Below are 57,671 nucleotides of genomic sequence, written 5' to 3'. Positions count from 1 at the left end.
TGTCGCGCCTTTCAACATCGCCAGCTCGGTCAGCCTAATTATGGCGCAAAGGTTGTTGCGCAGACTGTGCCCGAACTGCAAACGTGAAGTTGAGCGCCCGCCGGTTCCGGCATTGAAAAAGGCCGGCTTTACCGATGCGGACTTGGCTCAAGATTGGAAACTCTACCGCCCGGTTGGCTGCGACAGCTGCCGCAGCAAAGGCTTTAAAGGCCGCGTCGGTATTTATGAAGTCATGCCGGTCAGCGACGAAATGCAAAAAGTCATTATGAACAACGGTACAGAAGTTGATATCATGAACATGGCCTATCAGGAAGGCATGGTAGACTTGCGTCGTGCCGGCCTCATGAAAGTCATGCAAGGCCTGACTTCATTGGAAGAAGTGACTGCCCATACCAATGACTAAAACTGCCATATTTTCGAAAATTACAATAAAGCGGCACGGGGAAACAGTCCGCTTTATTTCTTACTAACAAGGGATAACTCATGGCTCAAGCAGAGCAAAAAAGAAGTCTGTTCGGTTCAAGAAGCAAAGGCAAGCGTTTTACATTTGAAGGAAAAAATATCGAGACCGAACGTCTTGTCCGCGGCGAAGTAGTTGCCAAAGATGAAGAAGAGGCGCGCAAAAAACTCCAGCGCAGAGGCATTCGCCCTTTGCGTATCAGCAAAGTCAAAACCGCACGCAAACGCCGTATTACCCAAGAAGACATTACAGTGTTCACCCGCCAACTGGCAACGATGATGAAGGCAGGCTTACCGCTGATGCAGGCTTTTGAAATCGTTGCGCGCGGCCACTCCAATCCGAGTATGACCGAAATGCTGATGCAGGTTCGCTCCGATGTCGAACAAGGTAGCGCATTGGGTAAATCGTTCTCCAAATATCCAAAATATTTCGACCGTTTCTATTGCAACCTGGTCAGCGCAGGCGAGTCCGGCGGCGTATTGGAAAGCTTATTGGACAAACTGGCTGTCTACAAAGAAAAAACCCAAGCCATTAAGAAAAAAGTCAAAACCGCACTGGCCTACCCGATTGCCATTATCGTGGTGGCGATTGCGCTTATCTTCATCATGATGATGTTTGTACTGCCTGCCTTTAAAGAAGTTTATGCCAATATGGGTGCAGAGTTACCAAGCCTTACCCAACTTGTCATGAACTTGTCTGATTTATTCGTTGACTACGGCTGGATTATGATCATCCTTTTGATTGTTTCGGCCTTCGGCCTGTACAAACTCCATGAAAAATCGCCTACTTTCCAAAAACAAATCGATGCTTTGATTTTGAGACTGCCTGTTTTTGGCACCATCGTCCGAAAAGCAACCATTGCCCGTTGGGCGCGTACGACTTCCACCCTCTTCGCAGCCGGCGTTCCTTTGGTGGAAGTATTAGATTCAGTTGCAGGCGCATCCGGCAATATTCTCTATGAAGAAGCTACTCAAGACATCCGCGCCAAGGTAACCCAAGGTCTGTCTCTGACATCCAGTATGCAAAGTACTGATATGTTCCCCAATATGGTGATCCAAATGGCGGCCATCGGCGAAGAATCAGGCTCTTTGGACGATATGCTGAACAAAGCAGCTGAATTCTACGAGGATGAAGTAGACAACTCCGTCTCCCGATTGTCTCACTTGATGGAGCCTATCATCATGGTAGTATTGGGTTCGCTCATCGGTATCTTGCTGATTGCCATGTATCTGCCGCTGTTTAACTTGGGTAATGTCGTAGGTTGATATGTTCGATAGTATTTACTCCGCCATCGACACCCTCTCCGTTCTTGCGCCATTCGCTATTCCTTTAGCCGTTATTTTGGGATTGCTGATTGGCAGCTTTCTGAACGTTGTCATTTATCGCACGCCGATAATGATGGAACGCGAATGGACACAATTTTCCAAAGAGCATTTGGGCATCGAGCTGACAGATGAAGAAAAACAGCCATTTAATCTGCGTAAACCGGATTCACGCTGCCCAAAATGCAAAAGCCCAGTCAAACTTTGGCAAAATATCCCCATCCTCAGCTATGTTTTACTGGGCGGGAAATGCTACTCCTGCAAAACCGCGATCGGCATACGTTATCCGCTGATTGAGCTGCTGACAGGTGTCTTATTCGGTATTGTCGCGTGGCAATACGGCTGGTCATGGGCAACTATTGGCGGATTAGTTCTGACTGCCATACTGATTGCGCTGACCTTCATCGATGCCGATACACAATATTTGCCCGACAGCCTGACTAAGCCCCTAATTTGGATCGGCCTGCTGTTTAATCTGAATGACACATTCGTGCCCCTGCATTCAGCCGTTTTAGGTGCAATCGCAGGCTATATGAGCCTTTATACTTTATGCGCCGTCTATAAACTTCTGACCGGTAAAATCGGCATGGGCAATGGCGACTTCAAACTCTTGGCCGCGCTAGGGGCATGGCTGGGCGTAGGAATTTTGCCTGTTCTGGTATTCATGGCTGCCTTAGTCGGACTGGTGGGCGCACTCATTGCCCGCGTCGGTAAAGGTCAATATTTTGCTTTTGGTCCTAGCCTTGCTGTGGCAGGATGGATTATTTTGGTTGCCAATGCACCTATTACCCAACTGGTACAATGGTGGCTCGCACAATCAGGATTCCGATAATGACATTATGGATAGGCTTGACCGGCGGTATCGGCAGCGGCAAATCATCTATTGCCCAAATGTTTGCCGAGCTTGGCGTACCCATTATTGATGCCGATGCCATCAGCCGTTCACTGACTGCTGAAAACGGCGAAGCCCTTCCAGCCATCCGCCAACTTTTCGGCGATGAGGTTTTTGACAGTGAAGGCCGTCTGAATCGTATGGCTTTACGGGAAGAAGTTTTCAGACGGCCTCAATCAAAAAAACAACTGGAAAATCTGCTTCTACCGTTAATCTTAAACAAAATCCAACAGCAGAAACAAAAACTTGCCTCATCCGCCTACGGCATTGTCGATGTACCGCTTTTAATTGAGAATCCGGCATTTAAAGCGGAGACTGACCGCATTTTGGTTGTAGATGTTCCGGAGTCCGTCCAAATCGAACGCGTACACCAACGCAATGGTTTTTCAGAAGAACAAACGCGTCAAATCATGGCCACTCAAGCTTCTCGATCTGACAGACTGCTTCATGCCGACGATGTATTGGACAATGCGCATAGTATGGAAGAAGCAAAAATCAAGGTTGCCCGCTTGCATCAATACTATCAATCCATTGCACAAACTCTGAAAGAAACTGCATGACTGCTCCTGTTGTAAAATGTCCGACCTGCCACAAAGAAGTCGTTTGGAACACCGACAGCCCCTACCGCCCTTTCTGCAGCAAACGGTGTAAACTCATTGATTTAGGCGAATGGGCACAAGAAAAATACACTGTTTCTTCAGAAGACGACCCTTTTTCAGACCTATTGAACGGTAAATAACCTACGCCGCTTCCTTCAGCCTATCCAAAACAAGCTCAAAACAGTAAAATACCCTCTTTATTCCAACCTATTCCATCCACCATGCTCACCTTCCAACAAATTATTTTCAAATTACAAAACTACTGGGCAGACAAAGGCTGCACCGTTATCCAACCTTTCGATATGGAAGTCGGTGCCGGTACTTCGCATCCAGCCACCTGCCTGCGCGCCTTAGGCCCGGAGCCTTGGTTTGCCGCTTACGTTCAACCCAGCCGCCGCCCTAAAGACGGCCGCTATGGCGACAACCCCAACCGCCTGCAACACTACTATCAATTCCAAGTTGCGCTCAAACCTGCACCAGCCAATATTCAAGACCTCTACCTCGACTCCCTGCGCGAATTGGGTATCGACCCTAAAGTACACGACATCCGCTTTGTCGAAGATGACTGGGAAAACCCTACTCTCGGCGCTTGGGGCTTGGGTTGGGAAGTTTGGCTCAACGGCATGGAAGTAACCCAATTCACCTACTTCCAACAAGTCGGCGGTATCGACTGCTCCCCCGTACTCGGTGAAATCACCTATGGTATCGAGCGTCTCGCCATGTATTTGCAAGGCGTGGAAAACGTGTACGACCTTGTTTGGGCAAAAACCCTTGATGGCAACATCGTCACTTACGGCGACGTTTATCATCAAAACGAAGTCGAACAATCCACCTACAACTTCGAATACAGCGATGCCGATTGGCTCTTGCGCCAATTCAACGACTATGAAGAACAAGCCAAACGCCTGCTTGCAGTTGAAGACACCAGTCTTGCCCTGCCTGCTTACGAGCTTGTACTCAAAGCCGGCCACACGTTCAACCTATTGGATGCACGCGGGGCCATTTCCGTTACCGAACGCGCAACCTACATCGGCCGTATTCGTGCACTGAGCCGTATCGTTGCTCAAAAATTCGTTGAAAGCCGCGAGAAACTGGGCTTCCCATTGCTTAAAAACCAATAAGTCCGCACATGCTTACCACGCCGCCCTTTGATACATTCAAGTGGCGGCGTTTCTATTTTCAGACGGCCTTAACGTCGATGCCATCGCAAACACTTCCTGCCTGCTTTCAGGTAAAATAAGCCCTTTATTACATAAACCGTCTGAAAACATGAGTTCATCCTCTTCTGCAAAAACGCCCTTTTTCTTACTTTCCCTCGTTGCCATCATTCTTGACCAACTGAGCAAATGGGAAATCTTGAAACACTTTACCGAAGGCGAACGCCTCAATATCATTCCAGACTTTTTTGACCTGACGCTTGCCTATAATCCAGGCGCGGCTTTCAGCTTTTTGGCCGACCAAGGCGGCTGGCAAAAATTCTTCTTTTTAGGTCTGGCCGTCGTTATCAGCCTGTATTTGGCCCGTGCCATCTGGCGCGATGAGTTTGGCCGCTGGGGTAAACTGGGGGCTGCCATGATTATCGGCGGCGCGATTGGCAATGTAGTTGACCGTCTGATTCACGGCCACGTTGTCGATTTTCTGCTTTTCTATTGGCAAAACTGGTTCTACCCCGCATTTAACATTGCCGACAGCTTTATCTGCGTTGGCGCAGTTTGCTTGGTAATAGATGGTTTGCTGCACAAAAAAACACCTTCAAACGACACAAAGGCCGTCTGAAAACGGAACACACATGACTCAAAAAACCATTATCCTTGCCAATCCCCGCGGCTTCTGTGCCGGTGTTGACCGTGCCATCAGCATTGTTGAACGTGCACTCGAAGAATTCGGCGCGCCCATTTACGTCCGCCATGAAGTCGTTCACAACAAATTCGTCGTGGACAATCTGCGGGCAAAAGGTGCCGTCTTTGTTGATGATTTGGCGGATGTCCCAAAGGGTGCCACACTGATTTACTCTGCTCACGGCGTATCCAAAGCCGTACAGGAAGAAGCGGTGCAACGTGGTTTCCGCGTTTTTGATGCCACCTGCCCTTTGGTAACCAAAGTCCATAAAGAAGTAGCCCGCCTTGATGAGCAAGATTACGAAATCATCATGATCGGCCACAAAGGCCATGTCGAAGTAGAAGGTACAATGGGACAATTGCCTCCGGGCAAAATGTTTCTGGTTGAGACAGTGGACGATGTAGCCGGACTGAACGTCAAAAATCCTGACAAACTTGCCTACGTCAGCCAAACCACTTTATCGGTGGATGAAACCAAAGACATTATTGCGGCCTTAAATCAGAGCTTCCCCAATATCCGCAATCCGCATAAAGAAGACATTTGCTACGCCACAACCAACCGCCAAACCGCTGTTAAAGAATTGGCCGAAGAATGCGATCTCGTAATTGTTGTCGGCTCGCCCAACTCTTCCAACAGCAACCGCTTGCGTGAAGTAGCCGCATTGCGCGGAGTTGATGCCTATATGGTCGATAATGCTTCCTATCTGAAAAAAGAATGGTTTGAAAACAAAACCAAGGTCGGTGTAACTGCCGGTGCATCTGCGCCCGAAGTCTTGGTTCGAGAAGTCTTACAAACCATTCAAGATTGGGGACATGAGACCATACGCGAAGGAGAAGGCGCAGAAGAAAGCATTGTATTTGTCTTGCCCAAAGAGTTACGTCGCGAGGGCGAAAACAAGCAAATCCTAAATAAAGGGTAAGTTTGTTATTTGCTTTATTTGAAAACTTAAGGCCGTCTGAAAACTTTCAGACGGCCTTAAGTTTATTCTGCTAATAAAAAAGACCCACCTTTAAGGCAGGTCTTTTCATACATGATCCTGATTATTTCTCAGAAGTATGTTGCTGACGGCGCAAGATAGCAGGAATTTCAAAGTCATCCAGTACAGACTGGTTGCTGAAATCAGCCGCAGTCAGATTCATAGAACGGATATTGCGGTTGGTACGAACCAAGCTTTCAGCACTGCTTTGGCTTTGAGCTTGAGGCGCTTCTTCCGCACCGCGTACCAATTGTTGGGTACGGGCAGCAGCACGCAGTTGGTTGTCAGTACCGTTTTCTTTCAAGCCGGTAGCAATGATGGTAATACGGATAGCGTCTTCGCTCATGCTCTCGTCTTCGGCAGCACCAAATTTGCATTCCACTTCAGGGTGTGCATTTTGGTTGACGATACGCATAATCTCGTTGAACTCAGACATTTTCAGGCAACCAGGAGCAGTTGTAATGTTTACCAATACACCGCGTGCGCCATCCAAAGTAACGTTATCCAAGAGCGGGCTGGAGATAGCTTGATCGGTAGCCAAACGGGCACGGTCGATACCTTGTGCGAAACCTGAACCCATCATGGCGATACCACGATTGCTCATCACGGTTTTCACGTCGGCGAAGTCCAAGTTGATCATGTCGCTAGGGCAAGTCACCACTTCGGAAATACCGGCAACCGCATCACGCAGCACATTGTCGGCCGCGCGGAAGGCTTCACGCATGGTCACGTCTTCGCCCAAGGCAGTCATCAATTTGTCGTTCGGGATAATAATCAGGGAATCGACGCGCTCTTTGAGTTGATCCAAACCTGCTTGAGCGATGTGTACGCGTTTGCCTTCGTAAGCAAACGGACGGGTTACAACCGCAACGGTCAGGATACCCATTTCTTTAGCGATTTCAGCCACAACAGGAGCAGAGCCGGTACCTGTACCGCCACCCATGCCGGTAGTGATGAACAGCATGTTTGCACCACGGATGGCATCTTCGATGGCTTCGCGATCTTCCTGAGCGGCGGCGCGGCCAATTTCAGGATTTGCACCGGCACCTAAACCGCGAGTCAGGTTTGTACCCAATTGAATGCGTTTAGCCGCATTGTTTTTAGCCAATGATTGCGCATCGGTATTGGCACTGATGAACTCAACACCATGAATAGTGTTGGCAACCATGTTGTTGATGGCATTACAGCCGCCGCCGCCCAAACCGATAACTTTAATAACAGCAGGGCTCGTTGCTGATTCTGCTACGTCGTAAACAAATTCCATTCAATAATCCTCCGCGCCCCGCTTTAGTAAGGACGGTTCAAAAATAACTCATTATCCGTATTATATAAGAAGTATCCAGATACTGGCAAAAATCTTCTTACCATTCGGCTGTCGGCGTTATATTTTTACTACATTTTTTAACAGTAAATATACAAGTTTTAAATTATCCACTTGGCAATTATTTAAAACCGTTTAATTCCACTTAAATATTCAGGACAAACGGTTGCTACACCATCCGCCCTGAAAACTTTTATCAGAAATTGTCTCTGAAGAATCTTTGGATTTTTTCCCACAGACCCATTTTTTTGCCTGAATCATTCAGTGCAATCGCACCGGTTCGACTGGTTTGCTCACCCTCTTCGGCAGCATAGGCCGTCTGAAGCAGACCAATCGCTGTTGAATAGCGTGGATTGCGGATACGCTCGGATACGCCGCCCATTTCTTGTGGAACACCAATACGCGCCGGCAGATTGAAGACTTCTTCCGCCAACTCAACAATACCGGTCAACATAGAAGCACCACCGGTCAAAACGATACCGGAAGTCAGCACTTCTTCTGGGAAGCCGGAGCGACGCAATTCGTTCAGCGTCAATTCCAAAATCTCTTCTACGCGTGGGCCGATAATTTCAGCCAATACACGGCGTGAAATTTGACGCGATTGACGGTCGCCAACGCTAGGAACTTCAATCATTTCATCCAAGCCGTCCATAGTCGGAATTGCAGCACCGTAATGGATTTTGATGTACTCGGCTGCGCTATGCGGCGTACGCAAGGCTTGCGCCAAGTCTTTGGTAATCAAATCGCCGGCAACGGGAATAACCGCAGTATGGCGGATTGCGCCATTGGTATAAACCGCGATGTCGGTCGTACCGCCACCGATATCGATGACGCACACGCCCAAATCTTTTTCGTCTTCAGTCAAAACGGCATGACCGCTTGCCAAAGGCTGAAGCATGATTTGATCCATTTGCAGGCCGCAACGTTGAATACATTTTTGGATATTTTGCAAAGCAGTGTTCGCACCGGTAATGATGTGTACACGGGTATCCAAACGCACGCCACTCATGCCGATAGGCTCTTTCACACCTGGCTGGTTGTCGATGATGTACTCTTGAACCACAGTATGCAAAATGTTGTGATCAGGCGGAATATTGATGGCTTTTGCCGTTTCGATGGCACGATCGATATCGGCTTGCGATACTTCGCCATCTTTAATTTTGACCACGCCTTGTGAATTCAGGCTGCGGATATGGTTACCGGCAATACCGGTGACGACGTGGGAAATTTTGGTATCTGCCATCAGCTCGGCATCTTCTACCGCCTGACGAATGGCTTGCGCAGTAGCGTCAATGTTGGTCACCATACCTGCACGCAGGCCGCGTGAAGGGCTTTGACCCAAGCCAACAATGTGAATTTCGTTATCTTCCCGAATCTCACCGATTAAGGCGATGACCTTGGACGTACCAATGTCTAAGGCACTGATATATTTATTTTGTTGTTGTTCCATAATTGCTCGTTCGCTATGTTGTCTGACTGACGGTTTGATTATTTTTGAAACAAGATTGCTTCACGTCATAATCGGCTATTCACTGTCGGAAGGGTTTTCAGACGGCCTGTAACGGACTGAAAAACCATCCTTATAACGCATATCGACATACTCGATACGACTTTGTTTTTTACGCAGCAGCGATGGCCAAATCTGGGCAAACTGCTGCAAACGTTTGATTTCGTTTTCACGCCCCAAACGCACGGTAATGCCGTTGTTCAATACAAGCAGCCATGCCGAACGCGGCGTGTAGATCAATTCTTTGATGGTCAGTTTCAACGGACTCAAAATACCGGAAAAGTCCGCATAATGTTTGACCATGTCTTTACCTGTCCCCTGCTGCCCTTCAAATATAGGCAGGTCCTGTTTCAGGCTTGCGGCAAACACATTACCCTTACTGTCCACCAGGCCGCCAGCACGCCAGTGTGCAACCGGCACGCGCTCGGTCAGGATAATTTCCACGGTTTCCGGGAAACGGCGGCGCACCATTGCCGAGTCAATCCAAGGCAATTCCTGAAAAGCGGACTGCGCCGAATCAATATCGGCGCGGAACATATTACCCCTGATATGCTCTCGTGCAACAGTTTGCAATTCTTTGCTGGAAGCATATTTCAGCTTGCCCTGAATGGCAATCTGTTTCACAGGAAAATATTTGGAATTGTAAAGCCAAGCTATGCCCGAACCTATCAGCAGAAAGGTCATCAGCAACAATAGCCGGCGGGTCAGCCGACCCAGTGCGCCTGCATCATCCCACATGAGCGGTCTTCAAAATCTCAATACATAAATCAGCAAAATCCACGCCGGTATGGCCTGCAGATTTTGGCACCAAACTGTGGCTGGTCATACCAGGCAAGGTATTGATTTCCAAGAGATACAGCTTACCGTCCGTATCTTTCAGGAAGTCCACGCGCGAACAACCGTCCGCACCAATCGCCTGCGCGCCACGCACGGCCAGTTCGCGCATCAGGTTTTCCTCCGCCTCGCTCAAATCTTCCGACGGGCATTGATAAACCGTATCGTCGCGGTTGTATTTAGCCTCGTAGTCGTAAAACTCGGTAGCCGGAATAATATGAATGCTCGGCAGGCCTTTGCCGTTCAATACCGGGCAAGAATACTCGCCGCCGCCGATAAAGCGTTCGGCAATGATTTCGCCCTGCAAGTGTTTCAATTCTTCGTAAACGCTTTTCAGACGGCCTTTTTCTTTTACTTTTACCACACCGACGCTACTGCCTTCCGCGGCGGGTTTCACAAACATCGGCAGGCCCAATTTTTCTTCAACAGCATCAAAGTCGCTGTCGTCATGCAATACGGCAAACTCAGGAACAGGCAAGCCCACAGCCTGCCAAATCAGTTTGCAGCGGTATTTATCCATACCCAGCGCAGAAGCAGCCACGCCGCTGCCGGTGTAAGGAATACCCATCAGTTCCAACGCACCTTGAATCGAGCCATCTTCGCCGAAAGTGCCGTGCAGAATATTGAAGGCCGTCTGAAAACCTTGAGTTTTCAATTCAGACAACGGGGTTTCTTTGGGGTCGAACGCATGGGCATCGACACCTTTGCTTTTCAAGGCAGCCAAAATAGCGGCGCCGCTGTCCAGCGAAACTTCGCGCTCGCTGGAGAAGCCGCCCATCAACACGGCTACTTTGCCAAAATTCTGCATAATTTCCACTTTCTTAAATACTGATACAGGCCGTCTGAATATTATTCAGACGACCTATCTGTCCTCAAAGGCCAATATGCCTGTTTATTATGATTGTTTCGACAATTCCACCAATGCAGACGGAACGCGGTTGATGCTGCCGGCACCCATATTCAGTACAACATCGCCGTCTTGCAAAACATTCAGCAGCATTTGCGGCAGGTCGGCAACGTTTTCGCAGTAAATCGGCTCAAGTTTGCCCAATACGCGGATGGCACGTGCCAAGGCGCGGGAATCGGCTGCGGCAATCGGCTCTTCGCCTGCGGCATAAACTTCGGTCAACACCAGCGCATCAACGGTATTGAGGACTTTGGTAAAGTCTTCAAACAAATCTCGTGTACGGGTATAGCGGTGCGGTTGGAAAGCCAAGACCAAGCGTTTTTCAGGGTATGCACCGCGTGCAGCGGAAAGGGTTGCCGCCATTTCGACAGGATGGTGGCCATAATCGTCCACCAGCAAAGCGGTTCCGCCGTTTGGCAATTTGATGTCGCCATATTTTTGGAAACGGCGGCCGACACCTTCAAAGCCGAGCAAACCTTTTTGAATGGCTTCAACCGATGCGCCAACTTCCAGCGCAACGCCGATAGCCGCCAACGCATTGAGGACGTTGTGGCGGCCGGGCATATTCAAAACAACTTCAAACGGTTCTTGCTCATGTCCTTTCATTTGAACATGAACGGTAAATTTCATTTGCGCGTCGATGTTTTCAATATCGGTCGCGTAGATATCGGCAGTATCGTCCAAGCCGTAAGTGGCGTAAGGTTTGCTGATTTTCGGCAAAATCGCGCGGACGTGTTCACTGTCGATACACAAAAAGGCTTTGCCGTAGAACGGCATACGGTGGATAAAATCGACAAACGCCTGATGCAGTTTCTCAACGCTGTGTCCGTAAGTGTCCATATGGTCTTCGTCGATATTGGTCACGACGGACATAATCGGCGTCAGATACAGAAAAGAAGCATCGGATTCGTCGGCTTCGGCAACAATGTATTCGCCTTTACCCAAACGGGCGTTGGTCCCTGCAGCGTTGAGCTTGCCGCCGATAACGAAAGTCGGGTCAAGTCCTGCCGCGCCGAGAATAGAAGCGGTCAGACTGGTGGTTGTGGTTTTACCGTGCGTACCGGCAATGGCGATACCATCGCGGAAGCGCATCAATTCTGCCAACATCAGCGCGCGCGGAATCACGGGAATCTGCTGTTCCAACGCGGCAACAACCTCAGGATTGTCTTTTTTGACCGCAGTAGAGGTAACAACCACGTCGGCGCCATTGACGTGTTCGGCAGTATGGCCGGGGTAAACTTGGATGCCAAGAGTGCTCAAATGCTCGGTAACGGCATTACGCGCCTGATCCGAACCGGAAACTTTAAAGCCCAAATTGTGTAAGACTTCGGCAATACCGCTCATGCCGACGCCGCCGATTCCGACAAAATGGATGTTGGTCACTCGATTTTTCATCATAACGTTGCGTTCCGATTGGTTTTTAGTGCGTAAAGGCGTTATTTTAAAGGGCTATCCGCTTCTGCGCTATGCTTTTATTGTAAAGGAATTTTAACAAAAGCAATAAAGGCCGTCTGAAATGCCTTTAATTAACTTTTCAGATGGCCTTTACTCGAAGTCTGCCTGCTTATTCGGTACAAGAGATGGCAACTTCCGCCACATCGTCCGCACTGTGCGGCAAAGCCAGCGTACGGGCATTTTTTGCCCATTTCAGGCATTTTTCACGGTTCAAGCCGCCGAGGATTTCGGCCAGTTTTTCTGCCGTCAGTTGAGTTTGCGGCAGCAGCAAACCGGCTTCGGCCTGCACCATAAAACGCGCATTGGCTGTTTGATGGTCGTCCACTGCGTGCGGATACGGCACCAGCAATGCACCCAAACCGGCAGCCGTCAGCTCGGCAATCGTCAGCGCACCGGCACGGCAAATCACCAAATCGGCATCACGGTAGGCGGACACCATGTCGGTAATAAATTCAACGCACTCGGCTTGCACACCCAATGCATCATAATCCGCCTGCAAGTTACCCAATTTATTGCGGCCGGACTGATGATACATTTGCGGACGGGCCGCCTCAGGCAATAATGCCAAAGCTTGCGGAACGGTTTTGTTCAACACATCCGCACCCAAACTGCCGCCCACTACCAAAACTTTCAGACGGCCCTGGCGGTTTTCAAAGCGTTCTTCAGGAACAGGCAATGCCGCAATATCGGCACGGACAGGATTACCCACCAATCCGCCTTCATGTTGAAAGGCTTTGGGGAAAGCATACAGGACACGTTTTGCCCAACGCGACAATTGGCGGTTGGACAAACCGGCTACGGCGTTTTGCTCGTGAATCACAATCGGCACCTCGGAAATTTTTGCCGCCAAACCGCCGGGGAAAGTAACAAAACCGCCAAAACCGATAACGCACTCGACACGGTGTTTCTTAATAATCTGTTGCGCCGCACGGACGGTTTTATACAGCGTAAACGGCAACATCAGCTTGCGCTTGATGCCATTGCCGCGGATGCCTTTAATCGCCAGCGTTTCCAAGCGTATGCCGTATTGCGGCACAATGCGCTCTTCCATCGAATCCTGACTGCCCAGCCAAATCACATGATGGCCGCGCTTTTGCAGCGACTCGGCAACCGCCAATGCAGGGAAAATATGACCGCCCGTACCGCCGGCCATCAGCATAAAAGTTTTACCGCTCATGGTTTTACTCCACCGAATAACCGCGCATTTTTTGGCGGTTTTCATAATCAATGCGCAATAATAAAGTAACGCACACCAGCATGATAAAGACAGCCGAACCGCCGTAAGACATAAACGGCAAAGTCAGGCCTTTAGTAGGCAGGATACCGATGTTCACACCGATATTGAAGAAACTTTGAATACCAATCCAAATGCCGATGCCGTTGGCGATGTACGCGCTGAACATCAAGCCCGAATCACGCGCCTGCTTACCGATGGAAAACGCACGCCACACCAGCCAGCCGTAGCAGAACACTAAAACCAGCATCCCAAAAAAGCCGAATTCCTCGCCGATGACGGCAAAAATAAAGTCCGTATGCGCTTCAGGCAGATAGAAACGTTTTTCCAAACTTGCACCCAAGCCCTCACCAAACCAGCCCCCGCGCGCAATCGCCATCAAGGAATGCGTTAGCTGATAGCCTTTACCCAAAGGATCGCTCCAAGGGTCCAAAAACGCCGCCACACGCGCCATACGGTAAGGCGCAGCCAAAATCAGCAAGCCCATACCGCTCACAACGGTCGCCACCAATACGGCGAAATATTTCCACGGGAAACCTGCCAAAAACAGCATACCCATGGTAATCACGACAATCACGACAAACGAGCCAAAGTCCGGCTGACCCATAATCAAAACCAAACCGACCGCCACCAACATAATCGGCAGAATCAAGGTCTTAAACTTGCGGAAGCGTTCCTTTACCCTTACCCAAGCTTCACTTTTAAAGGGGCTGCACACCAAATCGCCAATACCGGTAAACAAAGACGACCAACCCAAAGAATCCAAATCACGCAACATTTCTTCACGGCGCGTAAACAGGCTGGACAAATACAAGACCGTCGCCAATTTGAAAAATTCAGTCGGTTGCAAGTTGAGCGGTCCGATATGAATCCAGCGCGTCGCACCGTTAATCTCGCGGCCGACAAACAAAACCAGCAGCAACAGCAAACCTGAAACAGCAAAATAAAACGGAATAATCCGCCGCCAGAAGCTTATCTTCAGCAGGAAAAGCGGCAAGCATATGGCCACCGTAAACAGGATAAACATTGCCTGCTTAGACACAAAAGAAAACTGGCTGCCCCCTTCCGATGCCGCATACGCAATAGAAGCCGAATAAATCATAATCAGGCTGAAGACCGTCATTAAGACGACCATCCACAAGAGAGAAACATCAAACTTCCGACCATCGCGCGCAATCGGCCGGTCAAGCATTTTGGAAAGACTAATCATGAAAACATCCGTAACGGCTTGAATAAAATATTCAGACGGCCTGCTAATGGGCAAGAGGCCGTCTGAAAAAATGAATTAACGTTATTTTAAAGGTTTATTTCCAAACCAACAATTCAGATTCTTTAAAGATGTCGGATTCTGACGTTCTTTGCGCCCTCCCCTACCCTTTGATATCGGCAAAAGGTCGTCTGCAATCGCTTTTATGTTTTCAGATAGCCTTGTATAAATCTTTTCTTCAGGAAATAGGCTACTTTTTATCCCATGCAAACCCTACGCCAACTGCGGTATTTCCGCCCACGGCTGTATCTGTTCCAACTGCGCGGCGAGGCTAAGCAGCGTGTCTTCGCGTCCGTGTGCGGCGGCGAACTGGGTGCCTACGGGCAGCCCGTTATGCCGGTAAAGCGGCACGCTCATGGCGGGGTTGCCGCTCATGTTCAGCGGCGACGTATAACCGACGTATTGCAGCGTCGTGGCGGCTTCTTTTTCTAAAAACGGGTTGTTTTTCAACAGAAAACCCAAGCGCAGCGTGCCGAACAGCAGGCGCATGGCTTTTTGTGCGGCGGGCGGCGGCATCATTTCGCCGATTTTCGGCGTGGTGCGCGGGCAGACGGGCGTCATCAACACGTCGTAGCGTGTGAAAAATGCTTTGGCGGCACGTTCCTGCGCCAGCATCACGTCGCGCGCCCATGCCATTTCGCCCGCACTGATTTGCCGACCCTGCACAATCATTGCCCACGTTGTCGGTTCAAGCAGGCAGTGCGGCAGTTTTTGTCCGGTTTCGTATTGATATTGGTAGAACAGTTTTGCCGTTTCGCCCATGACGATGATGCGGGCGGCGAGGTTGAGCTGTTCGGGCGGCGCGAAATCGGGCGTGGCTTCTTCCAATTCGTGTCCCGCGTCTTGCATCAGTTTCAAATTATGGGCGAACGCGGCTTCCGTGCCTTCGTCGTTACCGCCGCCAAACCATGTCTGTTTCCAAAAAGCGATTTTCAGACGACCTGTTTCTAGTTTCAGGCTGTCTGCAAAACCGTTTTCGGGCGGCGGCGGGCAGGCATACAGGGCGCGGGCTTGGGTTTGGGCGGCGATGTCCAGCAAAACCGCGCTGTCGCGCACGCTACGGGTCAACACATGGTCGCATACCAAACCTTGCCATGCCTCCGATGCGTTCGGCGCGTAACTGCTGCGGCCGCGCGTGGGTTTCAGCCCGAACACGCCGCAGTTGTGCGCGGGTAAGCGAATGGAGCCGCCACCGTCGCTGCCGTGCGCTGCGGGTACGACGCCCGAAGCCACTGCCGCCGCCGCGCCTCCGCTGCTGCCGCCCGCGGTGTAGTCCAAATTCCACGGATTGCGCGTGATGCCGTAAATTTCGGTTTCGGTAACAGGATACGCGCCCCATTCGGGCGTGGTGGTTTTGCCGAACACGCGCAGCCCCGCATCGAGATAGGCTTGGGTCAAATCGCTGTTTTGTTTGGCAATGTAATGCTGCATCATGCGCGAACCCGACCATGTCGGCGCGCCTTCCCAATCCGCCAGCAAGTCTTTGAGCAAAAACGGTACGCCCGCCAGCGGCGTATCGGCATTTTCAGACGGCCACTGCCACGCCGCCGCGCGTTCGCGCAAATCGTGCGCCAACAGATTGAGCTTGGGATTGACTTCGTCCAAGCGGTTTAAAGCAGCCTGCAACACTTCATCGGCAGACACTTCTTTTTTGCGGATCAGCTCTGCCAAACCGACGACATCGTAACGGATGTAGTCTTGAAAATTCATGGGTTTTCCTTTCGGATTGATGAACACACGTTTTTTCGGTCAGGCATGGCTGCCCGCCGCCTCGCCGTTTGCCCGCATATGCAAACTTTAAGAAACAGTAACACCGGATAAAGGCAAGGAACAAGTTTACCGTTGCTACAAAAAGGTCGTCTGAAACTGCCTTAACGTTTTCAGACGACCTTTGAGACAATGACACACAAGGTTTACGGTAAGACCAACCCTCTTTTCATCTTTCAGACGGCCTTACAAAGCCTTAAACGCTTCAATAAACACTTCCGAACGGTGCGCATAGCCTTTAAACATATCAAAGCTCGCACAAGCCGGGCTGAGCAGCACGATATCGCCCGCTTCGGCTTGGGCGTATGCCGTTTGAACGGCTTCTTCCAAAGTGGCGCAGTCGGTCATATTCAAGCCGCAGCCGTCCAAATCGCGGCGGATTTGCGGCGCATCGACACCAATCAAGAACACACCTTTTGCCTTGCCGACAAGCGCGTTGCGCAGGGGCGTGAAGTCCTGCCCTTTGCCCATGCCGCCTAAAATCACGAAGAGCGGATTTTGCAAACCGGCAATCGCGGCGGCAGTCGCGCCGACGTTCGTGCCTTTGCTGTCGTCGATGAACACCACGCCGTTTTTCTCGCCGATTTTTTCCACGCGGTGCGGCAGGCCTTGGAAGGTTTTGACGTGTTCGAGCAACTCATTTCGCGGCAAACCGATAGCCCCACACAAAGCCACGGCAGCCATGACGTTGGCGGCGTTATGTAAGCCTTGCAGCGGAATGTCTTGCGTGGCAATCAAATCTTCATTGCCTTGTTTCAAATGGCCTGTCTCGCGTTCCAACCAAAAATCGGCTTCGTGTTCCAAAGAAAACCATTTCACCTCGCGCCCGGCACGCTTCATCGCGCGGCAGAACGCATCGTCTGCATTCAAAACCTGCACACCATCGCCACGGAAAATCTTGGCTTTGGTATGCGCATAATCAAGCAAGTCATCGTAGCGGTCGAGATGGTCTTCGGAAATGTTCAATACCGTCGCCGCAGTCGGGCGCAGGCTTTCGGTGTTTTCCAGTTGGAAGCTGGAAAGCTCCAACACCCACACGTCCGCCTTTTTGCCTTCGCGCTGCAATTCCGCTTCCAAAACCGGCGTGCCGATATTGCCCGCGATAACGGTATCTAGCCCGCACTTGATGCAGAGATAGCCGACCAAGCTCGTTACCGTGGTTTTGCCGTTGCTGCCGGTAATTGCAATTACTTTGTCGCCGCGGCGGTTCACAATGTCCGCCAGCAATTCAATGTCGCCCAACACGCGCCCGCCGTTTTGCTTGAACGCCTCGATATCCGGCTGACGCTCGCTGATGCCGGGGCTGAGCGCCAGAATATCGAAACCATTATCCAACGCATCTTTCAGACGCCCCGTGTAAAACACCAGCCCGTCAAACATCTTACCGATTTGCGACACGCGCTCGGCTTTCAGCTCCGCATCATAAGCAGCAACCTCCGCGCCGTTTTTGCGCAGGTAGGCAATCATGGAAATACCCGTGCCGCCGAGTCCGGCAACGAGGATTTTTTTATTTTGAAAAGTCATTTTGGTTTTGTCCTAAAACAAATCATATTGGGCAGGGAGATGTCCGCTCCTGCCCAAACCGCTTTCAGACGGCATCGCGAGCTGTTCAATAACCCGCCTCCTTCAGGCGTTGGTAAGCCTTCAGGATTTGGTAATTGTCGCAGCCGTCTTGGTATCCGTTTTGACAAGCCTTGCCAAGCCATTCTTGGGCAAGCGCAAGGTCTTGGCGCACGCCGCTTCCTTTGTAATACATTGCGCCTAAATTGAATTGGGCTTGGGCTACCCCCTGATCCGCCGCCTGCCGAAACCATCTGACCGCTTCGGCATCATCCCGGCGCACACCGCGTCCGTTATCATACATCACGCCTAAATTGAATTGGGCTTGGGCCAACCCCTGTTCCGCCGCCTGCCGATACCATTTGACCGCTTCGGCATCGTCTTGGCGCACGCCGCGTCCATTTTCATACATCACGCCCAAATTGGTTTGAGCTTCAACATCGCCCTGTTCCGCCGCCTGCCGATACCATTTGACCGCTTCGGCATCGTCTTGGTGAACGCCTTGTCCGTTGTCATACGCCACGCCCAACAAAGCTTGGGCATGGGCATCCCCCTGCTCCGCCGCCTGCCGATACCATCTGACCGCTTCGGCATCATCCTGGCGCACGCCTTGTCCGTTGGCATACATCACGCCCAAATTGTATTGGGCTTGGGCTAATCCCTGCTCTGCCGCCTGCCGATACCATCTGACCGCTTCGGCATAGTCTTGGCGCACGCCGCGTCCATTTTCATACATCACGCCCAAATTGTTTTGGGCTTGGACATCTCCCTGCGCTGCCGCCTGCCGATACCATCTGACCGCTTCGGCATCGTCTTGGAGCACGCCGCGTCCGATAACATACATCAAGCCCAAGACAATCAGGGCGACGGCAAGCCATTTGACTGTCTGTTTCATGGTTTCTCTCCTGTTTCAGTATAAGGCGGGTTTCAGCCGCCGTTAACGATAGGACGGGGCGGATTGCAGCCGCAGGTTTATTGCGCGTTCAAATGCCGTCTGAAAGGTGGTCGGACGGCATAGGTTCAGCGGTTTTGTCCTAAAACAAATCATATTGGGCAGGGGGATGTCCGCCCCCTGCTCAAGCCGCTTTCAGACGGCATCGCGAGCCGATTAATAACCCGCCTTCAGGCGTAGGTAATTGTAGCAGCCTGCTGGGCTTCCGTTTTGACACGCCTCATCAAACCATTCTTGGGCAAGGGCGCGGTCTTGGCGCACGCCGTACCCTTTGTAATACATCGCGCCCAAATTGGCTTGGGCGTCGGCATACCCCTGCGCCGCCGCCTGCCGATACCATTTGACCGCTTCGGCATCGTCTTGGCGCACGCCGCGTCCGTTGGCATACATCACGCCCAAATTGTATTGGGCTTGGGCTAACCCCTGCTCCGCCGCCTGCCGAAACCATTTGACCGCTTCGGCATCGTCTTGGCGCACGCCGCGTCCGTTAGCATACATCAAGCCCAAATTGGTTTGGGCGGCGGCATACCCCTGATCCGCCGCCTGCCGATACCATCTGACCGCTTCGGCATCGTCTTGGCGCACGCCGCGTCCATCTTTATACATATTGCCCAAATCGGTTTGGGCTGCTGCATTCCCCCGTTCTGCCGCCTGCAAGGTTTCCCGAAAATCCGGTACATTAGCTGCCCATGCCGCTTGATTCAAGCCCAAGGCAATCAGGGCGGCGGCAAGCCATTTGGTTGGTTGTTTCATGGTTTCTCTCCTGTTTCAGTATAAGGCGGGTTTCAGCCGCCGTTAACGATAAGGCAGGGCGGATTGCCGCCGCAGGTTTATTGCGCGTTCAAATGCCGTCTGAAAGGTGTTCAGACGGCATAGGTTCAGCGAATTTTGAGGGTACTCAAACCAATCAGCACCAAGACGATGGTGATAATCCAGAAACGGACGACGACTTGGGTTTCTTTCCAGCCTTTTTGTTCGTAATGATGATGAATCGGCGCCATCAGGAAGATGCGTTTTTTGGTGCGTTTGTACCAACCGACTTGCAACATAACGGAAATGGCTTCAACAACAAACAGGCCACCCATGATGACGAGGACAAATTCTTGGCGGATGATGACGGCAACAGTACCAAGCGCCGCGCCAAGCGCGAGCGCGCCGACGTCGCCCATAAAGACTTGTGCCGGATAAGCGTTAAACCACAAAAAGCCAAGACACGCGCCACACATGGCGGTACAGAAAATCACCACTTCGTTTGCGCCGGCAACGTAAGGCAATTGCAGGTATTGGGCAAATTGGGAGTGGCCGCTGGCATAGGCAAAGATAGCAAGACCGGCGGCGACAAGTACAACGGGGAATGCGGCTAAGCCGTCCAAGCCGTCGGTCAGGTTAACGGCATTGGATGTGCCGACGATGGTCAGGTAGGACAATACCAAGAAGCCGACTACGCCAAGCGGCAAGGCAACTTGTTTGAAGAAGGGAACAATCAGGATATTGTTGGCGGAATTTGTCGCTAGGTAGAACAACGCCAAACCGGCAATGATGGCAACGCTGGACTGCCACACCATTTTAAATTTGGCAGACACGCCGTTAGGGTCTTTATAAACCACTTTGCGCCAATCGTCGTAAAAACCGAGTGCGCCGGTAGCAAGCAAGACGCCTAAGAGAATCCAGATATAAGGATTTGCCCAGTTGCCCCACAAGATTGTGGACACGGTAATGGCGGTCAAAATCAGCGAGCCGCCCATGGTTGGCGTACCGTTTTTGATCAGGTGGGTTTGAGGGCCGTCGGTACGGACGGCTTGGCCGACTTTAAGCGCAGTCAGCTTGCGGATGGTCCACGGACCAAGCAATAGAGAAAACGCCAAAGCAGTCAGCGCAGCCATCACGGCACGAAATGTGGTGTATTGAAAAATATTCAGACCGGTTAACCAGTTACTGAAATGTGCGAGCCATAAAAACATGGGGCTTCCTTTTTTGTTTTTGTTGTTACAGTGGGCTTATTGCCCAATTAAAAATAAATCGGTATGCCGTCTGAAATTTCAGACGGCCTTATTGAGTAAGATTATTTCTCTACCACGCAAATCGGATAGTTTCCGGGATTCTTTCCGCCGCCTAAATCCAAGCAGGTATCTTCATAGATAAATGCCTGTACTTTCATTCCGGCATAAAACGCGGCAATCAGCAAACCAGTCAATAGTAAAATCTTTTTCATATTTCAGACGGCCATTTACGCGGTTGTTGCTGCCAACGCCTCAATCACTTCTTCCATCTTCATAAAGCGCGAGCCCTTAACCAATACAGTAGCGCGTTCAGGCAAGTCGTGGCTCAACACTTGAATCAGCGGATCTTTGTCAGCAAACCACAAACCTTCCGCGCCAAATGTTTCTGCCGCTTCAACGCTGTTATCGCCGACAAAATACGCAGCCTCGATACCTTTATCCCGTGCATACGCGCCAACTTCGGCGTGCATGGCGGCTGCCTCATCCTCACCCAATTCGCCCATGTCGCCCATCACAAAAATACGCGGTGCAGGCATAGCGGCGAGCACATCAATGGCGGCTTTCATGCTATCAGGGTTGGCATTATAAGTATCGTCAATCAAAGTCGCGCCTTTAATGCCTTGCTTGATATTCAGACGGCCTTTGATATTACTGAAATTTTTCAGGCCGTCTAAAACTTCGGCAAGGCTCAAACCTGCTGCCAAAGCCAGAGCCGCCGCTGCTACGGCATTATGCACATTGTGACGGCCGGGGACCGGCAGTACCACGGTAACACGTTCATTGTCACGCACCAAATCAAACTCGCAGGACAACGGTTTCAACTCAATATTTTCTGCATGGACATCGCCTCTGGCAACGCCGAAAGTCTGAGCGTTCAATTGCGCAGTAGCGGCTTCAAATGTAGCGATATTGGCATCTTCGCACGGAATCAGCGCAATGCCGTCTGAAAGCAAACCTTCGTAGATTTCACTTTTTGCTTTAGCAATATCGCCGACGCCATCAAAACCGCAACCGACATGCGCGCGCAAGGCATTATTAACCAAAGCAACATTCGGACCTGCGATTCGGGTCAGCAAAGACAATTCGCCAAAATGGTTCATGCCCATTTCAATGACGGCATAACGATGTTTTTCGTTCAGTTTCAACAAAGTCAGCGGCAGGCCGATATGATTGTTGAAATTGCCGGCAGTTGCCAACACAGCTTCATCACCAAACCGATGACGTAATACGCCGGCCAACATCTCTTTAACCGTCGTTTTGCCGGAAGAGCCGGTAATACCGAAGACAAACGGATTCACATTTTCACGCCACGCCTTCGCCAGTTTTTGCAAAGCCGCAAGCGTATCATCAACCTTCAATGCGCCTTTCAAAGCCGCACAATCTTCGCGCGAAACCACAACTGCCGTTGCCCCCGCTGCCAATACATCTTCAACAAAGTCATGCGCGTCAAAGCGCTCACCGGCAAGCGCGAAAAATACGTCACCTTCTTGAATATCGCGGCTGTCTGTAACAATACGCGAAACGGGTTGATTTTCAGACGGCATCGGAAGGCCGAGCGTTTGGCAGATGAAATTTAGGTCTAGTGGTTTCATGGTTTCTTTTGTTTGTTTTTTCAGACGGCCTCACATAACCATCTGTAAATGTTTCATCATAGATTTAGGTGTAACAAAAGTTAAACCGTACATACTGCCTAATGCCACTGCCTGGCTTTCCTCTAAATCGGCAACCAGTATCACAAAGCGGTCATCCGGCAAATTCAATCGTTTTTTCAAGCGTACATATTTTTCAATGTCTCGTCTGAACTCCCCTGATTTACATTCCACCACAACTGGCTCTTTACCCATCGGCAAAAATACAACATCTAACTCCTGTTTATCTTCATTGTCGAATTTGACTTTTACATTTCGAGCGCAAGAAAAAGCATAATCCTTACCTTTGTGTTTTGCTTCTTCAAGCATTTTGCCCAGCGCAAACCATTCAAGCCAACCACCACAAAAAAAGTGCTTGATGGCAGTAGCACGTTGCAGATTCAAGCGAACAATTTTTTCCTGTTTCTGATAGAAATACTTAGAAAACAGAGTATGGCTATAAAATTGTCGACATAGATTATTCATTGTTTGCCCATCTTTTTGCGACATTTTACCTATATCCAAACTAATGCTTGTGTGGTTGTGACTATATGCCCGACTAATCTGCCCCAACATATTTTTAGTAATCTGATAATTGCTGCCCAATTTAGTGGCAGCCTCATCAAAAAAACCGCTCATATTGACCGCCTGAAAGTCAAACATCGGCACAATATTGGCTCGGGCAAACCATTGCCGTATTGGTTCATGCTGTTTTTCAGTAGCTAAAATGTCGGTTTCCGATAAATTGACGCCTGCCAGCAGATTATAATTTTGATTTTCCGAACCAGTATCTTGCTGTGCATTTTCCTCCCTGCCGTCTTCCTGTTGCTTCAAAGCCTGCAATTCCCGGTTCACTGAAAAATAACGTTCCAACAATTTACTGACAAAAAATAAAGTGTCGTAAACCTTAACCGGAGCCGTGCATTTTGGACAAGCAATTTCACTCATTCCGGATTCGTAGTAATGCTCATTCATGTAACCGCATTTATTGCAGCGAAAAATACCCATAATGTTCCCTTATTATTTGTTTCAAAATTTATTTCAGACGACGTTTGAAAATTTTATCTTTCCTGATTAATCAACGGATACGGATTTACTGCACCGCCCGGCAGATACACCCCGTAATGCAGGTGGGCCGGTGTGGTTCTGGCATTGCCGGTTTTACCGACATAGCCGATGACCTGTCCTTCTTTTACTCGTTCATACAGACGGATACGGGCAAATTTATTGAGGTGGGCATAGTAATGCCAAGCACCCGGCCCTTGAATACCGATAACTTTACCACCCAATCGGTTGCGTCCGATTTTGGTCACGATACCGGGCGTGGTACTGCGTATCGGCGTGTTTTTCTTAGCAAAAATATCCACACCTTCATGCCTGCGCCCCTGACTGCGCGCCGCGCCCCAAGTGTCGTCAAAACGCTTGCCTTTAACAGGATTAGGCAGGCTTTGTTCGGCCGGAGGCTGTTGCGCCCTCAACTGCTCGATTTCAGCAGTTGGACGCGGAAGTTGTTTGGTTGTACAGCCTGCGAATAAAACTACGGCTGCACTGATTAATAAGGTTTTTGTCGGCATTTTCAGCATCAAATCGGTCTCCTTGTTGTTCAGACGGCCTTGTTAAAAAGTCTTCCGAAACAAACAACTGTGATGGGTTTAATGGCTGACGTGCCGTAATGCGTGTGTCGTATTGCTTTTATTGTATAGGTTTAAATCTTTTTCAGACGGCCTTGAGGTTTCGGGCCGTCTGAACATTTGCGATATGGTCTATCTGCGCTCTGCCAATGCTTTTTCTGCGATTTCAAAATCGGAGAAATGGTGCTTCACGCCTTGTACATCCTGATAGTTTTCATGCCCTTTACCGGCAATCAGAATGATGTCGTTCGCGGCAGCCTGCTCAACCGCATAACGGATGGCAACGGCACGATCAACTTCGACGCGTTCAGGATGAGGCACGGCAGGCAAAATATCGTTGATGATGTCTTGAGGATTTTCCAAGCGTGGGTTGTCGCTGGTTACGACAACTTTATCGGCACCCTGCACGGCTGCCGCACCCATCAATGGGCGTTTGCCACGGTCACGGTTACCTCCGCAGCCAAATACGCACCACAAAGCCGCGCCCTGCGGTTTGATTTCCTGCAAAGTGGAGAGTGCTTTTTCCAGTGCATCGGGCGTGTGGGCATAATCGACAACAACCAAAGGTTTGCCGCTGTTCATAATGCAATCCATGCGGCCTGAAGCGGGACGGATTTTTGCCAGTACTTCCAAAACGTTATTGAGTGGATAACCGTTGGCACACAGCAAGGCAACGCAGGCGGCGAGGTTTTGCGCGTTGAATCGTCCGAGCAGACGGGTACGGCATGTTCCTTCGCCCCACGGGGTTTGGAATACGGCTTCCATGCCGTCTGAAGAAGCGGTGAAATCGGTAATACAAATATCGGCTTGCTCGCTGAAGCCGTAACCGTAAACGGCTAAATCGGGACAGTCTTTTTTCAGACGGCCTACCAGTTCTGCACCGTATTCATCATCGACATTGATAATGGCGTGTTGCAGACCATGCCAGTAGAACAGGCGCGATTTGATGGCACCGTATGCTTCCATGGTGCCGTGGTAATCGAGGTGGTCGCGGGTGAGATTGGTGAAGATTGCACTGCGAAACGGCACGCCGTTGACGCGCGATTGGTCAAGGCCATGGCTGGAAACTTCCATCGCGGCGGCTGTTGCGCCTTGCTGGCGGAAGCGGTAGAGCAGGGTTTGAACATCAACGGGAGCTGGCGTGGTATGCGTGGTCTCTTCCAATGCACCCCAAAAACCGTTGCCGACCGTGCCGATAATAGTGGTTTTTTCGCCCAGAAGATCGGCAGCTTGCGCCAGCCATTGTGTGATAGAGGTTTTACCGTTGGTACCGGTTACTCCCCAAACTTTAAGGCCGTCTGAAACATTGCCGTAAACCTGTGCCGCCAACATACCGGCGCGATGTTTCAGATCTTTAATGCCTTGATTGGGAACGTTCCATTCAGGATTCCATGTAAATTTGCCGTCATCATCCCAAAAAACAAAGGTTGCACCGTTGGCGATGGCGGCAGGGATATAGCTGCGGCCGTCTGTATATTCGCCATGACAGGCAACGAAAATATCACCCTGTTTAATTTGTCGGCTGTCTGAATGCAACAAACGCCCTGCTGCGTTTTCACACAGCAGAGGCGGAAAGTTGGTTTCAGCCAAGGGGGTTAACTTGCTGAACATAAACAATATCTCTTTGATTGTTTGGATTATGACGGTACTTTGACAGTAGCGGTATTACTCAAAGGCTTGGTCGGGGAAACGCCCAAGATGTTCAAGCTTCCGCTCATGACTTCTTTGAATACAGGACCGGCAACCACGCCGCCGTAATAGCCGTTGGCAGTCGGTTCGTCGATGGTAACGGCCACAATCACGCGTGGATTTTTAGCCGGAGCAAAGCCGATGAACGTACCGACGTGTTTGTTGTCCACATAGCGACCATTGACCAGTTTACGCGCCGTACCGGTTTTCGCACCTACGTCGAAACCATCCACAGCACCGGCAGTACCGGTACCGCCGGCTTCAGTAACGGAAACCATCAACTCGCGCACTTTTTTTGCAGTAGAGGCTTTGATGACGCGCTTGCCTTTAGGCGCAACCGCCTGTTTTTCAAAGCTGACCGGCAACAATTCGCCATCATGGGTCAAGACAGTATAGGCTCGCGCCAATTGCAATAAGCTTAATTGCAGGCCATAACCGAAAGACATAGTTGCCTGTTCGATTTTTTGCCATCTGCGCCAGCTTCTCAACAAACCTGCAGTCTCACCAGGAAAGCCTGAATGCATGCGCACGCCCACACCTAAATCGTGATAGAAATCGTACATTTCTTTAGGCGTAAACATGGCAGAAAGTTTACTGGTACCGACGTTGGAAGATTTTTGCATAATGCCACGCACATCCAAAGTAGGATAAACGTGGGTATCTTGTACGGTAGCCGGACCGATTTTGTACGGCAGGGTATTAAATGTGTCGGTTGCATCCACTTTTCCGGAATCCAATGCTTTGGCAATGGTAAACGGCTTCATGGCAGAACCTGGTTCAATCATATCGGTTACGGCGCGGTTGCGACGCTGTTCGCTATTGGCTTGGCCGGGCTGATTCGGATCGTAAGCCGGGCTGTTGACCAAAGCCAAAATCTCGCCGGTTTGAGCATCCAATACCACAACCGTACCCGCTTTGGCTTTGTGATAAGCCACCGCTTTGTTTAACTCGTCATACGCCAGCGTCTGAATGCGCTGATCCAAAGACAAAATCATGTCTTGGCCGTTTTTAGGCACGCTGTTGCGCGGAGAGTCGAGGCTGTCTACGATATTGCCTTTGTTATCGCGCAATACCACTTTTGCACCATCTTCACCGCGCAGGCTGTCTTCACGGGAAAGCTCCAAGCCTTCCTGACCTTTGCCGTCGATATTGGTAAAACCGATAACATGCGCAAACAGATTGCCCATCGGGTAATGGCGTTTCAATTCTTTTTGGAATGCAATGCCTTTAATGCCCAATGCTTTGATTTCCTCTGCTTTCTCGTAGCTGAGTTGGCGTTTCAGGTAGATAAAGCCTTTGTCTTTTTTAGACAATTTATTTTTCAAAACTTCAACAGGCACATCGGCAATGGCCGACAATTTTTCTAATTGTTCTGCAGTCGGCATTTCCTCCATACCGGAAGGCATGGCATACAATGACTCGGTAGGCGCACTCAAAGCCAATGTGGCACCATTGCGGTCGGTAATCATACCGCGTGATGCCGGTAGCGGAAGCGTACGCACAAAACGTTGGTCGCCCTGATTTTTCAAAAATTCATGCTGACTGGTTTGCAGATAAACCCCGCGTACCAACAGACCAGTAAATGCCAGAGCAACAGCGCCCAGCACCAAACCGATACGTCCGTTACTTGTCAGCGGTTTTTTCGTTTTTGTTGTTCCAGACAGCATTTGAGGTTTATATTCGTTCTTAATTAACATGTTGAACTTCTCATGACTTAGCTGCTCAGTGAGCCATCAAATCCCGTAAATCTTGCACCAATGCAAGGCTCTGTATTCTTATTTTTTGCGTTCCAGCATAGCCGTATTATGCGCACCCGGCGGAAGCAGATGTTGCTTTTCGGCCGCCACTTTAATCAGTTTGTGGTTTGCCAATCTTGCTTGCTCCAGTTTCAAGCGCGCGTAATCCTGTTCCAACTGAATTTCCCGCTTTTGCGCCTTATCCAACTCGATAAAGTGCAAGCGCGACTGGTTTTGCTTAAACACTACGGCAAAGGCAGAAACCGTCACCAAAACCAGTAATAAAATATTCAACTTACCCATTTCAAACTTTCAGACGGCCTGTCAACAGAAACATCCCTTGCGACAATGCCGAAACGCTTTCCCTAGTCAACAACCGAAAATTCGCCGCTGCTGCGCTCCGCCACACGCAAAACTGCACTGCGCGCACGCGGATTGGTTTCAGTCTCTGTCGAACCCGGTTTGATTGCTTTGCCCACAGCCTTCAAAGGCGGTTGAGGCAAATCCGCTTCCTTGACCACCGCCCAACGGGGCAAAGGCGCATGTTGCGAATATTTTTTAATAAACTGCTTCACAATTCTGTCTTCCAGCGAATGGAACGCAATGACGGCCAAGCGTCCACCCTCTTTCAGACGGCCTGCAACCTGCGGCAAAACTGCCTCTACCTCTTCGAGCTCGCGGTTAATAAAGATGCGAACTGCTTGGAAGGTGCGCGTAGCAGGGTCTTGTCCGCGCTCACGAGTACGGACGTTTTGCGCCACAAGCTGCGCCAGCTTGCGGGTTGTATCGATGGGACTCTCCTCGCGTTGCGCAACAATGGCGCGCGCAATCTGGCGACTAAACCGCTCTTCACCATAATTCTTAATTACCTCGTGTAAATCCTGTTCGGATGCGGTTGCAATCCATTCTGCCGCAGACATCCCGCGAGTCGGATCCATCCGCATATCCAACGGCGCATCAAAGCGGAAACTGAATCCGCGGCTGCCATCGTCAATTTGCGGCGACGAAATCCCCAAATCAAAAAGCGCACCGTCAATCTTATCGATGCCCAACTCATCCAAGGCCGTCTGAAATGTTTCAAAACCATTGTGTACGACACTGACGCGCTTATCTTGCTCTGCCAATTCATTAGCTACCGCAATCGCCTCGGGGTCTTTGTCAAAAACAACCAAACGCCCCTGCTCACCCAAACGCGACAAAATCAGTCGGGAATGCCCTCCCCTACCGAACGTACCGTCCACATAAATCCCGTCTTCACGGATTGCCAACGCATCCACCGCCTCATGCAACAAGACAGTAACATGCTGATAATTTTCAACTTTACTCACAATTGCAAATCCGTTTGACTCAATTGGAAAGCCAATTCATCAGGATCGATATCCAAAGCCTGATTCATTTCCTCTTCCCAATGTTCGCGACCCCACAACTCCATACGGTTTGCACGGCCAACCAAAGTAACTTCTTTTTCAAAATCCACGCGTTTGCGCAGATTGGCCGGAATCAAAACGCGTCCGGCGCTGTCCCATTCCAAAATCTCCGCATTGTGCAGCAGCAAATTCTGATACCGTTGCAAAGCTTCATTGCCGGCTACTTTCAACTTCAAAATCTGCTCGGCTTTTTCTTCCCAAACGGGCTCGGGGTACATCAATAATTTTTTTCGGGAATCCAGTGTGACCACAATTGCAGGCGTATAACGGCGCAGCAAAATATCGCGGAATTTGGCAGGAATCGCCAACCGCCCTTTACTGTCCATACTCAATTCATGAGCACCGCCAAACACATCACACCCCAAATTCGATTAAAATAAAACTAGAGTGGGATTAAAAATCCCACCTTCCTAAAATATTTCGTTTTCACTTCTACGGAACACTTTTTAGGAAAAAGTAACCACTTTCACCCACTATGCCCCACTAACCGACACTATAAGAAATTTTGACAATCAGGTCAAATCAACCCTTTATCTGAAATGAAACACTAAACACTTAAAATTCAACAGCTTATATATACAAAAATGCATGACAAATTAATATGCTAGCAGTTTTATATGGCATAAAATACCATATCTAGTATTGTTTATGTTTTTAAAATACTACATATAGTATTTTTACACCTAATTACCACCCCTCTCACAAGGGGCTATAATATACAAACAAATTCAAATTTTTTACATTATCTAACAGTCATGAAGCCACAACTCCCCCTTCCTTCTCCTGATGCACAAGCCTCTTCAGCACACCTGACCAAACTCATAAAAAACGAAATTGAACAACATCAAAACTGGATACCATTCTCCCGTTTCATGGAGCTTGCCCTTTACACACCTCAATACGGCTATTACAGCGGAGGCAGCCATAAAATCGGCACAGACGGCGACTTCATTACTGCCCCCACCCTTTCCCCCCTATTCGGACAAACCCTTGCCAAACAACTTGCCGAATTACTGCCGCAAACAGCAGGCAATATCTATGAATTTGGTGCAGGCACAGGCCATCTCGCCACCACACTCTTGCAAAATCTTTCAGACGGCCTGAATCATTACTACATTATCGAGCTATCGGCAGAGCTTGCAGAGAGACAACGTCAACATATTCTTGAGCACACATCTCCCGAAACAGCCGCAAAAGTCATCCACCTCACCACATTACCCGAACACTTTGACGGCATCATCATCGGCAACGAAGTATTGGATGCCATGCCGGTTGAACGCTTGATTTATCAAGATGAAGGGTTTCAACAAATCGGCGTGAGCCTAGAGAATGACGAGCTAATCGAAGCCATTAGACCATTGACCCAAGCCGAACTGATACAAACAGCCTCCTTGTACCTCCCTCCCCTCCATTCATACACAAGCGAGCTGCATCTAGCACAATATGCCTTTACCCAAACCCTGTCCGCCAAATTGCAGCGCGGCGGCATAATATTTATCGATTACGGCTTTGATGCCGCTCAGTATTACCACCCGCAACGTAAAGAAGGCACATTTATCGGCCACTATCGCCATCACACTATCCACGACCCATTTTTCAATATCGGCCTGACCGATTTGACTGCGCACGTCAATTTCACCGATATTGCACGCGCCGGCACGGAAGCAGGTTTGGACTTAATCGGCTACCTGCCCCAATCTTATTTCCTGCTCAATCTCGGCATCACTGATCTGCTGGCGCAAATCGGCAGTCCGGATTCAATTGAATACATCCAAGCAGCCGCCGCAGTACAGAAACTGATACATCAGCACGAAATGGGCGAACTTTTTAAAGTGATCGCTTTTGGCAAAAACATCGATATCGACTGGGCAGGCTTCAGCCACGGCGACATTTGCCATAAACTATAGCCTGACAACTTACTTTTTATTTTTTAAAAACAATAAGAAATAAAAAAAAACAAAATTAGCGCTTGCCAAATATTCAAAAAAAACTATAATAGCCACTTCACGAAACGGCGAATTAGCTCAGTCGGTTAGAGCAGAGGAATCATAATCCTTGTGTCCGGGGTTCGAATCCCTGATTCGCCACCAAATTTTGGGGGTATAGCTCAGTTGGTAGAGCGCTTGCATGGCATGCAAGAGGTCAGCGGTTCGATCCCGCTTACCTCCACCACTAAACAAAAAAGCTCTTGTTAAACGCAAGAGCTTTTTTGTTTGGCTTAATTAATAACTGATTGCTCATTAATTTTGCCATTTCAATACCCAATCAATAAAGGCCGTCTGAAACATTTCAGACGGCCTTTTATCTTTTACTTACTTCACAAGCTTCAATACTTTTTTCGGTTTTTCTTCCGTAGATTCAGCTTTTTTATCTTCAGCCACTGCAGCTTCGATAGAAGCAGGCTGATATGGTTCTACCTCAAACCCCATACCCTCTCCACTTTCGCGACCAAATATACTGACAATATGACCAACCGGAATCCAAATCTCGTGCGCTACGCCGGAAAAACGTGCAGAGAAATTGACCCATTCGTTGTCGATATTCAAGTTATGGCTGGCAGTAGAGCCAATATTTAAAACAATCTCATTGTCACGCACATACTGCATCGGCACACGGGTATGTTCATTTACCCAAGCTACGATGTGCGGTGTTTGGTTATTATCCAGACACCATTCATACAAAGCACGCAACAAATATGGTTTGGTTGAAGTTGCCATAGATCCGTCCTTTAGCGGCGCATGGCTTTTTCAGCCGGCGTCAATGCTTCAATAAAGGCTTCGCGCTGGAAAATCCGCTCGGCGTACTTCAGCAAAGGCGCAGCAGATTTACCCAGTTTGATGTCGTAATAGTCCAAACGCCACAACAGTGGAGACAAGGCAACATCAATCATGGAAAAGTCATCGCCCAAGATGTATTTGTTTTTAGTAAAAGACGGCGCCAACAGTGTCAAACCATTGCCAATGGCTTCACGCGCTTTAGCTTGTTCTTTATTGGTAGATTCAGGGTTTTCCAACACTTGCACCAAGCTGAACAATTCTTTTTCCATACGGTACAGCACCAAACGACCGCGACCGCGCATAACAGGATCACCCGGCATCAGTTGAGGATGAGGGAAACGCTCATCAATGTATTCGTTGATAATATTTGATTCGTGCAAAATCAAATCACGCTCAACTAGAACCGGTACTTGGTTATACGGATTCATCAAAGCCAAGTCTTCAGGTTTATTGAACACGTCCACATCTTTGATTTCAAAATCCATGCCTTTTTCGTACAGCACAAAACGGCAGCGTTGGCTGAATGGACAAGTAATACCTGAATACAAAGTCATCATAATCTTCTACTCCTGATCAATCTTTTCAGACGGCCTTAAGCCTTATAAAAATTCAGAAAGAATTATACATAATTTCAAATACTTAATCCATAAATTTAAAATAACACACTGTTTACATTAAGTAATTTTTAGATTTGCATTAATTCGACATAAATTGATTAAGCAAACAAAAAAGGCAAACCTGAAACAGGTTTGCCTTTTTTGATTCAAAAGAATTAATGAACGTCTTTCCAGAATTCTTTTTTCAGGAAGTACGCCAACGGCAACATTACGGCAAACAGGAATGTCAAAACCATGTAACCGATACGGTGGCGTTGCAATTGAGCAGGCTCACCCATGTATACCAGGTAGTTTACCAAATCGCGCACATAAGCATCATACTCTTTTTGGATTACTTTACCGTTAGGCAGACGACGGCTGTGCAGACCGGTAGATTCCCAATACAGTTTAGGAGTCAGGTTGCCATGCTCGTCTTTAATCATAACGGGCTGACCTTTGGCATCCAACTCAACGGCTTGAACACCTTGTTGCTCCCACAATGGGTGAGGCATACTTGCGCCGGCCAAAACGGTATTGTTCCAACCGTTCGGACGAGTTGGGTCTTTATAGAAACCGCGCATATAAGCGTACAGGTAGTCTGCACCTTTAGAACGGGCAATCAGGGTCAAATCTGGCGGAGGCGCACCCAACCATTTGGAGGCATCTTTCGGATCCATTGCCGCTACCATGACATCACCAACGTTGTCTGTTGTAAACATCAGGTTTTTCTTGATTTCATCTTCAGTCAAACCGATGTCTTTCAGACGGTTGAAGCGCATACCGCTTGCAGAGTGGCAAGACAAACAGTAGTTTGTAAAAATTTGCGCACCGTGCTGCAGGCTGACTTGGTCACGCAGGTCGATATCGACTTTTTCGTAGTTTGCATGGCCGCCGCTGGCGACGGCTGCACTCATAGGCACTGCCAGCAATAAGGCAGCAAACCAGTTTTTCAGAGTTTGTTTCATTTTCGCTGCCCTCATCAGATATTGGTTGCAAACAAGTAAGCACCGACAACGGTAATACCGACGTAAACAAAGAACATAATTTTTTGTTTAGTAGTGCTCATGGTTACGCGTTCAGGAACTGGTTTGTTGGCATCCAGTTTGGTATAGAACGGCATACCCAGGAAGAATGCAAAGTAGACGAAAGACAGGATACGTGCAACCAAAGTACGAGTATCAGTTGCTACCATTGCACCCAAAATACCCAAACCGATGAAGGCAATGATGAACAGAACCAACGCAGTTTTGAAGATTGGGCCGCGATAGCGGACAGATTTAACCTCGCCTTTATCCAACCAAGGCAACAAGGCGATCAGTACAACTGCTGCACCCATACCGATTACACCCCATACCTGAGTACCGGCAAAGGAAGGAATCGCACGCAAAATTGCGTAGAACGGAGTGAAGTACCATACCGGCGCAATGTGCGGAGGTGTTTTCAGCGCATTCGCTGCATCGAAGTTTGGTGCCTCAAGGAAGTAGCCGCCGCCTTCAGGTGCAAAGAACAACACAGAACAGAAGACAATCAGGAATACAACGACGCCCAAGATGTCTTTAACAGTGTAGTAAGGATGGAATGGGATACCATCGCGAGGAATACCGTTTTCGTCTTTGTTTTTCTTGATTTCAACGCCATCAGGGTTGTTAGAACCCACTTCGTGCAGGGCGATGATGTGAGCCACGACCAAGCCGAGCAATACCAGAGGCACTGCGATAACGTGCAGGGCGAAGAAGCGGTTCAGAGTAACGTCGGAAACGTTGAAGTCACCGCGAATCCAAGTGGACAAATCGGGACCGATAACAGGGATGGCGGAGAACAGGTTAATAATTACCTGCGCACCCCAGAAAGACATTTGACCCCAAGGCAACAGGTAACCCATAAAGGCTTCTGCCATCAATGCCAAGAAAATCAGGGAACCGAAAATCCACACCAATTCACGAGGTTTTTTGTACGAACCGTAAATCAGACCACGGAACATGTGCAGATAAACGACAATGAAGAAGAAAGATGCGCCGGTGGAATGCATGTAGCGGATAATCCAGCCGCCGGACACGTCGCGCATGATGTACTCTACTGCGGTAAAGGCAGCAGGCAGATGGTAGGCGTTAAGGTTGCCGTCCGGTTTGTAGTTCATGGTCAGGAAAATACCGCTGACGATTTGAATTACAAGGACGAGCAGAGCCAAAGAGCCGAAGTAATACCAGAAGTTGAAGTTCTTCGGCGCATAGTATTGAGCCAAATGCTCATTCCACATTTTAGACAGAGGGAAGCGAGCGTCCATCCAGCCTAACAATGCTTTTGCTTTGCTATTGGTTTGGTTTGCCATAATTATCGTTCCTTATTTTTAGTCTTCGCCCACCAAAACAGTTGTATCGCTCAGATATTTATAAGGCGGTACAACCAAGTTGGTCGGTGCAGGAACACCTTTGTATACTCGGCCTGCAATGTCGAATTTCGAACCGTGGCAAGGGCAGAAGAAACCGCCTTTCCAGTCTGCGCCCAAGTCGGCGGGAGCAATGTCGGGACGGTAAGTCGGAGAGCAACCCAGGTGGGTACAGATACCGATAGCGACGAGGAGGTTCGGCTTGATCGAACGGTGCTCGTTTTTAGCATATTCCGGTTGCTGATCCACTTCGGAATTAGGGTCCGTAACTGAGCCATCCAAACTTTTCAAGTCTTTGAGCTGTTGATCTGTGCGGTTGACCAGCCAAATCGGTTTACCCTGCCATTCGGCAGTCAGCATTTGGCCTGCTTCGATTTTGCTGACATCTACTTCGACAGCAGCACCGGCAGCCTTAGCTTTCTCCGATGGAAAGAAGCTGGCCACGAAGGGCGTAGCTACGCCCAGAGCCGCCACACCGCCTGCACCGCAAGTAGCCAGTGTCAGGAAACGGCGGCGGCCGTTGTTGATTTCTTGATTATCCATTATTCAGTCGTCCTAAATTTTTGGGAATACCGAGCCATTAAACAGCGTAATTCTACCTAGTTTGTTGTAATACTCAAAGCATTATTTAAAATAAGGTAAAGTTTTTATGATATTGCTCAATACTCAGGCAGGGTTGTTTTCATCAAAGTGAACCACTTCGATACCGAATTTTTCTGCCACGGCATCGCCTAAGGCGCGGACGCCGTAACGTTCTGTCGCATGGTGTCCGGCACTGATAAATGCCACACCCGTTTCGTTGGCAAGATGATATTGCGCTTCGGAAATCTCACCGGTCAGATACGCATCGACACCTTCGTCTGCGGCCGTCTGAAAAAATCCCTGCGCACCGCCGCTGCACCAGGCAATGCGTTTGATTTCGCGCTCAAGATCGCCGATAACGGTCGGCTTGCGGTCAAATACCGCCTCGATGCGTTCAGACAACTGCGCCAGCGTTTGCATGGTTTTCAGACGGCCTGTATTCAACAGGTTTTGCTCGCCGAATTGTTTTTCGAGCACCCAATCGAGTTTCTCGGCCAACTGCGCGTTATTGCCTAGTTGCGGGTGTGCGTCCAGCGGCAGGTGGTAGCCCGCCATATTGATTTGGTGTTGCAGCAAGGTTTCAATGCGTGTTTTTTTCCAACCGGTAATCGTGACAGGCTCGCTTTTCCAAAACATACCGTGGTGAACCAAAAGCAGATCCGCCCCCTGCTCTACGGCAAAATCGATTGCCGCTTTGCTGGCGGTAACCGAAGTGGCGATTTTGGCAATTTCTTCTTTGCCTTCAACCTGCAAACCGTTGGGCGCATAGTCCTTAAACAGCCCGACCTGCAAAGTCTCATCACACCAAGCCAGAATTTCGCGGCGTAAAGTCATATTCCGCTCCTTATATCTGTCTTCAAAAACAGCTTCGCATTCTAACCGCAAAATCTGTTTATGCCTCAAATTCTTACATTCTGATTTCAGCAATCATTCCCAACATTAATCATTTGCACATCATCATGAATTATTTTAATATACCCCACCTTACCCACAGGCCGTCTGAAAACACATGGACTCTATTATCGAATTGCGTCATCTCAAAACCTTGCTGGCTTTAGAAGAAACCGGCAGCGTTTCCCTTGCCGCCAAACGGGTTTTCCTGACCCAATCTGCCCTGTCGCACCAAATCCGCGCCTTGGAAAATTATTACGAAACGCCGTTGTTTGAACGTAAATCCACACCTTTGCGCTTCACTCCGGCCGGTATGCGCCTATTGCAACTGGCGCGCGAGCTGTTGCCGCAGGTTGCAGCCGCCGAACGTGATTTGGTGCGGATTATTGAAGGTGAAGCCGGCGAACTCAGGCTTGCCGTCGAATGCCACACCTGCTTTGACTGGCTGATGCCTGCCATGGGCGAGTTCCGCCCCTTATGGCCGCAAGTTGAATTGGACATCGTCTCCGGTTTCCAAGCCGATCCGGTCGGGCTGTTACTGCAACACCGTGCCGACCTTGCCATCGTTTCCGAAGCCGAGCCGCTCAACGGCATCAGCTACCGCCCTCTGTTTGCCTATGAAATGGTCGGCATCTGCGCAGAAGACCACCCGCTTGCCGACAAAGACGTTTGGGAAGCGGAAGACTTTATCGACGAAACCCTGATTACTTATCCCGTCCCCGACGAAATGCTGGATTTGCCCAAAAAAGTGCTGCTGCCCAAAGGCATTAACCCGCCACGCCGCCACAGCGAGTTGACCATTGCCATTATTCAGCTGGTTGCCAGCAAACGCGGTATCGCTGCCCTGCCCTACTGGACGGTTATGCCGTATCTGGAAAAAGGCTACGTCGTCCACCGCAAAATTACTTCAGACGGCCTGCAAAGCAAACTTTATGCCGCCATTCGTACGGAAGATGCCAACAAAGGCTATCTGGACAACTTCTGCCAAATCACGCACGACCGCTGTTTTGCCGACTTGCCGGGCTTGAGTGAATTGGAAATGTAAACTTGAAACAATCAAAAGGCCGTCTGAACAATTTCAGACGGCCTTTTTTAATATACACAAAAATTTCACTGCTCCTATTCGGACTCATCCGAACCCAAACACGCCGACAAATCGATTTCAGACGGCCATGTTTTATCGGGCGCAACCCGAATATCGAAATGCTCGCCGCGATAGTCGAAAACCAAACGCCAAGCGTGCAGAAACAGATGTCCCTCCTCATCGCCGCCATACAGCGTATCGCCCAAAATCGGACTGCCTATGCTTTTCATGGCCACGCGCAGCTGATGGGTTTTGCCGGTAAACGGTTGCAACACAAACAGGCGCAAACCGGGCTTCAGGCTTTGGCTGCTGAAACGGGTAACGGCAAAATTATCCTCATCACGCGTCAGCTTCCATGTACCGCGCCGCGAACGCGCCATACCGCCTTTCACCCAGCCCTGCTTTTTCGCCGGCTTGTGCGTACCGAGTGCCAAATAAGTTTTACGCATGGTTTTCTCGGCAAACTGTGCCGACAAAGCGGCCGCGCTGTCGCGGTTGAGCGCAAACAGCAACAGGCCGCTGGTGGCCTTGTCCAATCGGTGAAGCAGCCACACGCGTTCAACACCGAGCTGCTGCGCCAGCGATGCGGTCAGACAAACATCCCCTTCCGATTCGCTGTGCACCGATACGCCGCAAGGCTTATTGATGACCACAAAGTCTTTGTGTTCAAAAACAATGTCCCACATTTCAGACGGCCTTCAACACAATACCGTCGCCAAGCAGAGTCAAAATACCCAGTAAGCAGAACAAGATACACGCAACAATGCGCACTGCTTTGGCCGGAATCTTGCGCATCAGCATTTCGCCCAAATACACGGCAGGCACAGAAGCAATCATCAAACCGGCAATACTGCCGACCACGACCAGCAGGATAGATTGGTATTTTGCCGCCAAAAGAACTGTTGCAATCTGCGTTTTATCGCCGATTTCAGCCAAGAAAAACAGGACGACCGTCGCCGTAAATGCGCCGTATTTCAGCCACTTGCCGTCAGGGTCTTCGTCTTTGTCCGGCAACAGCAGCCACAATCCAACCGCAATAAAGCTGCCGCCGACCACCCATTTCATGACTTCGGGCGAAATAGCGGATGCCAGCCAGACACCGAGTGCGGCTGAAACAAGATGGTTCAACAGGGTTGCAATAAAGATACCGGCAACAATCGCATTTTTATGGGCAAAACGTGCTGCCAAAAAGAGCGCCAGTAATTGCGTCTTATCGCCGATTTCGGCAATGGCAACGCCCAGCATCGAGGAGAAAAAAGCTTCCATGATTTAAGATACTCAACCGAAAAGCGGGCAAACAAAAAGCGCTGTGCATACCGCCCGCAAGGGTATGGACAACGCTTACGTCTTGCCTGTCTTCCGATAAAGCAGAGAAGATACCGCTGCCACGGCCGCACAAGCCGATTATGTTGACAACGGTTTCGGCATTGCGCCGAATGGCTACTCCCGTAAGAGTGAAGCGCGAATTGTAAGGCAAACCATAGCCTGAAGCAACAAAAAGAAAAACAAAAGGCCATCTGAAACCTCATTCAAGTAGGTTTCAGACGGCCTTTTTCACAACGATTAATTATCGGAGAACAAATCGCCTACTTTTTCGCCTACTTTTTCCCAAAACGATTTTTTGCGCGGGGTTTGGCTGAGATTGAGGCCGGAGGAGATTTTTTCAAATTCTTCCAGCAACTCTTTCTGACGGTCGGTCAGGTTGACCGGTGTTTCAACCAAAATATGGCAGTACAAATCGCCGGTCGAGCTGGAACGCAGAGACTTGATGCCTTTGCCTTTCACGCGCATACGGCGGCCGGTTTGCGTTTCTTTCGGAATGTGCAGTTTGACTTTGCCGTCCAAAGTCGGCACTTCGACTTCACCGCCCAATGCGGCAATGGCAAAGCTGATCGGCAGTTCGCAATGCAAGTCCAAGCCGTTGCGCTCGAAGATTTTGTGCTGTCTTACGCGGACATTGACGTACAAATCGCCTGCCGGCGCACCGTGTTGACCCGGTTCGCCCTCGCCGCTCAAGCGGATGCGTTGCCCGTCGTCGATGCCTGCCGGAATGTTGACTTCAACCGTTTTGCTGGTCTTAGTACGGCCTTCACCACGGCATTTGACGCAAGGATCTTTGATTTCTTTGCCTGTACCGTGACAAGTCGGACAAGTCTGCTGCATTTGGAAAATGGCTTGGCGGACGTGTACCGTACCTGAGCCGTGACAGGTCGAACAAGTCGATGCGGATGTGCCCGGTTTGGCACCTGAGCCGTGGCAGACATCACATTCTTCGTAAGTCGGAATGTTGATGCGTTTTTTCACGCCTTTGGCGGCTTCTTCAAGCGAAATCTCTATGCCGACCTGCAAGTCTGCGCCGCTGTAATCCGGCTGACGGCCGCCTGAGCTGCCGCCACCGCCGAACATTTGGCTGAAAATATCGGAAAAATCGAAGCCTTGCGCACCACCGAATCCGCCTTGGCCGCCAAAACCGCCAAAGCCACCGAATCCGCCCGCACCTGCGCCCTGTTCGAACGCGGCATGGCCGTATTGGTCGTACATGGTACGTTTTTCCTTGTCAGACAAGGTGTCGTAAGCTTTTTGGACTTCTTTAAATTTTTCTTCCGCTTCTTTGTTGTCAGGGTTGCGGTCGGGATGGTATTTCATTGCCAGCTTGCGGTAGGCTTTTTTGATTTCATCGTCGCTAGCGCTGCGGGCAACACCAAGGGTTTCGTAATAATCTTGGGTACTCATAGTTTGATAGTGTTTTGAATAAATTTGAACTGGGTCGGATATGTGGGCGGAAGGTAAAAAACTCAAGTCGATATTTTTAAGGCCGGCTGAAAATTTTGTTTCAGACAGCCTCCCTCGCCTTGTCAAAACATGATAATGGCCTTAAAGTGAAAGAATATTTGACCCTATACCGCTGTTTTATATTAGAAAGATTTTCTTCCTTGATAAAAAAGTTGCTTCCTTTTTATGCCTGATGCTGATGGCGGCCGTTGCCAGACTTACCGTTAACCGTTTCATATCTAGGCCGTCTGAAACCCTGTTTTCAGACGGCCTTTTGATTGTTTGCGTTCTTCCATGTCAAAACAAACGGGAAACAACAATGCCAAAGCGGTTTGACATGATGTTACGACACAAGCAATCCGCTTCTGAATCCGCTATAATCTGCGTTTGATTTTATTTTCCAACGCCTTTTGTACAAAGCGAAACATCATGCAAGAACAATATCAACCCGCCGCCATCGAGCCTGCGGCGCAGAAAAAATGGGATGACGCCCGTATTTTCAACGTCTCCGAAGACGCTTCCAAACCCAAATACTACTGCCTCTCCATGTTCCCCTATCCCAGCGGCAAGCTGCACATGGGGCATGTGCGCAACTACACCATCGGCGACGTATTGAGCCGCTTCAAACTCTTAAACGGCTTCAACGTCATGCAGCCTATGGGTTGGGACGCGTTCGGCATGCCGGCGGAAAACGCAGCGATGAAAAACAACGTCGCCCCTGCCGCATGGACTTACGACAACATCGAATACATGAAAACCCAGCTCAAAAGCCTGGGTTTTGCGATTGACTGGGAACGCGAAATCGCCACCTGCAAACCCGAATACTACCGTTGGGAACAATGGCTGTTTACCAAGCTGTTTGAAAAAGGCATCGTCTATCGCAAAAACGGCACGGTGAACTGGGACCCGGTCGACCAAACCGTCCTTGCCAACGAGCAAGTCATCGACGGACGCGGCTGGCGTTCCGGCGCGTTGATCGAAAAACGCGAAATCCCGATGTATTACTTCAAAATCACGGATTACGCCGAAGAACTGCTCAACGACTTGGACAAACTGGAACACTGGCCTGAACAAGTCAAAACCATGCAGCGCAACTGGATCGGCAAATCCCGCGGTATGACCGTGCGCTTCGCCGTTTCAAACGACAGCAAACAAGGATTGGAAGGCGATTACGCGAAATTCCTGCAAGTTTATACCACCCGTCCTGACACGCTGATGGGCGCGACTTATGTTGCCGTTGCCGCCGAGCATCCGCTGGCAACCGCCGCCGCAGCCGACAAACCTGAATTGCAAGAATTTATCGCCGAATGCAAAGCCGGCTCGGTTGCCGAAGCCGATATGGCGACGATGGAGAAAAAAGGTGTGCCGACCGGCCGCTACGTCGTCAACCCGCTCAACGGCGACAAGCTGGAAGTGTGGATTGCCAACTATGTATTGTGGGGCTACGGCGACGGCGCGGTCATGGCGGTTCCGGCGCACGACGAACGCGATTTCGAGTTCGCCACCAAATACAATCTGCTGAAAAAACAAATCATTGCCGTCGGCGACAACGCATTCGACGCAAACAAATGGCAAGAATGGTACGGCGACAAAGAAAACGGCGTATTGGTCAACAGCGGCGACTTGGACGGCATGAATTTTCAGACGGCCTTCGACACCATCGCCGCCAAGCTGCAAAGCCAAGACGCAGGCGAACCGAAAACCCAATACCGCCTGCGCGACTGGGGTATTTCGCGCCAACGCTACTGGGGCTGCCCGATTCCCATCGTCCATTGCGAAAAATGCGGCGACGTCCCCGTCCCCGCCGACCAACTGCCCGTCGTTTTGCCTGAAAACGTCGTACCCGACGGCATGGGTTCGCCGCTGGCAAAAATGCCCGAGTTTTACGAAACCACCTGCCCATGCTGCGGCGGCGCGGCGAAACGCGAAACCGACACCATGGACACCTTCATGGAATCGAGCTGGTATTTCTTCCGTTACATGTCGCCCAAGTTCGCAGAAGGCATGGTATCGGCTGAAGCCGCAAAATACTGGGGCGCGGTCGACCAATACATCGGCGGCATCGAACACGCAATTCTGCACCTCTTATACGCGCGCTTCTTCACCAAACTGATGCGCGACGAAGGCTTGGTCAGCGTGGACGAACCGTTTGAACGCCTGCTCACGCAAGGCATGGTCGTCTGCGAAACCTACTACCGTGAAAACGCCAACGGCAGCAAAGACTGGATCAACCCCGCCGATGTCGAATTGACTTTCGACGACAAAGGCCGCCCCGTTTCCGCCGTCCTCAAAGCCGACGGACTGCCCGTCGTCATCAGCGGCACGGAAAAAATGTCCAAATCCAAAAACAACGGCGTCGATCCGCAAGAATTGATTAACGCCTACGGCGCGGACACCGCCCGCCTGTTCATGATGTTCGCCGCACCGCCCGAACAGTCCCTCGAATGGAGCGACAGCGGCGTCGAAGGCGCACACCGCTTCCTGCGCCGCCTGTGGCGTACCGTTTACGAATACCTGAAACAAGGCGGCGCGGTCAAAGCGTTTGCAGGCAACCAAGACGGTTTGTCTAAAGAACTCAAAGACCTGCGCCACAAACTGCACGCCACTACCGCCAAAGTCAGTGACGACTACGGCCGCCGCCAGCAGTTCAACACCGCCATCGCCGCCGTGATGGAACTGCTCAACCAATACGACAAAACCGAAACCGGCGGCGAACAAGGCCGCGCCGTCGCCCAAGAAGTATTGGAAACCGCCGTACGCCTGTTGTGGCCCATCGTGCCGCACATCTGCGAAACCCTGTGGAGCGAATTGAACGGCGCGAAACTGTGGGAAGCAGGCTGGCCGACAGTCGATGAAGCCGCCTTGGTCAAATCCGAAATCGAAGTGATGGTTCAAGTCAACGGCAAACTGCGCGGCAAAATCACCGTCGCCGCCGACGCCTCTAAAGCCGACCTCGAAGCCGCCGCACTCGCCACCGAAGGCGCGGTGAAATTCATGGAAGGCAAGCCTGCGAAAAAAATCATCGTCGTACCCGGACGCTTGGTGAATATCGTCGTCTAAACCGCTTTTAAGGTTTAGCCATACGGATAAAGGCCATCTGAAACTTGGAAACAGGTTTTCAGACGGCCTTTTATTTTTAAAACCGTTATTTCCTTGAATTGTAAGGTTTACCATTAAATTAAAGTTATGAAGATATTTTTTGAACCATCGTATTCAAATGAAGACCTTAGCTTTGATAAAAACTAAGGTTTAGACGAATAAAGAAAGGCTGAGACCTTTGCAAAAAAGCCCTTCCCACGACAGCCTAAATCCAAACAAAGGTCTCATCAGGTTCATTTAGCGGAATTCAAACAGCTCTTGATGCAATGAGCGTGTCTTAAGTTTTCCTGCAATACTGTTTGTAAAGCTACGACTACCACAAAGCCATAGACTGCGGGTTTCACTATTCTGAACGCTTTGTACAATATGATCAGCTGATAATCTTTGGGTTTCAGAAGGAATATAGTGGAATGTAACATTCGTTTGTTGAGCCAAATCTTTCCATTGGTTGATTATTTCTGCAGATAAATTTCTATCGGCATGGAACCAGTCAATTTGTTGATTGGATGGTTGTTTGGCTAATTCTTTGAGCCTTGCAAGGAAAGGCGTAAAACCAATACCGTTACTCACCCAAATTTGTTCATTTTTATCTGAAAAATTGAAGCGGCCATATGCACCATCAATTTTAACGGTATCACCGATGTTCAAACGTTGAGACAGACGATGGGTGTAGTCGCCCAAGTCTTTGATGATAAGATTGATTTGTTGATTTTCAGGATTCCAGTTTGAAGCGATGGTAAATGGGTGGCTTTCTCCATGTGCACGTAAAAAGAGGAATTGACCGGCTTGGTGTCCCTGCCATTTTGGCGCATTCAGGGTAAGTGAAAGCAGGGAGCCGTTTTGGTTCATGGCAGTTACTGTTGCGGTTTGCGGTTTACCAATGCGTTTAAAGAGGGCGAGGAGGGAACAAATACTACCGAAGAATAGGGCGGTAGCCAGCAACCAGCCAAGTGGCTGAGCCCAGTAAGCAAAGTTTGCCAATACGATGGTGTGCCATACGAGTGCAATATAGACAGGGACAATTAAGATGTGAAGTTTGGCAAACCAACGGTAGGGAATAAGTTTGATCAGTGCGATAACCAATAAGACGACTGCAACGTAAAAAGCAATCTCACCCACTTCTTCAGCAAAATGGCGCTGGGTAACTAACCAATCTTTTAAAGTCAAGACTTCCTGCATCGGTGGGCGCGGTGGCTTTTTGCCGTCAAACAGACCGAGCTTTACCAGCCATTTGGGGAATTGCTTACTGATCCAATGCAGGATACTGCCTGAAAGGGCAATGATGCCCAACCATTTATGCAGGCGGTACATTTTATCCAATCCGCCAAATAGTCCTTCCAACATTTTGGGACGTACTGCAAGAATCATACAAGCACTCATGGCCAGTATGCTGATGCTGCCGGTGAACTGTAATAATAGGTTACGTACGGGAAATACGCCCCACTTGTCTGGAAATGGCGTGGCAAACAGCCATAAAGCGGATATGCCGACTAAAAAGGCAAATAAGGTAAATTTAATATTTTTCATGGTAGTGTTCTTTGTGAAATTAAAATATAAAACAGTTGGTGCTTGTTTTAACAGGACTAAGTATATCTTGGAAAAATTAGGCCAAAATTATCGATAAAGTGCTTCCTGTATTCATTGTTAGGGCTTAAAACGCCAATGTTGGTATGCTCAGCCTTTCTTGTCGTTGATAGTTTAAAGTGGAACATTATTTAATAAATTCCACCACTTCGCGTTTTTGGGTGAGGCTCTTACTTGCGATAGCCAAATGCTGCCATCACACTTAACTTAAATTCTTGGGGATCAAACAAGCCTTTTTCTGCCAATAATGTATCCATTTTGGCATGAGGGAAACCTTCAACAGTGGGAAGCGGTCGATGTGTTTGGCAATCATGGCTTGGGCAGTTTACTGGAAGAAAGTACTCATGAGAAATCCCCTAAATGTCTTGGTGGAAATTTAGGGGATTTTGGGGAATTTTGCAAAGGTCTCAGGCCGTCTGAAACCCTATATTCAGGTTTCAGACGGCCTTTTTAACTACCCTATTTTATTCGCCGTAATAAGCTTTGGTCAGGATTTCTTCCATATCGGCCACCATCGCGAGGCGTGGGTTGGCCGGGGTGCATTGGTCTTCAAAAGACATCATGGCCAGCTCTTTTCTGCCATCGAGGAAGGTTTTCTCATCGATGCCCTGCTCTTTAAACGACATTTTGATGCCGACGTTGACCGCCAGTTCGTGGCAGGCGCGGGCGAAGGATTCGACGCCTTCTGCCGGTGTGCTGCATGGCAGGCCTAAGGTACGGGCGATTTCCTGATATTTCAGGTCGGCTTTGTAGTAGTTGTACTTCGGCCAAGTGGCGGTTTTCTGCGGACGCGTACCGTTGTAGCGGATGACGTGCGGCAGCAGGATGGCGTTGGCACGGCCGTGCGGAACATGATATTTACCGCCGATTTTGTGTGCCATCGAGTGGTTGATACCCAAGAACGCATTGGCAAACGCCATGCCTGCGATGGTGGAGGCATTGTGCATATGCTCGCGCGCTTCGGGATCAGCCGCACCGTGTTTGTAGGAGCGTTCGAGGTATTGGAACACGAGCTTGATGGCTTGCAGGGCGAGGCCGTCTGTAAAGTCGTTTGCCAGTACGGAAACGTATGCTTCTACGGCGTGGGTCAGTACGTCCAAACCGGTATCGGCGGTTACACCTGCCGGTACGGTCATGGTAAACGCAGGGTCGACAATCGAAATGGTCGGTGTCAGTGAGTAGTCGGCAATCGGATATTTTTTGTCTCCGTCGCTGATGACGGTAAACGGCGTCACTTCGGAGCCTGTACCCGATGTGGTAGGAATGCCGATAAATTTGGCTTTGCGGCCCAATTCAGGGAAACGGAATGCGCGTTTGCGGATGTCCATGAATTTTTGGACGAGGTCTTCAAAGTCGACTTGGGGCTGTTCGTAGAAGAGCCACATGGCTTTGGCTGCGTCCATTGGCGAACCGCCGCCCAGCGCGATAATGGTGTCCGGCTGGAAGCTGCGCATCAAATCGGTGCCTTTATAGACGGTTTGGACGCTTGGATCGGCTTCGACATCGGTAAACAGCTGGATGGTCACTTTGTTTTTGCGTTGATGCAGTTGGTGGGTGATTTTATCGACAAAGCCCAGATCAACCATCGAACGGTCGGTCACAATCATGACTTTTTCGCAGTCTTTCATGTCTTGCAGATATTGAATGGAATCGCGTTCAAAATAGATTTTGGCGGGCACTTTGAACCATTGCATGTTGTTTCTCCGACGGCCTACTTTTTTGATGTTTAACAGATTGACTGCGCTGACGTTGCCGCCGACGGCGTTTTTACCGTAAGAGCCGCAACCGAGGGTCAGAGAAGGCAGGAAGGCGTTGTACACGTCGCCGATGCCGCCGAAAGTAGAAGGCGAATTCCAAATCACGCGCAGCGCTTTGACGCGTGAGCCGAACGTTTTGACCAATTCTTCGTCGGCGGTATGGATGGCGGCGGAGTGTCCCAAGCCGTCAAAGGCAACCATTTCTTCTGCGAACTTCAAACCTTGTTCGGTCGAATCTGCCTTAATCATGGCCAAAACAGGCGAAAGTTTTTCGCGGGTCAGCGGCTCGTTCGGGCCGACTTCGCGGCATTCGGCGATGATGATGTTGGTTTTTTCAGGCACTTTAAACCCGGCCTGTTCGGCAATCCATGTTGCCGGTTTGCCCACTACCGCGGAATTGAGTTTCGCCCCGCCGCAGCTGGCGCAATTCGCCGTCACGCCGAAGATAAACTCTTCGAGCATGGCTTTTTCTTTTTTGTTGGCAAAGTACACGCCGTAGGATTTGAATTCTTCGGCCAACTCTTTGTAAATCTCTTTATCGGCAATCACCGCCTGCTCGCTGGCGCACACCATGCCGTTGTCGAAAGATTTCGACATCACAATATCGTGTGCTACCTGTTTGATGTCCGCCGTTTTTTCAACATAAGCAGGTACGTTGCCCGCCCCGACGCCGAGCGCAGGTTTGCCGCAAGAATACGCCGCCTCCACCATCGCATTGCCGCCGGTCGCCAAAATCGTTGCCACGCCCGGATGCTTCATCAGCGCGGAAGTGCCTTCCATAGACGGCTTTTCAATCCACTGGATACAGTTTTCCGGCGCACCGGCCGCAATCGCCGCATCACGCACGATACGCGCGGCATGGGCGGAACACTGCTGGGCGGACGGGTGGAACGAGAAAATAATCGGATTGCGGGTTTTCAGCGCAATCAAGGATTTGAAAATGGTGGTGGAAGTCGGATTGGTTGTCGGCACAATACCGCAAACCACGCCGACCGGATCGGCAATTTCGGTAATGCCGGTTACATCGTTTTCACTGATGACGCCCACGGTTTTCAAATCGCGCAGGCGGCGCACGACGTTTTCGCAAGCAAACAGGTTTTTCGTCGCCTTATCCTCAAACACGCCGCGTCCCGTTTCTTCCACCGCGTGCATGGCGAGCACACCATGTTTGTCCAGCGCGGCAATGGAGGCTTTGGCAACAATAAAGTCAATCTGCTCCTGATCGAGCTTAAGAAACTCATCCAACGCCCGTAAACCCTTTTCAACCAGGCTGTTTACCTCGGCTACGGCTGGGCTGACGACGTTGTCGGCTGATGCGTTCATGGTGTATCTCCTTAATAAAAGGTGGCAATAAGGTCAATAAATTTTCACTACGATAACTATAGGTAATTTAGTTACATTTTGCTTTGACCTACATCACAAACCATGATTGAACTTTTCAGACGGCCATTTTATCGTTTATTCATTTTAATTCTTTGAAGTATAATATTTTTATCTACACAAAAACAAAGACGGTTATTCTTCGTCGCTTTCCTCGATAATTAAGATAAAAACAGAAAATCGATGTATTAAAATTACAAACGTAAATGAAAAAGGCCGTCTGAAAATATTTTTTCAGACGGCCTTTGTTTATATATGCCTTTTATTGGCTAATGTCTTCCAGCGTACGACCTTTGGTTTCTTCACCCAATACCAAGATTACCGCCACAATCAGCAGCATAACCAGCGCAAACATCATAAAGATATTGCCGAAGCCGCCGCTGTTGCCCACCATCGCCGCCACTACCATGGGCGCGAGTATGCCGCCGACGCGGCCGATGGCGCCTGCCCAGCCGGATGCGAAGGCACGGAAGCGCAAGGGGTAGAGTTCGGGGGTGTAGGTGTACAAAACGCCCCATGCGCCCAAGTTGAAGAAGGACATCAGGCTGCCCCAGATCATGACTTCGGCCGCAGTGGTGCTTTGCCCAAAAAACCATGCGCACACGGCGCACGCGGCCAGAAAGCCTGCCAGCGTTGCTTTGCGGCCGATTCTTTCCACCAAAGCCGCGGCGGCTATATAGCCGGGCAGTTGCGCAACAATCATCACCAGCACATATTCAAAGGTTTTGACCACGGTATTGCCCTGCTCGACCAGCAGTTTGGGCAACCAAGTGAAAATGCCGTAATACGAAAACACGATGCCGAACCAAACCAGCCACAGCATCAGCGTGCGCCGTGCAAACGGATGTTGCCAAAGTTGGAAGAAGCGGATGCGTTCGCGCGGGGCGGCCGGGGCGGCAACGGCTTCTGTCGGCGGCGTTATGCCCGATTGAATTTCCAGCGCGGATACTAAATGGTGCGCTTCGTTGGTTTTGCCGCGGGAAAGCAGGTAAGGCACGGATTCGGGAACAAACTTCAACACCAACGGCACATAAAACAGGGGCAAGGCGCCGAATAAAAACGCGCTGTGCCAGCCGGTTTGCGGAATAAAGAAATAAGACACCAGCGCTGCCGAGAGCCAGCCCAAGCCCCAAAAGCTTTCGAGCAATACAATAAAACGGCCGCGTACTTTCGGCGGCGCATATTCGCTGACCAGCGACACGGCGACGGGCAGTTGGCCGCCCAAGCCGACGCCGACAAAAAAGCGGCACACCAGCAAAACCGTCAAATCAGGCGCAAGCGCGCACAAACCTGTGGCAATGCTGTACACCACCATCGTGCCGGCAAAAACGGTTTTCCGTCCGAACCTATCCGCCAGCCAGCCGCTGAATACCGCGCCCAAGGCCATGCCGACGAAGGCAATACTGACAATCCAACCCAACTGCGCCGGAACCAGCGCCCAATCTTTGCCCAAAGCCGGCAATACAAACGACACCAAACCTGTATCCATGGCATCAAACAGCCAACCTATGCCGACCAAAACCAGAAGTTTGTAATGAAATCGGGAAGGCGGCAGATTGTGCAGCCGTGTCAGAATATCCATAACTTCTTTCCTTTGTTTGTGTATGATTGAATTGGGTTTTAGCAATAAATGCTTTAATTTCAGTGACAAACCTGAAACCGAGACATTGTGTCGATTTTAACATTGGTACCATATGCAAAGAATAGGAAGCACGTGTTTTTTAGATATTTTTATCGCCAGAACCGCACGCCCTATTAAAACTCTGAATAAGGGTTAACGGCAGGCCGTCTGAAAAGTTTCAGACGGCCTGCCGTTTTTTGCAAAGGCTTCATGCTTGGGTTATGATGTTTATTTGTAATATGTAAACAGATGATTGCCTGTTTTTACATAATAGGTCGTCTGAAACAACGGAGAACGATATGAATGCGGTTGTAATTGCGGTCATCATCATGCTTGTGCTGTCTTTATCGCGCGTGCATGTGGTGCTCAGCTTGGCTGTCGGTGCGTTTGTCGGCGGCTTGGTGGCCGGTATGCCTTTGGAGAATGTAACCAACGCGGCCGGCGATGTAGTGCAGCAAGGGATTATTCCTGTTTTTAACGAAGGCCTGAAAGGCGGGGCGCAAATCGCGCTGTCTTATGCCATGCTCGGTGCGTTTGCCATGGCCATCACGCATTCCGGCCTGCCGCAACAGCTCGCCGGCGTGATTATCCGCAAGCTCAACGGCGGCGAAGGCAATGCGAAAGGCGAAGGCGCGGTCAAATGGTTACTGTTGGCGATTATTTTGTGCATGGGCGTGATGAGCCAAAACGTTGTGCCGATTCATATTGCATTTATCCCGATGATTATTCCGCCGCTGCTGTTGGTGTTCAACCGTTTGAAACTCGACCGCCGCTTAGTGGCCTGCGTGATTACGTTTGGCTTGGTAACGACTTATATGTTCCTGCCTTACGGCTTCGGTGCCATCTTCTTGAACGACATCATGTTGGGCAATATCCGCTCAGCAGGCATGGACACCAGCGGCATCAATGTGATGCACGCAATGGCGATTCCGGCTTTGGGCATGGTGTCCGGCTTGCTGCTGGCCTTTTTGCACTACCGCAAACCGCGCATTTATCAAAACAATACCACTGACACGGAAGACAACCGTGCGGCAGTGCAACAACAAGAGCCTTCAACCTATCGCAGCTTGGTAGCGGCCGTGGCGATTGCCGTGTGTTTTGCCATTCAGCTTTTGTATGATGGCTCGCTGGTATTGGGTGCTATGTTGGGCTTTGCCGTGTTTATGATGCTGGGCGTGATGAACCGCTCCGCCGCCAGCGATGTGTTCGGCGAAGGCATCAAAATGATGGCGATGGTCGGCTTTATTATGATTGCAGCACAAGGTTTCGCCGCTGTAATGAACGCAACCGGCGAGATTCAGCCTTTGGTCGAACGCAGCATGGCTTTGTTCGGAAGCAATAAAGGCATGGCCGCCTTTACCATGCTGTTTGTCGGCCTGCTGGTAACCATGGGCATCGGCTCGTCTTTCTCCACCTTGCCGATTATTACCGCGATTTATGTGCCTTTGTGCATCAGCTTGGGCTTCTCCCCAATGGCTACCGTGGCCATTGTCGGCACGGCAGGCGCGCTGGGCGATGCGGGTTCCCCCGCTTCCGACTCGACACTCGGCCCAACCATGGGTCTGAACGCCGACGGTCAACACGACCACATCCGCGATTCGGTTATCCCGACCTTTATCCACTACAATATCCCGCTGATGGCTGCCGGCTGGATTGCCGCGATGGTGCTGTAATATGAGCGATATTCAGGAATTGGAATACCGCGTCACAGAGCTGGAAATTCAGACGGCCTTGCAGGAAGATTTAATCGGCAGTCTGAACGACACCATCGCCAAGATGCAACAGGCTTTGGATTTGCAGCAAGGCCAGTTGCGGCTTCTGTATCAACGGATGCAGGACAAAGGTGCAAACGGCGAACGCGAACCGTACAGCCTACGCGATGAGATTCCGCCGCATTATTGATAAACTGAAAAAGGGCGTGTTTGATACATGCCCTTTTCTTTCATAGCAAAGGCCGTCTGAAAGTCAATCAAGCTTTCAGACGGCCTTTTAAACAATCAAACCTTACAAACAAGCCAATTCGTTGGCCATTTGCTGCTCGATGGTTTCACGTTGGCGGATAAGTTTGCATTCGTTGCCGTCAACCAATACTTCCGCCGCACGGTTGCGCGTGTTGTAGTTGCTCGCCATGCTTGAGCCATACGCACCGGCGCTGCGGATAAGCAGCAAATCCCCTTCTTCGCAGGCGATGGTGCGGTCTTTGCCGAGGAAGTCGCCGGTTTCGCAAATCGGGCCGACGATATTGGCCGTCAGAGACTCAATGTCTTTGGTTTCAACCGCTTCAATGTGATGATAGGCATCATAAAGCGCCGGACGCATCAAATCGTTCATCGCCGCATCGACCATCACAAAGTTTTTCTCTTCGCCATATTTGACGAATTCAACTCGCGTCAACAACGCGCCTGCATTGCCAACCAAACTACGACCTGGCTCGAGAACCAGTTTCAGACGGCGTGTACCGATCAGTTTTTGAACTTCTTTGGCATACGCGCCCAAATCAGGCACATTTTCGTCTTGATAAACAATGCCGACACCGCCGCCCAAGTCCAAGTGTTCCAACACAATGCCTTCGGCTGCCAATTGGTCAACCAAGGCCAAGATACGTTCGCAGGCTTCGACAAGCGGGCTGAGGTCGGTCAGTTGCGAGCCGATATGGCAGTCGATACCGACGATTTTCAAATGGCTTTGTCGGGAAGCATGACGATAGGCCTCAAGTGCATCGGCATAGGCAATACCGAATTTGTTGGCTTTCAGGCCGGTGGAGATATAAGGGTGGGTTTTGGCATCGACATCGGGATTGACGCGTAGGGAAACCGGGGCGACTTTACCTAAACGCGCGGCAACTTTCTGAATACGGTCGATTTCGGGAATGCTCTCCATATTGAAGCATTTCACGCCGGCATTCAGTGCGAATTCAATTTCTGCCTCACTCTTGCCCACACCGGAAAAAATCGTTTTCGCTGCATCGCCGCCTGCCGCTAAAACACGCGCCAACTCACCGCCGGACACAATGTCAAAACCACTCCCCAAAGAAGCAAAGTGCTTGATGATGCTCAGATTACCATTCGCTTTCACTGCGTAGCAGACAAGCGGATTTAAAGCGGCAAACGCGGTTTGGTAGTTTTCAAATGCCTCGGTCAGCGCAGATTTGCTGTACACATAAAGCGGCGTACCAAACTCTTCAGCAAGGTGTGTATAAGGTAGTTGTTCGCAGGATAAGGTCATGTTTGTGAAATCTTTTTTAATCGTTGGTTTGAGTGGTCGGTTCTTTGGCCGTATCGAATTTCAAGCCGGTTTGAATCACGCCGAAGCGCGCCTTGTCGCCTTCTTTGGGCAGGTAGAGGTCGCCTTTGTAGCCGCAGGCAGAGAGCAGCAGAGCCGTTGCCGCTGCAAAAAATACGCCGTATTTCATCAGTAAAACTTTCTTCATCATTACGAATGTGGCAAGATTCGGTATCTTAAACAAAAACCACACAAAAAGCCATGATGACCGAAAGCGAATTCATCCGCCTGAGCGAAGAATTGTTTGAACACATTGAAGACCAAATCGATGAAAACGGCTGGGATTTCGACTGCCAGTTTGCCGGAAACGTACTGACCATCGAAGCCGAAGACGGTACGCAAATCATCGTCAACCGCCACACGCCCAACCAAGAATTGTGGATTGCTGCCAAAAGCGGCGGCTACCATTTCGCCGAGCAAAACGGCAAATGGCTGGCAACGCGTGACGGACGGGATTTCTACAACGTTTTGAACGAAGCACTAAGCGCGGCTTCGGGTGAAGCAGTTGAGATTGCGGAATTGTGATTCAGTCTCCAAATATCCCTAGCCAAAAATCTATTTACCTCAAAGGACACCCAAATGCCCCTACTAGACAGTTTCAAAGTTGACCACACCCGTATGCACGCCCCTGCCGTACGCGTGGCAAAAACCATGACCACGCCCAAAGGCGACACCATTACCGTATTTGACCTGCGTTTTTGCATTCCCAACAAAGAAATCCTGCCCGAAAAAGGCATTCACACGCTGGAGCACCTGTTCGCCGGTTTTATGCGCGACCACTTAAACGGCAACGGCGTTGAAATCATCGACATTTCCCCGATGGGCTGCCGCACCGGTTTCTACATGAGCCTCATTGGTACGCCCGACGAGCAAAAAGTGGCCGATGCATGGCTCGCTTCAATGCAGGATGTTTTGACCGTTCAAGACCAAAGCAAAATCCCCGAGTTGAACGAATACCAATGCGGTACCTACATGATGCACTCGCTTGCCGAAGCTCACGAAATCGCCCAAAACGTTTTGGCACGCAAAGTAGCCGTCAATAAAAACGAAGAGCTGACATTGGACGAAAGCCTGTTAAACGCCTAATACGCTATGACAGCAAAGGCCGTCTGAAACTTTAGTATGACAAGTTTCAGACGGCCTAAGACCTTTTATTCCAATTTTCAACCTTTCAGCCATAGTTTTACACCGCCTAAAAATAAGTTGGCGGATGCTGACAGTGTACATAGTATAATTACACTTTGAACAAACAACCTGATTCTATTGCCTTTATGAAACCGTTTTTCTGCAAAACCGCCATTGCCCTCAGCCTGACCCTCCCCGCCGCCGCTAATGCTGCCGAGTATGTCTGCAATGTTGAAGGCATCACCGTTTATGCTTCATACCAGATCAATGACGCCTGTCGCATAGTTGAAACAAACAATGTAACAGAAAACAGCATCGTTGCAATTCCAGGCGACACTCCGGTTTTAAAAACGGTACAAACAACAGAATTTAAAGCATCTGCCACTGACTACGTTCATGCTTCTCAAGCAGTGCCTGCGGTACAAACCCCAGTCGTTGTTGCTCGAAATGAATACGGTATTCCGGCACCTATTTCCATTCCGATGGCACAAACTCGACAAGCTGTGCCTGCGAATAAAACTATTGCAGACAACGTAATCGTTTCCAACAATACGCCTGTTTTGGGAACACCAGCCGTTGCAAAACCTGAAAACTATGTTGTCGATACTGCTGCACATAACACAACTCCTGTCGTACAAACGCAGACGACTGCCGTTCAAGAGGACAACACTATTGTTCCTCCAATGCTCGCCGCACAAACCCAACCTACCATTGCGGCCGACAAAGCCATTGCAGACAGCGTAATCGTTCCCAACAATACGCCTACTCTGGAAGTGCCGCCCGCAATAAAAGCTGAAGACTATGTTGCCGACACTACTGTCCGCAATACAACTCCTGTTGTACAAACTCAGTCTAGTGCAATCCAACCAGAAAACAGTATTGTTCCTCCAATGCTTGCCGCACAAGCCCAACCTACTGCTTCTACCGAGAAAACAGTTTCAGACGGCCTTGCTATTATTAATGAAACACCAGCTGTTCAACCTGTTGTACCTGCAATCCAAACTCCACAAGAGATTATTCAGAACTCGGCAGTTCAGCCGCAAACTTCAACTACCCAAAATAACCAAGCGGTAACAGCTCAGGATGAAGTGCTCGATAAAACACCTGCCAAAGTCGAGACTAAGCATAAAGGCAAAACTTATGCCAAAACCTCCTCTCGACGCAAAGCCAAGGTTAACCGTACTAAAGCCGATAAAACAGCCGTTGTCCGCGCATCTGAGGAACAAGCAGCCAAACCTATTGCCACCGCTTCAACCGAACCAAGCACGCCAGCAACTGCCACTCCGGTAGAGCATGGCAAAACCACTGTCCCAACACCTTTCCCACAAGCATACAAACCGGCAGCCGATATTTTGCTGGATAAAGGAAATAGCGACAGCGATATCAAAATCCTGCCGAATGTACCGATTACCAGCGTGACCAACACAGCCGAAGCTGCCAATCCGCGCATCAATATTACCCTGCGCAACCGTCAGAACAAATCACGCAGTTCTTCATACAGCAAATACAAAGCCCCTGTTATCCGTACTGCACCTGTGGTTACGCCGGCTCCTAAGCCAAGCCCTAAAGAAACCCGCAAACAGATATTGCAGACTGAAGTACGCAATGAACAGGCCGCTATTACCCGCCTTCAAACACAGCTGAATGCAGCCAAACAAAAAGGCGATCAAATTAAAATCCAACAACTGACCCGTACCATCAACGCCCGTAAAGCGAATATCCGCGCTATTCAAGGCGAGATGTCTCGTTGATTGGTTTTTGATACAAAAAGGCCGTCTGAAAATATTTTCAGACGGCCTTTTTAATGACGTAAACTTTTTTATTCAACAGACAAATACTTTCTCTAAAATCATTTGTCGATCACACCAAAGTACATTTTTTCACATCCCTACCCTCGTGCGCCATTACTACTTCTATCCAATCAGCGATACTTTGCCAATAATATCGCGGCTTTTCAGACGACCTATCAGCCTGCATCACTTCATCATTCAACACAACGGGAACACCCTGCTCTGTACCGGCTTCAAGCACAATCCAAATACTGCCTTCATGAGTATCGGCATGAGCTGCTTGATGCTCATATGCCCAACCAACCGCAGCTTGTCCGCCATTTTGCAAAGATTGCATCGCCAACAACAATGGATGAAAGCAAGTATCTATATTGTTGTCGACAACTACGACCAAAGTTGCACCATGCGTTCCTAACGCTTTCGCGGCATGAAAAACGGGGGCGTTGTGCAGGTTGGCAATAAAGTCAAACGGCATCGCGGCGTGATGGTTTAGCACATTGTCTGCCATTTTTTCAAACACGGATGGCGAAGAAAACGGCGTACCGAGAAAAACGGTGCAATCAGGGCGGATTTCGCTTTGTTCCTTCAGTTGCCCTGCGCCAAGCGCGGCAATCAAACTCAAGCGGCTGAGGCGGCGGGTATCTATACCGCTTTGCTGCTTTAAGGTTTGCTTGAGGATTTTACCGCCGGTGCCGGCGTCAGTATCAAAACGCACGGTGGCGGTAATACGGATATTAGGATTTACGGTTGCCATTGCCATACCAAAGATGTGTTGCTGCCACCAAAGCCAAACTGATTGGCCAAACAGGAAAAGCCGCCTTTTTGTGAAGCCACGCACTCGGAAAAACGAATTTCCCGCCCCTGATAATCGTTGCTTCCGCCTTGTTTTAAAGCGGATAAAAGCAGGGCTGTTTCAAGGGCTGCCGTTGCGCCAAGCGTGTGTCCGATTTGCGGTTTGAACGCCATCAAAGGCGGCAGTGTACCGAATATATTTTCCAGTGCGGCCAATTCAGCGGCATCGCTGTCAGCCGTGCCGATGCCGTGTGTTTTAACGGCTGCAATGCTTTCAGGAGCGATGCCTGCAACACTCAAAGCGCGTCGCATCACTTGCTCCTGCGCTTGGCCATCGCTTTGAATCAGGTCATTGCCTGTATTGGCGGCGTGTCCGATAAGTTTCAGACGGCCTGAAGAAGATTCAGGAGCAGCAGAAGATAAGGCAAGCGCGGCAACACCTTCGCCTAAAATCAAACCGTTTCCGCCAAAAGGCTGATACTGCTCAGCCAGCAAACCCAAGCTGTGAAAATGCAGCAAAGTCAGCCGGTTGAGGTTTTCAATACCAAGCACAAAGGCGCGCTCCGCCCCTCCGCGCAAACAGTTATCCGCCTGAATCAGAGCATGGGCGGATGAAGTGCAGGCAGTAGCGAAACTGAAAATCTGCCGATTGCCGCTGCGACGGCGCAAATCTTCGGCAAGATAAAGCAGATTGTGTTCTTCTGCCGCCCTATTGCCCGCAAGATAGTCATTTTCATATTCGGAGATGGAATAGGAACTGGAACCGATAAACACCGGCGCTTCATGCCAACTTTCAGACGGCCAGCCTGCATGTTCGGCGGCTCGGCGCAAATGTTGTTCGGCAATATCCGCAAGTTCCTTCCGCCCCAAGTGGTTACCGGCAAATGCACGGAAATAAGCAGCCTGCTGCGTCTGGTTTAAAAACGTATAAGACACCGCATCAGGCCGTCTGAAATCCGTTTGCGGATTCAAGGCAGAAGTGGCCGCCGTACCGCAAACCCAACTCACGCGCCATGCTCCGCGCGGATAAACGCCGCCAAATCGCGTACGCACATCATATGTTTGCGCACCATACGGTCGCCCTGCAGGCGCACTTGGAAATACTGTTGCAAGGCAACGCTGATTTGCAGCGCATCAAGCGAATCCAAAC

54 protein-coding genes and 2 tRNA genes (2 of these 56 running past the window's edge) are annotated in these 57,671 nt (G+C 49.9%); 18 read left to right on the top strand and 38 right to left on the bottom strand.

What is annotated here, in order from left to right; all coding sequences use genetic code 11:
• The 8 genes from pilB to ispH form a co-directional block, all read left to right on the top strand.
• A protein-coding gene (gene pilB / locus DBY97_RS06905) for a type IV-A pilus assembly ATPase PilB (RefSeq protein ID WP_107857907.1) crosses the window boundary here: on the top strand, positions 1–403 show its final stretch. Its footprint begins 1,277 nt before the window's first position; 403 of the gene's 1,680 nt are visible here — the last part of the coding sequence; the start codon falls outside the window, past its left edge; its stop codon occupies positions 401–403.
• A gap of 80 nt (positions 404–483) precedes the next feature.
• Positions 484–1,725 (top strand): type II secretion system F family protein, encoded by a 1,242-nt coding sequence (locus DBY97_RS06900; RefSeq protein ID WP_107857906.1) that lies wholly within the window; start codon positions 484–486, stop codon positions 1,723–1,725.
• Between the two features lies 1 nt (position 1,726).
• Positions 1,727–2,614, top strand: a complete 888-nt coding sequence (locus DBY97_RS06895) for a prepilin peptidase (RefSeq protein WP_107857905.1) — start codon at positions 1,727–1,729, stop codon at positions 2,612–2,614.
• Positions 2,614–3,234, top strand: a complete 621-nt coding sequence (gene coaE / locus DBY97_RS06890; protein WP_107857904.1) for a dephospho-CoA kinase — start codon at positions 2,614–2,616, stop codon at positions 3,232–3,234. The genes DBY97_RS06895 and coaE overlap by 1 nt, the downstream gene beginning before the upstream one ends.
• Entirely contained in the window at positions 3,231–3,413 is a 183-nt protein-coding gene (gene yacG / locus DBY97_RS06885; protein WP_070459526.1) for a DNA gyrase inhibitor YacG, read from the top strand. Before coaE ends, yacG begins: the two co-directional genes overlap by 4 nt.
• An 81-nt stretch (positions 3,414–3,494) precedes the next feature.
• A complete protein-coding gene (gene glyQ, locus DBY97_RS06880) occupies positions 3,495–4,394 on the top strand; it encodes a glycine--tRNA ligase subunit alpha (RefSeq protein ID WP_003685919.1) in 900 nt (299 codons plus the stop codon).
• A gap of 148 nt (positions 4,395–4,542) precedes the next feature.
• Positions 4,543–5,049 carry a signal peptidase II gene (lspA, locus tag DBY97_RS06875; protein ID WP_039861846.1) on the top strand — a complete coding sequence of 169 codons (507 nt, stop codon included), beginning with the start codon at positions 4,543–4,545 and terminating at the stop codon, positions 5,047–5,049.
• 13 nt (positions 5,050–5,062) lie between these two features.
• Positions 5,063–6,031, top strand: coding sequence for a 4-hydroxy-3-methylbut-2-enyl diphosphate reductase (gene ispH, locus DBY97_RS06870; protein ID WP_107857903.1), 969 nt, complete (start codon positions 5,063–5,065; stop codon positions 6,029–6,031).
• A 121-nt stretch (positions 6,032–6,152) separates the two neighbouring features.
• Here the strand turns inward: ispH and ftsZ are convergent, their stop codons facing one another.
• The 21 genes from ftsZ to mraZ form a co-directional block, all read right to left on the bottom strand.
• Positions 6,153–7,352, bottom strand: a complete 1,200-nt coding sequence (gene ftsZ, locus DBY97_RS06865) for a cell division protein FtsZ (protein ID WP_003682480.1) — start codon at positions 7,350–7,352, stop codon at positions 6,153–6,155.
• Between the two features lie 253 nt (positions 7,353–7,605).
• Complete coding sequence (ftsA, locus tag DBY97_RS06860) at positions 7,606–8,859, bottom strand: cell division protein FtsA (protein ID WP_003682483.1); 1,254 nt, start codon at positions 8,857–8,859, stop codon at positions 7,606–7,608.
• A gap of 75 nt (positions 8,860–8,934) precedes the next feature.
• Positions 8,935–9,654 (bottom strand): cell division protein FtsQ/DivIB, encoded by a 720-nt coding sequence (locus DBY97_RS06855; protein WP_107857902.1) that lies wholly within the window; start codon positions 9,652–9,654, stop codon positions 8,935–8,937.
• Complete coding sequence (locus DBY97_RS06850) at positions 9,644–10,558, bottom strand: D-alanine--D-alanine ligase (RefSeq protein WP_107857901.1); 915 nt, start codon at positions 10,556–10,558, stop codon at positions 9,644–9,646. The genes DBY97_RS06855 and DBY97_RS06850 overlap by 11 nt, the downstream gene beginning before the upstream one ends.
• 87 nt (positions 10,559–10,645) lie before the next feature.
• Positions 10,646–12,055 carry a UDP-N-acetylmuramate--L-alanine ligase gene (gene murC, locus DBY97_RS06845; RefSeq protein WP_107857900.1) on the bottom strand — a complete coding sequence of 470 codons (1,410 nt, stop codon included), beginning with the start codon at positions 12,053–12,055 and terminating at the stop codon, positions 10,646–10,648.
• Positions 12,056–12,221: 166 nt separating this feature from the next.
• Positions 12,222–13,289: an undecaprenyldiphospho-muramoylpentapeptide beta-N-acetylglucosaminyltransferase gene (gene murG / locus DBY97_RS06840; protein WP_107857899.1), complete on the bottom strand. Its 1,068-nt coding sequence runs from the start codon at positions 13,287–13,289 to the stop codon at positions 12,222–12,224.
• 4 nt (positions 13,290–13,293) lie between these two features.
• The gene (locus tag DBY97_RS06835; protein WP_107857898.1) at positions 13,294–14,556 is read right to left on the bottom strand and encodes an FtsW/RodA/SpoVE family cell cycle protein; all 1,263 of its coding nucleotides are present in this window, start codon (positions 14,554–14,556) and stop codon (positions 13,294–13,296) included.
• A 270-nt stretch (positions 14,557–14,826) separates the two neighbouring features.
• On the bottom strand, positions 14,827–16,323 hold the full coding sequence (locus DBY97_RS06830) for an amidase (RefSeq protein WP_107857897.1): 1,497 nt from the start codon (positions 16,321–16,323) through the stop codon (positions 14,827–14,829).
• A 243-nt stretch (positions 16,324–16,566) separates the two neighbouring features.
• The gene (gene murD / locus DBY97_RS06825; RefSeq protein ID WP_107857896.1) at positions 16,567–17,904 is read right to left on the bottom strand and encodes a UDP-N-acetylmuramoyl-L-alanine--D-glutamate ligase; all 1,338 of its coding nucleotides are present in this window, start codon (positions 17,902–17,904) and stop codon (positions 16,567–16,569) included.
• 85 nt (positions 17,905–17,989) lie between these two features.
• The gene (locus DBY97_RS06820; protein WP_107857895.1) at positions 17,990–18,835 is read right to left on the bottom strand and encodes an SEL1-like repeat protein; all 846 of its coding nucleotides are present in this window, start codon (positions 18,833–18,835) and stop codon (positions 17,990–17,992) included.
• Between the two features lie 213 nt (positions 18,836–19,048).
• A complete protein-coding gene (locus DBY97_RS06815; RefSeq protein WP_107857894.1) occupies positions 19,049–19,645 on the bottom strand; it encodes a tetratricopeptide repeat protein in 597 nt (198 codons plus the stop codon).
• A gap of 125 nt (positions 19,646–19,770) precedes the next feature.
• Positions 19,771–20,853, bottom strand: a complete 1,083-nt coding sequence (mraY, locus tag DBY97_RS06810; RefSeq protein WP_004518887.1) for a phospho-N-acetylmuramoyl-pentapeptide-transferase — start codon at positions 20,851–20,853, stop codon at positions 19,771–19,773.
• Between the two features lie 101 nt (positions 20,854–20,954).
• Positions 20,955–21,104, bottom strand: coding sequence for a hypothetical protein (locus DBY97_RS11435; protein ID WP_049335337.1), 150 nt, complete (start codon positions 21,102–21,104; stop codon positions 20,955–20,957).
• Positions 21,105–21,119: 15 nt separating this feature from the next.
• Positions 21,120–22,484, bottom strand: a complete 1,365-nt coding sequence (locus DBY97_RS06805) for a UDP-N-acetylmuramoyl-tripeptide--D-alanyl-D-alanine ligase (RefSeq protein ID WP_107857893.1) — start codon at positions 22,482–22,484, stop codon at positions 21,120–21,122.
• Positions 22,485–22,514: 30 nt separating this feature from the next.
• Positions 22,515–23,528 carry a DUF1887 family protein gene (locus DBY97_RS06800; RefSeq protein WP_107857892.1) on the bottom strand — a complete coding sequence of 338 codons (1,014 nt, stop codon included), beginning with the start codon at positions 23,526–23,528 and terminating at the stop codon, positions 22,515–22,517.
• A gap of 53 nt (positions 23,529–23,581) precedes the next feature.
• Positions 23,582–24,103 carry a M23 family metallopeptidase gene (locus DBY97_RS06795; RefSeq protein ID WP_107857891.1) on the bottom strand — a complete coding sequence of 174 codons (522 nt, stop codon included), beginning with the start codon at positions 24,101–24,103 and terminating at the stop codon, positions 23,582–23,584.
• Between the two features lie 180 nt (positions 24,104–24,283).
• Positions 24,284–25,762 carry a UDP-N-acetylmuramoyl-L-alanyl-D-glutamate--2,6-diaminopimelate ligase gene (locus DBY97_RS06790; RefSeq protein ID WP_107857890.1) on the bottom strand — a complete coding sequence of 493 codons (1,479 nt, stop codon included), beginning with the start codon at positions 25,760–25,762 and terminating at the stop codon, positions 24,284–24,286.
• 26 nt (positions 25,763–25,788) lie between these two features.
• Positions 25,789–27,537, bottom strand: a complete 1,749-nt coding sequence (locus DBY97_RS06785; protein ID WP_070826304.1) for a peptidoglycan D,D-transpeptidase FtsI family protein — start codon at positions 27,535–27,537, stop codon at positions 25,789–25,791.
• Positions 27,538–27,615: 78 nt separating this feature from the next.
• Positions 27,616–27,879 (bottom strand): cell division protein FtsL, encoded by a 264-nt coding sequence (gene ftsL, locus DBY97_RS06780; protein WP_003681879.1) that lies wholly within the window; start codon positions 27,877–27,879, stop codon positions 27,616–27,618.
• Positions 27,880–27,941: 62 nt separating this feature from the next.
• On the bottom strand, positions 27,942–28,904 hold the full coding sequence (gene rsmH / locus DBY97_RS06775; RefSeq protein WP_107857889.1) for a 16S rRNA (cytosine(1402)-N(4))-methyltransferase RsmH: 963 nt from the start codon (positions 28,902–28,904) through the stop codon (positions 27,942–27,944).
• The gene (gene mraZ / locus DBY97_RS06770) at positions 28,901–29,356 is read right to left on the bottom strand and encodes a division/cell wall cluster transcriptional repressor MraZ (protein WP_039861849.1); all 456 of its coding nucleotides are present in this window, start codon (positions 29,354–29,356) and stop codon (positions 28,901–28,903) included. The genes rsmH and mraZ overlap by 4 nt, the downstream gene beginning before the upstream one ends.
• A gap of 402 nt (positions 29,357–29,758) precedes the next feature.
• On the opposite strand from mraZ, the gene DBY97_RS06765 reads away from it, so the two are divergent.
• From DBY97_RS06765 to DBY97_RS06755, 3 genes are all read left to right on the top strand, one after another.
• Positions 29,759–30,910, top strand: coding sequence for a class I SAM-dependent methyltransferase (locus tag DBY97_RS06765; RefSeq protein ID WP_107857888.1), 1,152 nt, complete (start codon positions 29,759–29,761; stop codon positions 30,908–30,910).
• 106 nt (positions 30,911–31,016) lie between these two features.
• Positions 31,017–31,093, top strand: a tRNA-Met gene (locus DBY97_RS06760).
• Positions 31,094–31,099: 6 nt separating this feature from the next.
• A tRNA-Ala gene (locus DBY97_RS06755) sits at positions 31,100–31,175 on the top strand.
• A gap of 140 nt (positions 31,176–31,315) precedes the next feature.
• On the opposite strand, the gene DBY97_RS06750 is transcribed toward DBY97_RS06755, so the two are convergent.
• From DBY97_RS06750 to DBY97_RS06725, 6 genes are all read right to left on the bottom strand, one after another.
• Complete coding sequence (locus DBY97_RS06750) at positions 31,316–31,720, bottom strand: ClpXP protease specificity-enhancing factor (RefSeq protein ID WP_004518899.1); 405 nt, start codon at positions 31,718–31,720, stop codon at positions 31,316–31,318.
• A gap of 11 nt (positions 31,721–31,731) precedes the next feature.
• Positions 31,732–32,337: a glutathione S-transferase N-terminal domain-containing protein gene (locus DBY97_RS06745; protein WP_039861850.1), complete on the bottom strand. Its 606-nt coding sequence runs from the start codon at positions 32,335–32,337 to the stop codon at positions 31,732–31,734.
• Positions 32,338–32,552: 215 nt separating this feature from the next.
• The gene (locus tag DBY97_RS06740) at positions 32,553–33,341 is read right to left on the bottom strand and encodes a cytochrome c1 (protein WP_180947878.1); all 789 of its coding nucleotides are present in this window, start codon (positions 33,339–33,341) and stop codon (positions 32,553–32,555) included.
• Between the two features lie 14 nt (positions 33,342–33,355).
• Positions 33,356–34,705 (bottom strand): cytochrome b, encoded by a 1,350-nt coding sequence (locus DBY97_RS06735; protein ID WP_107857887.1) that lies wholly within the window; start codon positions 34,703–34,705, stop codon positions 33,356–33,358.
• Positions 34,706–34,723: 18 nt separating this feature from the next.
• Positions 34,724–35,305, bottom strand: a complete 582-nt coding sequence (gene petA, locus DBY97_RS06730) for a ubiquinol-cytochrome c reductase iron-sulfur subunit (RefSeq protein WP_107857886.1) — start codon at positions 35,303–35,305, stop codon at positions 34,724–34,726.
• A gap of 123 nt (positions 35,306–35,428) precedes the next feature.
• Complete coding sequence (locus DBY97_RS06725) at positions 35,429–36,178, bottom strand: Nif3-like dinuclear metal center hexameric protein (protein ID WP_107857885.1); 750 nt, start codon at positions 36,176–36,178, stop codon at positions 35,429–35,431.
• A gap of 175 nt (positions 36,179–36,353) precedes the next feature.
• On the opposite strand from DBY97_RS06725, the gene DBY97_RS06720 reads away from it, so the two are divergent.
• Positions 36,354–37,280: a LysR family transcriptional regulator gene (locus DBY97_RS06720; protein WP_003748251.1), complete on the top strand. Its 927-nt coding sequence runs from the start codon at positions 36,354–36,356 to the stop codon at positions 37,278–37,280.
• A gap of 74 nt (positions 37,281–37,354) precedes the next feature.
• Here the strand turns inward: DBY97_RS06720 and DBY97_RS06715 are convergent, their stop codons facing one another.
• From DBY97_RS06715 to dnaJ, 3 genes are all read right to left on the bottom strand, one after another.
• Entirely contained in the window at positions 37,355–38,005 is a 651-nt protein-coding gene (locus tag DBY97_RS06715) for a TIGR01621 family pseudouridine synthase (protein WP_107857884.1), read from the bottom strand.
• A 1-nt stretch (position 38,006) separates the two neighbouring features.
• Positions 38,007–38,585 (bottom strand): TMEM165/GDT1 family protein, encoded by a 579-nt coding sequence (locus DBY97_RS06710; protein ID WP_107857883.1) that lies wholly within the window; start codon positions 38,583–38,585, stop codon positions 38,007–38,009.
• Between the two features lie 297 nt (positions 38,586–38,882).
• Positions 38,883–40,052 (bottom strand): molecular chaperone DnaJ, encoded by a 1,170-nt coding sequence (gene dnaJ / locus DBY97_RS06705; RefSeq protein ID WP_004518914.1) that lies wholly within the window; start codon positions 40,050–40,052, stop codon positions 38,883–38,885.
• 468 nt (positions 40,053–40,520) lie between these two features.
• Between dnaJ and leuS the strand changes: the two genes are divergently transcribed.
• Complete coding sequence (gene leuS, locus DBY97_RS06700; RefSeq protein ID WP_107857882.1) at positions 40,521–43,151, top strand: leucine--tRNA ligase; 2,631 nt, start codon at positions 40,521–40,523, stop codon at positions 43,149–43,151.
• Positions 43,152–43,427: 276 nt separating this feature from the next.
• Here the strand turns inward: leuS and DBY97_RS06695 are convergent, their stop codons facing one another.
• From DBY97_RS06695 to DBY97_RS06685, 3 genes are all read right to left on the bottom strand, one after another.
• A complete protein-coding gene (locus DBY97_RS06695; RefSeq protein ID WP_107857881.1) occupies positions 43,428–44,717 on the bottom strand; it encodes a ferredoxin reductase family protein in 1,290 nt (429 codons plus the stop codon).
• Positions 44,718–45,238: 521 nt separating this feature from the next.
• Positions 45,239–47,854, bottom strand: a complete 2,616-nt coding sequence (adhE, locus tag DBY97_RS06690; RefSeq protein WP_107857880.1) for a bifunctional acetaldehyde-CoA/alcohol dehydrogenase — start codon at positions 47,852–47,854, stop codon at positions 45,239–45,241.
• Between the two features lie 319 nt (positions 47,855–48,173).
• Positions 48,174–49,493 carry an MFS transporter gene (locus DBY97_RS06685; RefSeq protein ID WP_107857879.1) on the bottom strand — a complete coding sequence of 440 codons (1,320 nt, stop codon included), beginning with the start codon at positions 49,491–49,493 and terminating at the stop codon, positions 48,174–48,176.
• A gap of 338 nt (positions 49,494–49,831) precedes the next feature.
• Here DBY97_RS06685 and DBY97_RS06680 point away from each other — a divergent pair, with 338 nt between their 5' ends.
• Together DBY97_RS06680 and DBY97_RS06675 are read left to right on the top strand one after the other, a co-directional pair.
• Positions 49,832–51,205: a Na+/H+ antiporter family protein gene (locus tag DBY97_RS06680; protein WP_107857878.1), complete on the top strand. Its 1,374-nt coding sequence runs from the start codon at positions 49,832–49,834 to the stop codon at positions 51,203–51,205.
• Between the two features lies 1 nt (position 51,206).
• Complete coding sequence (locus tag DBY97_RS06675; RefSeq protein WP_107857877.1) at positions 51,207–51,434, top strand: SlyX family protein; 228 nt, start codon at positions 51,207–51,209, stop codon at positions 51,432–51,434.
• A gap of 102 nt (positions 51,435–51,536) precedes the next feature.
• Here DBY97_RS06675 and lysA read toward each other — a convergent pair whose 3' ends face one another.
• Both lysA and lptM read right to left on the bottom strand, forming a co-directional pair.
• Positions 51,537–52,757 (bottom strand): diaminopimelate decarboxylase, encoded by a 1,221-nt coding sequence (gene lysA, locus DBY97_RS06670; RefSeq protein ID WP_107857876.1) that lies wholly within the window; start codon positions 52,755–52,757, stop codon positions 51,537–51,539.
• 16 nt (positions 52,758–52,773) lie between these two features.
• Positions 52,774–52,965 carry an LPS translocon maturation chaperone LptM gene (lptM, locus tag DBY97_RS06665; RefSeq protein ID WP_003684659.1) on the bottom strand — a complete coding sequence of 64 codons (192 nt, stop codon included), beginning with the start codon at positions 52,963–52,965 and terminating at the stop codon, positions 52,774–52,776.
• 50 nt (positions 52,966–53,015) lie between these two features.
• Here lptM and cyaY point away from each other — a divergent pair, with 50 nt between their 5' ends.
• The 3 genes from cyaY to DBY97_RS06650 all read left to right on the top strand — a co-directional run bounded on the left by cyaY (position 53,016) and on the right by DBY97_RS06650 (position 55,690).
• Positions 53,016–53,339 carry an iron donor protein CyaY gene (gene cyaY, locus DBY97_RS06660; RefSeq protein ID WP_107857875.1) on the top strand — a complete coding sequence of 108 codons (324 nt, stop codon included), beginning with the start codon at positions 53,016–53,018 and terminating at the stop codon, positions 53,337–53,339.
• 54 nt (positions 53,340–53,393) lie between these two features.
• On the top strand, positions 53,394–53,900 hold the full coding sequence (gene luxS / locus DBY97_RS06655; protein WP_049328425.1) for an S-ribosylhomocysteine lyase: 507 nt from the start codon (positions 53,394–53,396) through the stop codon (positions 53,898–53,900).
• A gap of 185 nt (positions 53,901–54,085) precedes the next feature.
• Positions 54,086–55,690 (top strand): hypothetical protein, encoded by a 1,605-nt coding sequence (locus DBY97_RS06650; RefSeq protein WP_107857955.1) that lies wholly within the window; start codon positions 54,086–54,088, stop codon positions 55,688–55,690.
• Positions 55,691–55,799: 109 nt separating this feature from the next.
• On the opposite strand, the gene DBY97_RS06645 is transcribed toward DBY97_RS06650, so the two are convergent.
• The 3 genes in view from DBY97_RS06645 to DBY97_RS06635 are tightly spaced (each overlapping or abutting the next) and all read right to left on the bottom strand, a layout consistent with a single transcriptional unit that may run on beyond the window.
• Entirely contained in the window at positions 55,800–56,489 is a 690-nt protein-coding gene (locus DBY97_RS06645) for a hypothetical protein (protein ID WP_107857874.1), read from the bottom strand.
• On the bottom strand, positions 56,471–57,529 hold the full coding sequence (locus DBY97_RS06640) for a beta-ketoacyl synthase N-terminal-like domain-containing protein (protein ID WP_107857873.1): 1,059 nt from the start codon (positions 57,527–57,529) through the stop codon (positions 56,471–56,473). The genes DBY97_RS06645 and DBY97_RS06640 overlap by 19 nt, the downstream gene beginning before the upstream one ends.
• A protein-coding gene (locus DBY97_RS06635) for an acyl carrier protein (protein WP_003748215.1) crosses the window boundary here: on the bottom strand, positions 57,526–57,671 show its 3' portion. 145 nt of this gene lie beyond the right edge of the window; the window shows 146 of its 291 coding nt (coding positions 146–291); its start codon lies beyond the right edge, outside the window; the stop codon is at positions 57,526–57,528. The genes DBY97_RS06640 and DBY97_RS06635 overlap by 4 nt, the downstream gene beginning before the upstream one ends.

Origin of the sequence: Neisseria subflava (assembly GCF_003044645.1) — a bacterium.
Lineage (GTDB): Bacteria > Pseudomonadota > Gammaproteobacteria > Burkholderiales > Neisseriaceae > Neisseria > Neisseria subflava_B.
This window is presented reverse-complemented; position numbering and strand designations above follow the sequence as displayed.

What these genes read in the sequence shown, in the direction of transcription:
- DBY97_RS06650 (WP_107857955.1), top strand. Translation starts at nt 54,086, where the DNA reads ATGAAACCGTTTTTCTGCAAAACCGCCATTGCCCTCAGCCTGACCCTC.
- mraY (WP_004518887.1), bottom strand. Translation starts at nt 20,853, where the DNA reads ATGTTTTTATGGCTCGCACATTTCAGTAACTGGTTAACCGGTCTGAAT.
- DBY97_RS06720 (WP_003748251.1), top strand. Translation starts at nt 36,354, where the DNA reads ATGGACTCTATTATCGAATTGCGTCATCTCAAAACCTTGCTGGCTTTA.
- DBY97_RS06750 (WP_004518899.1), bottom strand. Translation starts at nt 31,720, where the DNA reads ATGGCAACTTCAACCAAACCATATTTGTTGCGTGCTTTGTATGAATGG.
- DBY97_RS11435 (WP_049335337.1), bottom strand. Translation starts at nt 21,104, where the DNA reads ATGAAAAAGATTTTACTATTGACTGGTTTGCTGATTGCCGCGTTTTAT.
- luxS (WP_049328425.1), top strand. Translation starts at nt 53,394, where the DNA reads ATGCCCCTACTAGACAGTTTCAAAGTTGACCACACCCGTATGCACGCC.
- ftsZ (WP_003682480.1), bottom strand. Translation starts at nt 7,352, where the DNA reads ATGGAATTTGTTTACGACGTAGCAGAATCAGCAACGAGCCCTGCTGTT.
- DBY97_RS06680 (WP_107857878.1), top strand. Translation starts at nt 49,832, where the DNA reads ATGAATGCGGTTGTAATTGCGGTCATCATCATGCTTGTGCTGTCTTTA.
- DBY97_RS06900 (WP_107857906.1), top strand. Translation starts at nt 484, where the DNA reads ATGGCTCAAGCAGAGCAAAAAAGAAGTCTGTTCGGTTCAAGAAGCAAA.
- ftsA (WP_003682483.1), bottom strand. Translation starts at nt 8,859, where the DNA reads ATGGAACAACAACAAAATAAATATATCAGTGCCTTAGACATTGGTACG.
- DBY97_RS06800 (WP_107857892.1), bottom strand. Translation starts at nt 23,528, where the DNA reads ATGGGTATTTTTCGCTGCAATAAATGCGGTTACATGAATGAGCATTAC.
- DBY97_RS06790 (WP_107857890.1), bottom strand. Translation starts at nt 25,762, where the DNA reads ATGTTCAGCAAGTTAACCCCCTTGGCTGAAACCAACTTTCCGCCTCTG.
- DBY97_RS06685 (WP_107857879.1), bottom strand. Translation starts at nt 49,493, where the DNA reads ATGGATATTCTGACACGGCTGCACAATCTGCCGCCTTCCCGATTTCAT.
- lspA (WP_039861846.1), top strand. Translation starts at nt 4,543, where the DNA reads ATGAGTTCATCCTCTTCTGCAAAAACGCCCTTTTTCTTACTTTCCCTC.
- DBY97_RS06830 (WP_107857897.1), bottom strand. Translation starts at nt 16,323, where the DNA reads ATGAATTTTCAAGACTACATCCGTTACGATGTCGTCGGTTTGGCAGAG.
- DBY97_RS06710 (WP_107857883.1), bottom strand. Translation starts at nt 38,585, where the DNA reads ATGGAAGCTTTTTTCTCCTCGATGCTGGGCGTTGCCATTGCCGAAATC.
- DBY97_RS06735 (WP_107857887.1), bottom strand. Translation starts at nt 34,705, where the DNA reads ATGGCAAACCAAACCAATAGCAAAGCAAAAGCATTGTTAGGCTGGATG.
- DBY97_RS06820 (WP_107857895.1), bottom strand. Translation starts at nt 18,835, where the DNA reads ATGAAACAGACAGTCAAATGGCTTGCCGTCGCCCTGATTGTCTTGGGC.
- cyaY (WP_107857875.1), top strand. Translation starts at nt 53,016, where the DNA reads ATGATGACCGAAAGCGAATTCATCCGCCTGAGCGAAGAATTGTTTGAA.
- DBY97_RS06765 (WP_107857888.1), top strand. Translation starts at nt 29,759, where the DNA reads ATGAAGCCACAACTCCCCCTTCCTTCTCCTGATGCACAAGCCTCTTCA.
- DBY97_RS06725 (WP_107857885.1), bottom strand. Translation starts at nt 36,178, where the DNA reads ATGACTTTACGCCGCGAAATTCTGGCTTGGTGTGATGAGACTTTGCAG.
- DBY97_RS06855 (WP_107857902.1), bottom strand. Translation starts at nt 9,654, where the DNA reads ATGTGGGATGATGCAGGCGCACTGGGTCGGCTGACCCGCCGGCTATTG.
- DBY97_RS06805 (WP_107857893.1), bottom strand. Translation starts at nt 22,484, where the DNA reads ATGAAACCACTAGACCTAAATTTCATCTGCCAAACGCTCGGCCTTCCG.
- murD (WP_107857896.1), bottom strand. Translation starts at nt 17,904, where the DNA reads ATGACTTTTCAAAATAAAAAAATCCTCGTTGCCGGACTCGGCGGCACG.
- DBY97_RS06645 (WP_107857874.1), bottom strand. Translation starts at nt 56,489, where the DNA reads ATGGCAATGGCAACCGTAAATCCTAATATCCGTATTACCGCCACCGTG.
- murG (WP_107857899.1), bottom strand. Translation starts at nt 13,289, where the DNA reads ATGAGCGGTAAAACTTTTATGCTGATGGCCGGCGGTACGGGCGGTCAT.
- ftsL (WP_003681879.1), bottom strand. Translation starts at nt 27,879, where the DNA reads ATGGGTAAGTTGAATATTTTATTACTGGTTTTGGTGACGGTTTCTGCC.
- petA (WP_107857886.1), bottom strand. Translation starts at nt 35,305, where the DNA reads ATGGATAATCAAGAAATCAACAACGGCCGCCGCCGTTTCCTGACACTG.
- DBY97_RS06850 (WP_107857901.1), bottom strand. Translation starts at nt 10,558, where the DNA reads ATGCAGAATTTTGGCAAAGTAGCCGTGTTGATGGGCGGCTTCTCCAGC.
- DBY97_RS06675 (WP_107857877.1), top strand. Translation starts at nt 51,207, where the DNA reads ATGAGCGATATTCAGGAATTGGAATACCGCGTCACAGAGCTGGAAATT.
- DBY97_RS06715 (WP_107857884.1), bottom strand. Translation starts at nt 38,005, where the DNA reads ATGTGGGACATTGTTTTTGAACACAAAGACTTTGTGGTCATCAATAAG.
- adhE (WP_107857880.1), bottom strand. Translation starts at nt 47,854, where the DNA reads ATGAACGCATCAGCCGACAACGTCGTCAGCCCAGCCGTAGCCGAGGTA.
- DBY97_RS06835 (WP_107857898.1), bottom strand. Translation starts at nt 14,556, where the DNA reads ATGATTAGTCTTTCCAAAATGCTTGACCGGCCGATTGCGCGCGATGGT.
- DBY97_RS06795 (WP_107857891.1), bottom strand. Translation starts at nt 24,103, where the DNA reads ATGCTGAAAATGCCGACAAAAACCTTATTAATCAGTGCAGCCGTAGTT.
- leuS (WP_107857882.1), top strand. Translation starts at nt 40,521, where the DNA reads ATGCAAGAACAATATCAACCCGCCGCCATCGAGCCTGCGGCGCAGAAA.
- yacG (WP_070459526.1), top strand. Translation starts at nt 3,231, where the DNA reads ATGACTGCTCCTGTTGTAAAATGTCCGACCTGCCACAAAGAAGTCGTT.
- DBY97_RS06740 (WP_180947878.1), bottom strand. Translation starts at nt 33,341, where the DNA reads ATGAAACAAACTCTGAAAAACTGGTTTGCTGCCTTATTGCTGGCAGTG.
- lysA (WP_107857876.1), bottom strand. Translation starts at nt 52,757, where the DNA reads ATGACCTTATCCTGCGAACAACTACCTTATACACACCTTGCTGAAGAG.
- DBY97_RS06895 (WP_107857905.1), top strand. Translation starts at nt 1,727, where the DNA reads ATGTTCGATAGTATTTACTCCGCCATCGACACCCTCTCCGTTCTTGCG.
- coaE (WP_107857904.1), top strand. Translation starts at nt 2,614, where the DNA reads ATGACATTATGGATAGGCTTGACCGGCGGTATCGGCAGCGGCAAATCA.
- DBY97_RS06745 (WP_039861850.1), bottom strand. Translation starts at nt 32,337, where the DNA reads ATGATGACTTTGTATTCAGGTATTACTTGTCCATTCAGCCAACGCTGC.
- lptM (WP_003684659.1), bottom strand. Translation starts at nt 52,965, where the DNA reads ATGATGAAGAAAGTTTTACTGATGAAATACGGCGTATTTTTTGCAGCG.
- dnaJ (WP_004518914.1), bottom strand. Translation starts at nt 40,052, where the DNA reads ATGAGTACCCAAGATTATTACGAAACCCTTGGTGTTGCCCGCAGCGCT.
- murC (WP_107857900.1), bottom strand. Translation starts at nt 12,055, where the DNA reads ATGATGAAAAATCGAGTGACCAACATCCATTTTGTCGGAATCGGCGGC.
- DBY97_RS06815 (WP_107857894.1), bottom strand. Translation starts at nt 19,645, where the DNA reads ATGAAACAACCAACCAAATGGCTTGCCGCCGCCCTGATTGCCTTGGGC.
- DBY97_RS06785 (WP_070826304.1), bottom strand. Translation starts at nt 27,537, where the DNA reads ATGTTAATTAAGAACGAATATAAACCTCAAATGCTGTCTGGAACAACA.
- ispH (WP_107857903.1), top strand. Translation starts at nt 5,063, where the DNA reads ATGACTCAAAAAACCATTATCCTTGCCAATCCCCGCGGCTTCTGTGCC.
- DBY97_RS06695 (WP_107857881.1), bottom strand. Translation starts at nt 44,717, where the DNA reads ATGAAAAATATTAAATTTACCTTATTTGCCTTTTTAGTCGGCATATCC.
- glyQ (WP_003685919.1), top strand. Translation starts at nt 3,495, where the DNA reads ATGCTCACCTTCCAACAAATTATTTTCAAATTACAAAACTACTGGGCA.